At 73.8% G+C, this 57,671-nt stretch carries 47 protein-coding genes and 1 tRNA gene (2 of these 48 only partly in view); 30 read left to right on the top strand and 18 right to left on the bottom strand.

Features of this window, described 5'->3' with window-relative positions; all coding sequences use genetic code 11:
- On the bottom strand, positions 1-4,001 hold the 5' portion of the coding sequence (locus tag Aru02nite_RS08945; protein WP_203656536.1) for an ATP-binding protein. It extends 1,468 nt beyond the left edge of the window; only the first 4,001 of its 5,469 coding nucleotides appear in the window; it begins with the start codon at positions 3,999-4,001; its stop codon lies beyond the left edge, outside the window.
- A gap of 544 nt (positions 4,002-4,545) precedes the next feature.
- Between Aru02nite_RS08945 and Aru02nite_RS08940 the strand changes: the two genes are divergently transcribed.
- Positions 4,546-5,208, top strand: coding sequence for a (2Fe-2S)-binding protein (locus Aru02nite_RS08940; RefSeq protein WP_203656533.1), 663 nt, complete (start codon positions 4,546-4,548; stop codon positions 5,206-5,208).
- 125 nt (positions 5,209-5,333) lie between these two features.
- Here the strand turns inward: Aru02nite_RS08940 and Aru02nite_RS08935 are convergent, their stop codons facing one another.
- Complete coding sequence (locus Aru02nite_RS08935; protein WP_203656531.1) at positions 5,334-6,305, bottom strand: hypothetical protein; 972 nt, start codon at positions 6,303-6,305, stop codon at positions 5,334-5,336.
- 63 nt (positions 6,306-6,368) lie between these two features.
- Positions 6,369-7,010: a GNAT family N-acetyltransferase gene (locus tag Aru02nite_RS08930; protein WP_203656529.1), complete on the bottom strand. Its 642-nt coding sequence runs from the start codon at positions 7,008-7,010 to the stop codon at positions 6,369-6,371.
- Positions 7,011-7,208: 198 nt separating this feature from the next.
- On the opposite strand from Aru02nite_RS08930, the gene Aru02nite_RS08925 reads away from it, so the two are divergent.
- The 5 genes from Aru02nite_RS08925 (at position 7,209) to Aru02nite_RS08905 (ending at position 10,063) form a co-directional block, all read left to right on the top strand.
- Entirely contained in the window at positions 7,209-7,580 is a 372-nt protein-coding gene (locus tag Aru02nite_RS08925) for a PH domain-containing protein (protein ID WP_239076544.1), read from the top strand.
- A gap of 115 nt (positions 7,581-7,695) precedes the next feature.
- A complete protein-coding gene (locus tag Aru02nite_RS08920; protein WP_203656528.1) occupies positions 7,696-8,148 on the top strand; it encodes a GbsR/MarR family transcriptional regulator in 453 nt (150 codons plus the stop codon).
- 9 nt (positions 8,149-8,157) lie between these two features.
- A complete protein-coding gene (locus Aru02nite_RS08915) occupies positions 8,158-9,081 on the top strand; it encodes an ABC transporter ATP-binding protein (RefSeq protein WP_203656523.1) in 924 nt (307 codons plus the stop codon).
- A complete protein-coding gene (locus Aru02nite_RS08910) occupies positions 9,078-9,869 on the top strand; it encodes a DUF2705 family protein (RefSeq protein ID WP_203656522.1) in 792 nt (263 codons plus the stop codon). The genes Aru02nite_RS08915 and Aru02nite_RS08910 overlap by 4 nt, the downstream gene beginning before the upstream one ends.
- A gap of 38 nt (positions 9,870-9,907) precedes the next feature.
- Positions 9,908-10,063, top strand: a complete 156-nt coding sequence (locus tag Aru02nite_RS08905) for a hypothetical protein (RefSeq protein ID WP_203657038.1) — start codon at positions 9,908-9,910, stop codon at positions 10,061-10,063.
- A 4-nt stretch (positions 10,064-10,067) separates the two neighbouring features.
- Here Aru02nite_RS08905 and Aru02nite_RS08900 read toward each other — a convergent pair whose 3' ends face one another.
- From Aru02nite_RS08900 to Aru02nite_RS08875, 6 genes are all read right to left on the bottom strand, one after another.
- Positions 10,068-10,877: an SDR family oxidoreductase gene (locus Aru02nite_RS08900; RefSeq protein WP_203656521.1), complete on the bottom strand. Its 810-nt coding sequence runs from the start codon at positions 10,875-10,877 to the stop codon at positions 10,068-10,070.
- Positions 10,878-10,907: 30 nt separating this feature from the next.
- A complete protein-coding gene (locus Aru02nite_RS08895; protein ID WP_203656520.1) occupies positions 10,908-11,441 on the bottom strand; it encodes a DinB family protein in 534 nt (177 codons plus the stop codon).
- 125 nt (positions 11,442-11,566) lie between these two features.
- Positions 11,567-12,331, bottom strand: coding sequence for a GntR family transcriptional regulator (locus Aru02nite_RS08890; protein WP_203656518.1), 765 nt, complete (start codon positions 12,329-12,331; stop codon positions 11,567-11,569).
- Between the two features lie 19 nt (positions 12,332-12,350).
- Positions 12,351-13,103 (bottom strand): sugar isomerase domain-containing protein, encoded by a 753-nt coding sequence (locus Aru02nite_RS08885; RefSeq protein WP_203656516.1) that lies wholly within the window; start codon positions 13,101-13,103, stop codon positions 12,351-12,353.
- Positions 13,100-14,344: a serine/threonine-protein kinase gene (locus tag Aru02nite_RS08880; RefSeq protein ID WP_203656515.1), complete on the bottom strand. Its 1,245-nt coding sequence runs from the start codon at positions 14,342-14,344 to the stop codon at positions 13,100-13,102. The genes Aru02nite_RS08885 and Aru02nite_RS08880 overlap by 4 nt, the downstream gene beginning before the upstream one ends.
- Positions 14,341-15,264, bottom strand: coding sequence for an N-acetylglucosamine kinase (locus Aru02nite_RS08875; protein WP_203656514.1), 924 nt, complete (start codon positions 15,262-15,264; stop codon positions 14,341-14,343). Before Aru02nite_RS08875 ends, Aru02nite_RS08880 begins: the two co-directional genes overlap by 4 nt.
- Before the next feature lie 81 nt (positions 15,265-15,345).
- Between Aru02nite_RS08875 and Aru02nite_RS08870 the strand changes: the two genes are divergently transcribed.
- From Aru02nite_RS08870 to Aru02nite_RS08860, 3 genes are read left to right on the top strand one after another with little or no spacing between them, the layout of a single operon-like run.
- Positions 15,346-16,308: an NAD-dependent epimerase/dehydratase family protein gene (locus Aru02nite_RS08870; protein ID WP_239076543.1), complete on the top strand. Its 963-nt coding sequence runs from the start codon at positions 15,346-15,348 to the stop codon at positions 16,306-16,308.
- Positions 16,305-17,228 (top strand): RNA polymerase sigma-70 factor, encoded by a 924-nt coding sequence (locus Aru02nite_RS08865; protein WP_203656513.1) that lies wholly within the window; start codon positions 16,305-16,307, stop codon positions 17,226-17,228. The genes Aru02nite_RS08870 and Aru02nite_RS08865 overlap by 4 nt, the downstream gene beginning before the upstream one ends.
- 2 nt (positions 17,229-17,230) lie before the next feature.
- Positions 17,231-17,740 (top strand): DUF3995 domain-containing protein, encoded by a 510-nt coding sequence (locus Aru02nite_RS08860; RefSeq protein WP_203656512.1) that lies wholly within the window; start codon positions 17,231-17,233, stop codon positions 17,738-17,740.
- Here Aru02nite_RS08860 and Aru02nite_RS08855 read toward each other — a convergent pair.
- The 3 genes from Aru02nite_RS08855 to Aru02nite_RS08845 are packed head-to-tail and all read right to left on the bottom strand — an operon-like array spanning position 17,713 to position 20,841.
- Positions 17,713-18,537, bottom strand: a complete 825-nt coding sequence (locus Aru02nite_RS08855; protein WP_203656511.1) for an SAM-dependent methyltransferase — start codon at positions 18,535-18,537, stop codon at positions 17,713-17,715. The two genes, Aru02nite_RS08860 and Aru02nite_RS08855, sit on opposite strands and share 28 nt — an antisense overlap.
- Before the next feature lie 45 nt (positions 18,538-18,582).
- Positions 18,583-19,857, bottom strand: coding sequence for a PhzF family phenazine biosynthesis isomerase (locus tag Aru02nite_RS08850; RefSeq protein WP_203656509.1), 1,275 nt, complete (start codon positions 19,855-19,857; stop codon positions 18,583-18,585).
- A 15-nt stretch (positions 19,858-19,872) separates the two neighbouring features.
- Positions 19,873-20,841, bottom strand: coding sequence for a DNA polymerase ligase N-terminal domain-containing protein (locus tag Aru02nite_RS08845; RefSeq protein ID WP_239076578.1), 969 nt, complete (start codon positions 20,839-20,841; stop codon positions 19,873-19,875).
- Positions 20,842-21,631: 790 nt separating this feature from the next.
- Here Aru02nite_RS08845 and Aru02nite_RS08840 point away from each other — a divergent pair.
- Positions 21,632-21,716 (top strand) — tRNA-Leu (locus Aru02nite_RS08840).
- 291 nt (positions 21,717-22,007) lie between these two features.
- Here Aru02nite_RS08840 and Aru02nite_RS08835 read toward each other — a convergent pair.
- On the bottom strand, positions 22,008-22,793 hold the full coding sequence (locus Aru02nite_RS08835) for an SDR family NAD(P)-dependent oxidoreductase (protein WP_203656505.1): 786 nt from the start codon (positions 22,791-22,793) through the stop codon (positions 22,008-22,010).
- A gap of 119 nt (positions 22,794-22,912) precedes the next feature.
- Here Aru02nite_RS08835 and Aru02nite_RS08830 point away from each other — a divergent pair, with 119 nt between their 5' ends.
- Positions 22,913-23,521: a TetR family transcriptional regulator gene (locus Aru02nite_RS08830; protein WP_203656504.1), complete on the top strand. Its 609-nt coding sequence runs from the start codon at positions 22,913-22,915 to the stop codon at positions 23,519-23,521.
- A 39-nt stretch (positions 23,522-23,560) separates the two neighbouring features.
- Here the strand turns inward: Aru02nite_RS08830 and Aru02nite_RS08825 are convergent, their stop codons facing one another.
- On the bottom strand, positions 23,561-24,397 hold the full coding sequence (locus Aru02nite_RS08825) for an alpha/beta hydrolase (protein WP_203656503.1): 837 nt from the start codon (positions 24,395-24,397) through the stop codon (positions 23,561-23,563).
- 319 nt (positions 24,398-24,716) lie between these two features.
- Positions 24,717-25,139, bottom strand: coding sequence for a MarR family winged helix-turn-helix transcriptional regulator (locus tag Aru02nite_RS08820; protein ID WP_203656501.1), 423 nt, complete (start codon positions 25,137-25,139; stop codon positions 24,717-24,719).
- Positions 25,140-25,219: 80 nt separating this feature from the next.
- Between Aru02nite_RS08820 and Aru02nite_RS08815 the strand changes: the two genes are divergently transcribed.
- Positions 25,220-25,990 carry an alpha/beta fold hydrolase gene (locus tag Aru02nite_RS08815; protein WP_203656499.1) on the top strand — a complete coding sequence of 257 codons (771 nt, stop codon included), beginning with the start codon at positions 25,220-25,222 and terminating at the stop codon, positions 25,988-25,990.
- Positions 25,991-25,994: 4 nt separating this feature from the next.
- Here Aru02nite_RS08815 and Aru02nite_RS08810 read toward each other — a convergent pair whose 3' ends face one another.
- Positions 25,995-27,485: a glycosyltransferase 87 family protein gene (locus Aru02nite_RS08810; RefSeq protein ID WP_203656497.1), complete on the bottom strand. Its 1,491-nt coding sequence runs from the start codon at positions 27,483-27,485 to the stop codon at positions 25,995-25,997.
- A gap of 661 nt (positions 27,486-28,146) precedes the next feature.
- Here Aru02nite_RS08810 and Aru02nite_RS08805 point away from each other — a divergent pair.
- From Aru02nite_RS08805 to Aru02nite_RS08750, 12 genes are all read left to right on the top strand, one after another.
- Positions 28,147-28,940, top strand: a protein-coding gene (locus tag Aru02nite_RS08805) for an IS5 family transposase (protein ID WP_203656983.1) whose coding sequence is annotated in 2 segments (ribosomal slippage) — positions 28,147-28,474 and positions 28,474-28,940 — 795 coding nt in all. Because the reading frame shifts where the segments join, the coding sequence is not laid out codon by codon here.
- A gap of 154 nt (positions 28,941-29,094) precedes the next feature.
- Entirely contained in the window at positions 29,095-30,105 is a 1,011-nt protein-coding gene (locus Aru02nite_RS08800) for a LacI family DNA-binding transcriptional regulator (RefSeq protein ID WP_239076541.1), read from the top strand.
- Between the two features lie 1,045 nt (positions 30,106-31,150).
- Positions 31,151-32,881, top strand: a complete 1,731-nt coding sequence (locus Aru02nite_RS08795) for a glycoside hydrolase family 36 protein (protein WP_203656494.1) — start codon at positions 31,151-31,153, stop codon at positions 32,879-32,881.
- Positions 32,882-32,922: 41 nt separating this feature from the next.
- Complete coding sequence (locus tag Aru02nite_RS08790; RefSeq protein WP_203656492.1) at positions 32,923-35,754, top strand: DOMON domain-containing protein; 2,832 nt, start codon at positions 32,923-32,925, stop codon at positions 35,752-35,754.
- A 41-nt stretch (positions 35,755-35,795) separates the two neighbouring features.
- Positions 35,796-37,043, top strand: a complete 1,248-nt coding sequence (locus Aru02nite_RS08785; RefSeq protein WP_203656484.1) for an enolase C-terminal domain-like protein — start codon at positions 35,796-35,798, stop codon at positions 37,041-37,043.
- A 51-nt stretch (positions 37,044-37,094) separates the two neighbouring features.
- Positions 37,095-38,447 (top strand): ABC transporter substrate-binding protein, encoded by a 1,353-nt coding sequence (locus tag Aru02nite_RS08780; protein ID WP_203656483.1) that lies wholly within the window; start codon positions 37,095-37,097, stop codon positions 38,445-38,447.
- Positions 38,448-38,459: 12 nt separating this feature from the next.
- Positions 38,460-39,362, top strand: coding sequence for a carbohydrate ABC transporter permease (locus tag Aru02nite_RS08775; RefSeq protein ID WP_203656482.1), 903 nt, complete (start codon positions 38,460-38,462; stop codon positions 39,360-39,362).
- The gene (locus Aru02nite_RS08770) at positions 39,359-40,285 is read left to right on the top strand and encodes a carbohydrate ABC transporter permease (RefSeq protein ID WP_203656481.1); all 927 of its coding nucleotides are present in this window, start codon (positions 39,359-39,361) and stop codon (positions 40,283-40,285) included. Before Aru02nite_RS08775 ends, Aru02nite_RS08770 begins: the two co-directional genes overlap by 4 nt.
- On the top strand, positions 40,282-44,190 hold the full coding sequence (locus Aru02nite_RS08765; RefSeq protein ID WP_203656480.1) for a hypothetical protein: 3,909 nt from the start codon (positions 40,282-40,284) through the stop codon (positions 44,188-44,190). Before Aru02nite_RS08770 ends, Aru02nite_RS08765 begins: the two co-directional genes overlap by 4 nt.
- The gene (locus tag Aru02nite_RS08760; RefSeq protein ID WP_203656479.1) at positions 44,183-44,968 is read left to right on the top strand and encodes an NAD-dependent epimerase/dehydratase family protein; all 786 of its coding nucleotides are present in this window, start codon (positions 44,183-44,185) and stop codon (positions 44,966-44,968) included. The genes Aru02nite_RS08765 and Aru02nite_RS08760 overlap by 8 nt, the downstream gene beginning before the upstream one ends.
- A gap of 238 nt (positions 44,969-45,206) precedes the next feature.
- Entirely contained in the window at positions 45,207-46,043 is an 837-nt protein-coding gene (locus Aru02nite_RS08755) for an SDR family NAD(P)-dependent oxidoreductase (protein WP_203656478.1), read from the top strand.
- A 1-nt stretch (position 46,044) separates the two neighbouring features.
- Entirely contained in the window at positions 46,045-47,070 is a 1,026-nt protein-coding gene (locus Aru02nite_RS08750; RefSeq protein ID WP_203656477.1) for a mannonate dehydratase, read from the top strand.
- A gap of 76 nt (positions 47,071-47,146) precedes the next feature.
- Here Aru02nite_RS08750 and Aru02nite_RS08745 read toward each other — a convergent pair whose 3' ends face one another.
- On the bottom strand, positions 47,147-48,658 hold the full coding sequence (locus tag Aru02nite_RS08745) for an NHL repeat-containing protein (protein WP_203656475.1): 1,512 nt from the start codon (positions 48,656-48,658) through the stop codon (positions 47,147-47,149).
- Between Aru02nite_RS08745 and Aru02nite_RS08740 the strand changes: the two genes are divergently transcribed.
- The 5 genes from Aru02nite_RS08740 to Aru02nite_RS08720 all read left to right on the top strand — a co-directional run bounded on the left by Aru02nite_RS08740 (position 48,638) and on the right by Aru02nite_RS08720 (position 56,167).
- Positions 48,638-48,862 (top strand): hypothetical protein, encoded by a 225-nt coding sequence (locus tag Aru02nite_RS08740; protein WP_203656473.1) that lies wholly within the window; start codon positions 48,638-48,640, stop codon positions 48,860-48,862. The genes Aru02nite_RS08745 and Aru02nite_RS08740 overlap by 21 nt on opposite strands.
- Before the next feature lie 568 nt (positions 48,863-49,430).
- Positions 49,431-50,477 carry a LacI family DNA-binding transcriptional regulator gene (locus Aru02nite_RS08735; protein ID WP_203656471.1) on the top strand — a complete coding sequence of 349 codons (1,047 nt, stop codon included), beginning with the start codon at positions 49,431-49,433 and terminating at the stop codon, positions 50,475-50,477.
- Between the two features lie 9 nt (positions 50,478-50,486).
- Complete coding sequence (rnhA, locus tag Aru02nite_RS08730) at positions 50,487-50,984, top strand: ribonuclease HI (RefSeq protein WP_203656469.1); 498 nt, start codon at positions 50,487-50,489, stop codon at positions 50,982-50,984.
- Positions 50,985-51,131: 147 nt separating this feature from the next.
- A complete protein-coding gene (locus tag Aru02nite_RS08725) occupies positions 51,132-55,421 on the top strand; it encodes a glycoside hydrolase family 38 N-terminal domain-containing protein (RefSeq protein ID WP_203656464.1) in 4,290 nt (1,429 codons plus the stop codon).
- Complete coding sequence (locus Aru02nite_RS08720) at positions 55,418-56,167, top strand: DUF7158 domain-containing protein (RefSeq protein WP_203656462.1); 750 nt, start codon at positions 55,418-55,420, stop codon at positions 56,165-56,167. The genes Aru02nite_RS08725 and Aru02nite_RS08720 overlap by 4 nt, the downstream gene beginning before the upstream one ends.
- 42 nt (positions 56,168-56,209) lie before the next feature.
- Here Aru02nite_RS08720 and Aru02nite_RS08715 read toward each other — a convergent pair whose 3' ends face one another.
- Complete coding sequence (locus tag Aru02nite_RS08715; RefSeq protein ID WP_203656461.1) at positions 56,210-56,620, bottom strand: permease-like cell division protein FtsX; 411 nt, start codon at positions 56,618-56,620, stop codon at positions 56,210-56,212.
- Between the two features lie 214 nt (positions 56,621-56,834).
- On the opposite strand from Aru02nite_RS08715, the gene gadC reads away from it, so the two are divergent.
- On the top strand, positions 56,835-57,671 hold the 5' portion of the coding sequence (gene gadC / locus Aru02nite_RS08710; protein WP_239076539.1) for a glutamate/gamma-aminobutyrate antiporter GadC. Its footprint extends 645 nt past the window's final position; only the first 837 of its 1,482 coding nucleotides appear in the window; the start codon lies at positions 56,835-56,837; the stop codon falls past the right edge of the window.

Raw genomic sequence — 57,671 nt, 5'->3', positions numbered from 1 at the left:
AGCAGTACCACCCGGGTCACGCCCTGCGGGTGCCGCTCCGTACGGGTGGTCACCACGCCGGCCACGATCCCCGCCGTGTTGCGCCCCTTCGGCCGGTCCACCGGTACCAACGCGTGCCGCTCGTCCAGGTCGTACTCGACGAAGTCGCCCAGCAGCCCCGTCAGCTCGTACGGGTACACGGTGCCGCGGCGGCTGGCCCGCAGTACCTTCAGGCGGTAGTCGTCGACCGGCTCGACCGGCTCGTCCGACGGCTCGCCGATGACCAGCTCCGCGCCGCCCGTCGGGTCGAACGCGATGCGCACGCCCACCTTCGTCAGCGCGCCCGTCTCCGGATCCCGCTGCCGGGCGATGAACAGGATCTCCTCCAGCCCCGCGCCGGCCGTCGTCGGCCGTACCCGGGCGGCGATCATCTCCATCTCCTCGCGGGTGATGTCGATCGGCGGCCACACGTACACGACGATGCGGTTGGTGGGGAAGCGGTCCCGCAGCGGCCGGCGGGCCTGCGCCCGGCGGATCGCGTCGAGGCACGCCGCCACGGTGTCCTCCGCGGTCGGCAGCGCGACCAGCCGGCCCTCGTGGTCCCGCAGCTCCGTCAGGTCACGTACCTGCCCGAACGCGACGAGCCGGTCGTCCGACGGGTTCTGCCGCGCCACGCACCGGAACAGGTACACCTCCTCGTCGGTGGACGGCAGGCGCGTCAGGTCGAAGCGGTTCAGCCGCTCCATCTGCATCCGCTGCGCGATGTGCGGGTGCAGCCCGCGGATCAGCCGCTCCTCCTCCAGCCCCGTCGTCGACGGCCGGAACGTGAAGTGGTGGTGCATCACCGCGCCCGCGCGGCCCGCGACCGTCGCCGTGAGCCGGCGTACCCGGCTGGGCAGCGGCTGGGCGCGGACCACCTCCAGCAGCGCCGCGGCCATCGCGTCCGGGTCCTCCGGCTGGCCCTCCCACGCGAGGTACACGTCCGCGTCGACCGCGTCCACGCCGCCGGCGAGCCCGGCCAGGCCGCGCAGCGCGCCGCCCAGCTCGTCGAAGCCCACCGCCGCCGACACCACGCTGTCGCCGCCCCGGTCGGCCACCACGAACCGGCAGCCGTCCACGTCGACCGTGCGTACGGCGGTGAGGGCGCGGTTGCCGTAGTAGCGCCGGGTCAGGACCTCCAGCATCACCGTGTTGTCCCGGCCCGGCCGCGCCAGCCGCTGCCCCAGCAGCCGCACCAACGGCTCGGTACTGCGCACCATGTCGGCGATGCGCTCGGCCCGGTCCGGCGCCTCCGGGTACTCGTCCAGGTGCCGCAGGTGCCGGCGCACGTCCGCGTACACGTGGGCACGGTTGCGGCGCAGCAGCGGCCGGGCGAACCACGCGTACACGACGCCGCGGGCGAGGTCGGCGAGCACCGGGAACCGTACCTGCGTGGCGGCGACGAGCCGCTCCAGCGACAGGCCGGCCGCCTCGCGCAGCGTCTCTTCCGGCGGCGGCTCCCGCAGCCACGTACGCAGCAGGGTCGCGACGACCACCGCGTCCGCCGCCGACCGCTGCTGCGCCAGGAAGATCCGGAACACCGCGGCCTCCAGCTCCGCGGACCGCTCCAGCTCCGTCACGCCGTAGTGCCCGAGCGCGCGCGCCAGCTTCGCCTGGAACGCCGCCGGCAGCCCGGCCCGCTCCACGTCCAGGCTCTGCAGGTACGTGTGGAAGTACTCGCGGGCGCTGTGCACGTGCCCGCCGCCCTCCTCGCCCGACGGCCGGTTCCGGCTCAGCTCGGCCAGATCCGCGAACACGTCGACCAGCGCCAGCTCCGCCGCCAGCGGCCGGTGACCGTCCTCGACCGCGGCCCGGCGCGCGTCCAGGTAGCCGTCGAGTACCCGGCGCTCGTCGTGCGGGTCCACGTCGAAGCCGAGCAGCAGGCTGCGCAGGTCCTCGTGGCCGCGCGCGGTGCGCTGCCGGGACGGCGCCGTCGCGGGAGCCGCCGGCAGGTCCAGCGGGACCGCCGCACCCTCGGCCGCGGTCTCCTCGACGGCCGGGTCCTCGTCGCCGAGCGGCTCCAGCCGCATCAGCGCCGCGCCCGCCTCCACCTGGCTGCCCACCGACACGCCGCACTCGGTCAGCCGGGCCCGGAACGGCGCCCGCAGCACCGTCTCCATCTTCATGATCTCCAGTACCAGGACCGGCGCGTCCGCCTCGACGACCGAGCCGACCTCGTGCGGTACGGCGACCACCAGGGCCGGCGCGAACGAACGGATCACGCCGCCCTCGTCCCGGCTGATCCGGTGCGCCACCCCGTCCACCTCGACCAGGTGCACCGGCCCGTGCGTACCGGTGAGCAGCCGGTACCGGGCGCCGTTGACGGCGATCTGCCCGGTGTGCCGGTCGAACCGCGTCAGCTCGACGTCGACCGCCTGCTCCTCGCCGCCGGCCCCGATGCCGACCCGGAACCGGTTCGTACCGATCCGCGCGACGCGCACCTTGTACCCGACGCCGCGCAGCTTCAGGCCCAGCGGCCGTCCGCTCTCGTGCCGTACCTGCGGGCGCCCGCCGGACGCTGTGGACAGCAGGCGCTGCTGCTCCGCCCGCTCCTCCTCCTCGTACGCCTCGATGGCGGCGGCGGCGAGCGCGACCGCGGAGTGCCGGTGCGTGACGAGGTCGCCCTCGGCACGTACCCGGTCGATCCAGCCGGTGTCCGCGCTGCCGTCGATCACCTCGGGCCGGTCGAGGAGGTCGAGGACGAAGCTCTTGTTCGTCGCGCCGCCCTCGATGATCACGCGGGTCTCGGCCATCGCGCGACGCAGCCGGGCGAGCGCCTCCGAGCGGTCCCGCCCGTACGCGATGATCTTGGCGATCATCGAGTCGAAGTCGGCCGGGATGGTGTCGCCCTCGCTGACGCCGGTGTCGACCCGGATGCCCGGGCCCGCCGGCAGGTCCAGCCGCGCGATGCGGCCCGGGGACGGCGCGAAGTCCCGGTCCGGGTCCTCGGCGTTCAGCCGGGCCTCGACCGCGTGCCCGCGCTCCACCGGCTGCTCACCCGTCAGCTTGCCGCCCGACGCCACCCGCAGCTGCGCACGTACCAGATCGAAGCCGGTGGTCGCCTCGGTGATCGGGTGCTCGACCTGGAGCCGGGTGTTGACCTCCAGGAACGCGAACACCTTGTCACCCGGGTGGTACAGGAACTCGACGGTCGCCGCCCCCCGGTACCCCACCGCGAGCGCGAGCCGCTCGGCCGCCGCCTTCAACTCGCCCGCCTGCGCGGCGCTCAGTACCGGCGACGCCGACTCCTCGATGATCTTCTGGTTGCGCCGCTGCACCGAGCAGTCCCGTACGCCGAGCGCCCACGCCGTGCCCTGGCCGTCCGCGATGACCTGCACCTCGACGTGCCGGGCGCCGGTGATCAGCCGCTCCAGGAACACGATGCCGCTGCCGAACGCGCGCGCCGCCTCCTGACTCGTCCGCTGGTACGCGTCGGTCAGCTCGGCGTCGCTCGTCACCACCCGGATGCCGCGCCCGCCGCCACCCGCCGTCGCCTTCAACATCAGCGGGTAGCCGATCTCGGCCGCGGCCGCCACGGCCGCGTCCAGCGTCTCGACCGCGCCGCGGCTCCACGGCGCGACCGGTACGCCGACCTCCTCGGCGATCAGCTTCGCGCCGATCTTGTCGCCCAGCTTGCGCATCGCCTCCGCGTCCGGGCCCACGAACGCCACGCCCAACTGGTCGCACAGCTCCGCGAACGCCGGGTCCTCGGCGACGAAACCCCAGCCCACCCACGCGGCGTCCGCGCCGGTCTCCGTCAGCGCCCGCCCCAGGACCTTCAGATCCAGGTACGGGCGCGCGGACGCCGGGCCGAGGTCGTACGCGAGGTCGGCCTCCCGTACGAAGGTCGCGGTCCGGTCGACGTCGGTGTACAGGGCGACGGTCTCGATCCGCTCCCCCGTCTCCGCGGCGAGGTCCCGTACGGCGTGGATGAGCCGCATCGCGGCCTCACCCCGGTTGACGATGGCGACACGACTGAACACCCGAATCCGAACCCTTCGCTCCCTCGACACCAGATGGCCGACCACCTCGGACGGCGCCCGCACGCGTACGGGCACCTCACCGAGGCCGGATGGCCGCCCGCGGCGGACCACCCGACGACCGCCGCGGCGACCGCAGGTGTGGCACGGTCATGATCGTCGCCCATCCGGACGGCGACAGCCGAGGGGCCTGATGGGGAAGAAACGGCGGCCGCTTTTGTGGACCCCCGACAACCGGGCTTGTCCGGTTCGCGTCCGGCCCACCCCGCGTGGTAAAGGCCGCACCCGGCGACCACGCCCCGCGCGCGTCCCGTTCGCCCCGCCGAGCCACCCCTCATCCGGTACGTCACGTCCGTGCACCGGGCGGTGTTGTCAGCCAGGTACCCGCCGCGGGAGCCGACGCGTGACCGCGCTGGAGGAGCCGGACGGTCGTCGTGGAGGATTCCCCCGCGGTGGGCGACCCGCGCAGGGCATGCCGCGTCCGGCGCAGCCGCAGCGTTCCGGACGTGCCGGCGGTGCGGGGAGGGCGGACCGTAGGGTGGCGGTGATGCCGACCGACACGCCGACGCCCGCCGACCTGGCCGCGCTCGGGCCGTTCTTCGCGCTCCAGGAGCGGACCGGCGACGGCTGGCACACCCTCCGCGAACTGGTCGTCGGCCCGGCACTGGACGAGCGGGTCCGGTACGTCGAGGCCCGCCTCGCCGGCGCCGACATCGAGCCGCGCGTGGCCGCGTCGACCATGTCGCTCGGCCTGTTCGCCCGGCTCGTCTCCCCCGTGATCGGCGCGTACGTGCTCGGCACCCCGCTGCCGCGCCCCACCCTCGACGGCACGTACTGGCGGCCGGTCGACGGCGGTCCGTGGCCGCTCGCCCTGACCGGACCGTCCGGTACGCCCGATCCCGCCGCGCTGCTGCCCGACGTCCTCGACCCGCTGGCCGCCGCCATCGCCGCGCGCTACGCGCTGTCCCCTCAGGTACTCCGGGGCAACGTGGCGTCGGCGGTGTTCGGCGCCGTCGGGACGGTCGGCACGGCGCGGCCGGACCTCGCGGACGCGGCCCGGAGTACGGGGGCGGCGTTGCTGGCCGGGCCGCTCGCCGGTACCGGAGGGCCGACCGGACCCGGCGGCCGGTTCGTCCGTACCTCGTGCTGCCTGTACTACCGGATCCCCGGCGGCGGCTACTGCGGCGACTGCGTCCTCGCCCACCGCTGAGCCAACTCCGTACGGCGGATGTGTGCCGGGCGTCCCTCGGGATGCCGAGGCGTGCGTCGCGGCCGGCTGGGTGATGGACATCCAGCTGCTCCGCCGTGGCTGACCACACTGTCCATAGTAGACAGTCAGCTCGGGTTCCGTTGGTGGACAACGGATTCGTGGCCTCCGCGTGCCGGGGCGTTGCGCAGGGCGCCGGCGAGCAGGGCCAGACCGGTGGCGATGCTGAGGACGTGTTCGCCGACGGCGACCGGGACGTACTCGACGGGCACGAAGCCGCCCGGGGCGAGCAGGACCATGGGGAGTTTCCAGGCGCTCCAGGCGAACAGCGACCCGGACGCGCCGTACGCGAGCGCCATCGGTACCCAGCGGCGGAGCCGACCGGGGCGACCGGAACGCAGCGCCAGGAGGCTGGCGGCGCCGAGCAGCGCCCACAGCCCGGAACTCGCGCTCAGCAGCCGACCGTCGAGGTCCCGGGCGGCGAGCCGGGCGGGGTCGATGCCGAGCGTGCCGCCGAGCGCCCAGTAGCACCAGAGCAGGCCGAGCAGGGTGGCCGCGGCGACGGTCGCGACGGTCCACGCCGTCGGGGTGGACGGCCGGTCCGCCAGCCGGCCGAGGAACGCGCGCGGCCACCGGTCCCGCAGGTAGACCGGTACGGCGACGGCCAGTCCGACGGCCATCCCGCCGAACCCGAGGCTGAGGAACACGGCTTCCCAGCCGGGTGCCGCGTCGCCCCCGCCGCCGCTCCCGGCGTCCAGCACCGCCCGCGCCACCAGGTACGGCAGGGTCGGGACCAGGAACCCGGCGCCCACCCACGACACCAGCACCACCGGTACGGCCGGCAGCCGTCGCCCCCACCGTTGCGCCAGCGCCAACCCGAGCGCGACACCGGCGGCGGCCATCAGCACGGTGACCGCGTTGAGCGCGACCCACCCGCCGGTACCGAATCCGGCCGGGTGCGTGCCGATCAGCGCCGCCGCGATCCAGACCACCTTGACCAGCAGGTACAGCCCCATGCTGGCGGCCGCCACGTACCCGGCGAGCCGCCGCGCCAGGCTCCACCGCCGACCGACGGCCGCCACCGCATCGCTCGTTGTCACAACATCCCCTCCCGGCGGGGACGCTACGCAGCCCAGCCTGTGCGCCGGCTGAGCCGCTGAATCTCAGAGGCCGAACAGCGCGCGGCAGGCGTCGAAGCCCTCGACGGTCACCGCCGCCCGCGGGCGGCCGGTCCACACCTCGCGGGTCAACCGGAGCCGGTCGGACACCAGCGCCTCGTCGCCGCGCGCGTCCACGGAGATGCCGTCCGGCACGTACCCGAGCTTGCGGGAGACGCCCTGCGACGCGTGGTTGTCCCGGAACACCTCGGTACGCGCGGCCCGCGCGCCCAGGTGGTCGAACGCCAGCGTCAGCAACCCCAGCCGGGCGTCCGTCCCGTACCCGCGGCCTTGGTGCGGGAGGCCCAGCCACGACGACGTGACCACCTCGCGTACGATTGGGAAGTCGTTGGCGCGCAAGGAGACCATGCCGATCGGCTCGCCGGCGCGGAACACCCCCAGTCCCAGCTCCCACGCCGGCACCCGCCAGGACGCCAGCCCGTCCCAGTGCCCTTGCAGTACGGTGCGGGCGCGGTCGGCGGGGTCGCCCTCCGCCCACGGCGTCAGGAACGGCCGCTCGTCGGCGCGGTGCACACCGGCGGCGGCGACGTCGGCCGGCGCGGCGATCTCCTCCTCGCGGGGCAGTCGCAGCTGCACGGTGGGCGTCACGATGGTCAGGCCGTACGGCGGCCACAGGTCGACGAGCACGCCGCGATCCTGCCAACCCGCGGGGTTCCGCGCCACCGGTTTGCCGGGCGATCCCCGGAACCCTTGCGCCGCAACGGATGTGCGGCACGCCCGCGGCCGCGGTCGGCCCGGGCCGCACCGGGTCCGCCGACGCCGGCGAGTACCACGGCGTTGCGGGCACTGCCTAGGGTGGCCGGGAACCCGAACAAAGGAGCACCCGTGTCCCGACAGGCGACCGTGCCGTTCGACCGGCAGGACCAGTTCGACCAGATCCGGAGCGGTCTGCTCGACGGCGAGCAGATCATCGCGGTGTACGACGCGGTCGGCGTCGGCACCGGCTTCATCGGCCTGACCGACCGCCGGGTGATCCTGCAGGACAAGTCGTTCGTGGGCAAGCGGGTCGCGATCACCAGCATCCCGTACTCGAAGATCACCAGCGTCAGCGTGCTCAGCAACAAGTCGTGGGCCGGGCAGTTCTTCTCCAGCGGCTCGATCGCGCTGCACACCAGCGGCCAGACGTACGAGGTGGAGATGCGCGGCAACCAGAAGGCGCAGCACGTCCACAACGTGATCCTGTACTACCTGCACTGACGGCGCCCTCGCCGCTTCGCCAGCGCCCCCGTCGTACGTGTCGACGGGGGCGCTGGCGTGTCGCGGGCGGAGGGGCGTAACGTTCAGTGGGTTCTGAACGTTCGGAGACTTGATCATGGACGAGCTGCGCCGGTACGCCGAGGAGTTCGCGCTGGAGTTCGCGCGCAACGGCACCCCGCCCGCGAACGGGAAGCTGATGGGCTGGCTGCTGGTGTGCGACCCGCCCGCGCAGACCAGCGCGCAGCTGGGCGCGGCGCTCGGCCTGTCCAAGGGTTCGGTCTCCACCGGCATGCGGATGCTCGTCCGCACCGGCATCGCCCGCCGGGTCGTGCTGCCGGGCACCCGCGGCCACGCGTACGAGATCACGCCGGACGCGATGGCCCGGGCGACCAGCGACGCGATCCCGCAGTGGCGGTCGATGGCCGAGCTGCTGGACCGCGGCGTCGACCTGCTCGGCCCCGGCACCCCCCGCGCGCGGCGCCTGACGTACGCGCGGGACTTCTACCAGTGGATCGTGGCGCGGATTCCCGAGCTGGTCGAGGAGTTCAAGCGCGAACACGGACTCTAGGGAGGCACGATGGCGGACGCCGCTGTCGAGGTCACCGGCCTGGTGAAACGGTACGGTCGCGGATCGGCCGCACGCACCGCGCTGGCCGGACTCGACCTGACCGTGTACCGCGGCGAGGTGTTCGGCTACCTGGGGCCGAACGGCGCCGGGAAGACGACGACGATCCGGTTGCTGCTGGACCTGATCCGGCCGACCGCGGGCAGCGTACGGGTGCTCGGCGACAGTCCGCGCCACGCGGCGTCCACCCGGGCCCGGATCGGTTACCTGGCCGGGGATTTCGTGGTGAGCGGCGGGCAGACGAGCCGCGAGCTGCTGACGTACCTGGGGCGGTTGCGCGGCGGGGTGCCGGCGGCGCGGATCGCCGCGCTGGCCGAGCGGCTGGACCTGGACCTGTCCCGCCGGATCGGCACGCTGTCCAAGGGGAACCGGCAGAAGGTCGGCATCGTGCAGGCGTTCATGCACACCCCCGACCTCCTCGTACTCGACGAGCCGACGAGCGGGCTGGATCCGTTCCTGCAGCAGCGTTTCGTCGAGCTGGTGCAGGAGGCGCGCGACAACGGCCAGACCGTGTTCATGTCCTCGCACGTACTCAGCGAGGTGCAGGCCACCTGCGAACGCGTCGGCATCATCCGCGAGGGCCGGCTGGAGACGGTGGCGAAGGTGGAGGAGCTGCGCGAGCAGGCGCAGCGCCGGATCGAGATCACCTTCGCCGACGTCGTACCGGCGGCGGAGTTCGAGTCGGTCGCGGGGCTGCACGGGGTGACGGTCGGCCCCCATCCGGGCGGCGGTTCCGCGCTGCGCGCCGTGCTGTCCGGCAGCCCGGACGAGCTGGTCAAGACCGCCGCGCGGTACCGGGTGACGGGGTTGCTCGCCGAGGAACCCGACCTGGAGGAGCTGTTCTTCACCTTCTACGAGCGGGAGGGTCGGTCGTGACGGTCCTGCTGAAGCACCTGCGCGACAACCGCCGCGCGTTCGGCGGCTGGGCGGTGGCGATCACCGCCGTCGCCACCATGTACGCGGCGTTCTGGCCGGTGTTCGGGCACAACGCGGACCTGGGCCGGGCGATGGAGGCGTTCCCGCAGTCGATGAAGGAGGCGTTCCACCTCACCGACTACTCGACCGCGTCCGGCTACTTCGGCTCGACCGTGTTCGGTCTGCTGGTACCGATCCTGGTCGCGGTGTTCGCGATCAGCGCCGGGGTGCGCGCGATCGCCGGCGACGAGAACGCCGGCACCCTCGATCTCGTACTCGCGCATCCGGTGACGCGCACCCGCCTCGCCCTCGCCCGGTACGCCGCGACGGTGCTCGCGATCGTCGCCGTCGGCGTGCTGACGCTCGTGGTGATGCTGGCGATCCGGATCCCCGCCGACTTCGCCGAACTCTCCCCCGGTGACCTGACCGCCGTCTGCGTGATGCTCACCCTGTTCGGCGTCTGCTTCGCGTCCATCGGGTTCGGCCTCGGCGCGTACACGGGGCGGCGGACGATCGCGCTCGGCGGCGCCGCGTACCTGGCCGTCGCGACGTACCTGTGCAGCAGCTTCCTGCCGCAGATCAAGGGACTCGGCTGGGTGCGCTGGTGCTCCCCGTTCGCCTGGTACCTGGACGGCGACCCGCTGACGCACGGCGTCAACTGGGTGTACGCCGGGCTGCTCGCCGCGGTCTCGCTGTACTTCGCCGCCCTCGGCGTCTGGCAGTTCCGCCGCCGCGACCTCACCTCCTGACGCGCGACCTCACCTCCAGGCGTACCGGCCCGGATCCGTTGCCGCACAACGTATCCGGGTCATCGAACGGAAGGCCGGCGGTTCCGGGCGACGACGGCCGCGTCGTCGAGCACGGCACGCACGACGAGCTGATGGCCGCCGCCGGCCTCTACGCCGACCTGTTCACCCTCCAGGCCACCGGGTACACCGGCTGAGCGCTCAGCGCACGGCCAGGAACGTCCGGGCACCGCGCAGCTCGGTACGCAGGTGGCGGCGGGTCGCGGCGCAGTCGAGGCGGATGTCGCTCGGCCCGCCGGCGCGCGGCCCGGACGGCAGCGCGGCCGGGTCCAGGCCGTCCCGGCGGGCGATCAGCACCCCGAGCTCGTACCGGGTGAGCGCGTCGCCGCCGGCGAGGTGGTGGATGCCGGTGCGGTCGGTGCCGGCGAGGTCGAGCAGCGCGCCGGCCAGGTCACCGACGTGTACCGGGCAGCGCACGACGTCGGTGAACAGCACCCCGTCCGGCCGCGCCGCCAGCTCGTGTACCCGGCGCTCGTGCACGGAGTCGCCGTCGCCGACGATCAGCGACGTACGGGCGACGACCGCGTGCGGCGCGACGGCCCGTACGGCGGTCTCCGCGGCGGCCTTGGCGGCACCGTACGGCGTGACCGGGTCCGGGACCGCCGCCTCCGCGTACCGGCCGGCCGTGCCGGCGAACACCGCGTCGGACGACACGTGCACCAGCCGGGCGCCGACCGCGACCGCCGCCAGCGCCACGTACGCGGCGCCGTCCGCGCAGCTCACCCAGTCGTCCTTGCGGTACGCGGCGTTCACGACCACGTCCGGCCGTACCGCGGCGACGGTGTCGGCGACCTGCGCGCGGTCCCGCACGTCCAGCGCGTACCCGGACACGCCGGGCACCTCGACCCGCGCCGTCCGGTACGTGGCGGCCACCCGGTGCCCGGCGGCCACCGACCGCCGGACCACCTCGGCCCCGAGATACCCGCTGCCGCCGACGACCAGCACCTTCATGGCCGCCACGCTACCGGCCGGCGCCGGGGGTCAGATCGTGAAGTCGGCGGGCGCGCCCTCCCCGACCCGGCCGTCGACCGCCTCGCGCAGGATGTCCGCGTGACCGGTGTGCCGGGCGTACTCCTCGATCATGTCGATCAGCATCGCGCGCACGGTCGGCGTCCTGCCGTCGGGCCAGGTGAACGAGGCGGGGCCGGCGAGTCCGCGCTCGTCGATCACCTCGCGGACCAGGCGGCGCGACCGGTCGACCGCCGCGCGCCACAGCGCGTACACCGTCGCCGGCTCGTCCTCGGCCCCGGTACGCCACTCCCAGGACGGGTCGGCGTCGAAGTCCACCCCGTCCCAGGGCTCCCCGTACTCCCGGCCGGCGAGCTTGACGGCCAGCCAGTCGGCCTCGACGAGCGCGACGTGCTTGACGAGCCCGCCGAGGGTCATGGTGCTCGCGGCGGTGGTCGCGCGCAGGCCGGCGCGGTCCAGGCCCTCGGTCTTCCACGCGAACGTGCGGCGGTTGCGTTCGAGGATCGCGAGGATGGTGTCGGCCTCGTCCGGGCTGGCGTCGCTCATCCCGGCAGTATGCCAGCGGCACGCCCCTGACCAGCACCATCGTGGCGCACCGTCCGGCCGGCAGCGTCGTGCCGGACGGTCCGGGCCGGCAGCGTCACGGCGTACCGTCCGGGCCGGCAGCGGCGTCAGGACGGCGACTGGACGGCGAACACCACGTCGTACCGGTCGCCGCGGTAGCGGGAGCGGCCCCACTCGACGACACCGCCGGCGGCGTCCAGCGCGGTGCGTTCGACGGCGAACGACGGCAGCCCCACCGGTACGCCGAGCAGCCCGGCGTCGGTGCCGTCCAGCGCGACCGCCGACACCCGGTGCGTGGCGGTGGCGACGCGCACACCCCACCGCTCGGCGAGCGTCTCGTACAGCGACCAGTCGTCGGCGGCGAGCCCGGCCAGCCCCGGGAACCGTACCCCCGACAGGTGCGTGTACTCGACGGCCATCGGCACCCCGTCCGCGGTACGTACCCGGTGGAGTTCGACGACGGGGTCGGACTCGGCCAGGCCGAGCCGGTCGGCGAGCAGCGCGGTGGCGGGGCGCTCCCGGACGGCGACGAGCCGCGACCCGGGGGTCAGCCCGCGCGAGCGCATGTCGTGGCTGAACGACCCGGTCGTGGTGCCGTGCGCGACGCGCGGCTCGGCCACGAACGTGCCGGCGCCCTTGACCCGGCGTACCAGACCGCGGGCGACCAGGTCGTTCACCTCGTTGCGGACGGTCATCCGGGCGACCCGGAAGCGGTCCGCGATGGACCGTTCGGACGGCAGCAGCGTGCCCGGGTCGAGGCCGGCGACCATCGCCTCCAACGCCTCGCGTACCTGGGGGCCCTTGGCGCGGCCGTCGTCGAACTCCGCCGGAAGCCCCACGGCGGGGAACGTGTCGTGTCGGGTGCGTGCCATGGTCCTCCGGTCCTGGATGTCAGGCGTCGCCGAGCCGGACCCGCGCACCGTACCGGTCGAGCAGGGCGTCGTTGTGGCCGTCGTTGCCCGGCGTGTTCGCGGAACGGAACAGCGGCGGCGGGGAGCCGGCCGCGAGGTACCGGCCGATCACGTCGGCGACGAGCAGGTTCGCGGCGAGGATGCCGGTCAGGTTGGACAGCGGCCCGAACGCGTCCCCGTCCGGCAGCGGTACGGCCGCGTCCCCGTACGGCGCGCCGTTGTCGATCACCACGTCGGCCAGGTCGGCGAGCCGCTGCCCGCTCGGGTGCCGCGGCGTGATCCGGCCGGTGTGCGCGACGGACGTGATCGCGACGACGCGGTGCCCGCGCTCGCCGGCGAGCCGCGCCATCTCGACGATCGCGCCGTTGCCGCCCGAGTTCGACGCGATGACGAACACGTCGGCGGGCCGGATGTCGGCCAATGACCAGACCCGGTCGGCCACCTCGGGCGAGCGTTCCAGGTGCGGGTCGAGGATGTCGGCGGCGGGCGTGTCGCCGTAGTAGACCAGGTCGCGGATGGCGAGCTGGTTCGCCGGGACCAGGCCGCCCGCGCGGCCGACGAGTTCCAGGGCCACCGCGCGGGAGTGGCCCGTCCCGTACGCCTGGATGACGCCGCCGGCCAGGAGTGCCTCGGTGACGATCGCGCCGGCGCGGGAGATCGCGTCGCGTTGCGTCGTCACGAGACGGTCGACGGCCTCCCGGGCCACCTGGGCGTACTCGTCCTGACCGGTCACTGGGCACTCCCGTCGAGATCTGCGATGAGGTCGGCGGCGCGGTCGGCGAGCCGTTCGCCGCCACCGGCCGCCACGGCCGAGACCAGCACCTCGTACTGGTCCGTCCGGTACGCGTCGGACGTGGGCAGGTAGCCCGGGTACGCGTTGGCGTAGCCGAGTACCAGGGTGGGCGCCGGCCGGTCCGCGCGTACCCGGTCGGCCAGGGCGAGGAAGGGTTCGCCGGGCAGCGCGGCGACGGCGAGCCGGCCGATCCGCCAGGCGCCCACCTCGGCGTCGACCGCCGCGCCACCCGTCCCGTACTCGGCGGCGAAGCGCGCGCCGTCCAGGTTCCCGGCCGCGACCCGGGCCGCCGCCTCGTCCCCGCCGGTACGGGCCGCGGCGAGCGCGCCGGCCGCGCCGTCCAGCACCGCGGCGGTGTCGGTACGGGGCTTCGGCGCCAGCCGTACCGTCGCCGACCGGGTGTCCAGGCGGCTGCCCGCGGACCACGCCGGCCGGCCCGTACCGGCCAGCAGCTCGACGCACCGGTCCGCGGCCACGCCACCGAGCCGGGCGAGTTCCCGCTGATCCTGGCCCTGCCGGGCATGCCGGGTACTGATGTCGCCGGCCGCGCCGGTCGCCACCGCCACCCACGTGCCGGCGCCGAACCGGTCGGCCAGCGCCCGCCGTACGGCGCCGGTCAGGTCCGCGCTGACGCCCAGGTTGGCGGCCGGCAGCACCGTCGGATGGACCGGCAGCACCGCCAGTACGCCGACGCGCCGGCCCGCGGCGACCACCTCCACCACGTCCAGCGGTACCGCCGGGGTGCCGGTGACGTGGCTGCGCACCGAGCCGACGCCGCGCAGCTGCCCCGCGTACGCGAGGCCGTCGGCGTCCCGTTCGGTGCGCCGGGCCGCCGCGACGGCGGCGACGATGCGGGCGGTCAGCTCCGCGCGCCACGGCTCCGGCGTCGCCGCACCCCCCGGTACGCAACCGGTCTCCGGCCCGGCGTGCGTGTGGCTCGCCGCCACCCACAGCACGTCCACGTCCGGTACCGCGGCGCGCGCCGCCCGGCACAGGTCGGCGTTCACGCACACCACGTCGACGAGCGCGAGCGCGACCCGGCGATCCCCGTCGTACCAGGTGATCGCGGTGACGCGGAGGTCGTCGAGGACGCCGTCGGACGTGCCGTCGCGGAACGCGTAGCCGCCCATCGGGGTGCCGGTCGGCACCGGCAGCACCACCTGACCGAAGCCCACCCTCATCGCGTACGCACCCGGCACAGTCCCGCGTACGGTGCGAGGTCGTCGGCCGCGGCCAGGCATGCCGCACCCGTCAGCCCGTCCGCGTCGGGCGTACGCAGCCGCGCGGTCGGCGCCCGGTCCGCCAGCGCCGCCGCGAACCGGCGCCGCAACCCGTCGTCGCCGAGCAGCCGCCCGGTCCACGACACGTCCGAGCCCGCCGCACCCGCCGCCGTCACCGTACCGGCCAGCTCCGCCGCCGCCCGGTCCGCGATCTCCGCCGCCACCGCGTCCACCTCCGCCAGCTCCAGTACGTCCCGGGCGAAGGCGGCGATCCGCGCCACCGCGTCGCCGTCCGGGTACAGCCGCTCGGCCAGGTCGCCGAGGTTGCCGAAAACCGCCGCCGCGCGTGCCCTCAACGCGCCCGCCGGCGCCCGGCCGTCGTGCCCGCGCATCGCCGCGTCCAGGCCGTGCCGGCCGATCCAGAACCCGCCGCCGGCGTCCCCGTACAGGTGGCCCCAGCCGTCGACCTGCCGGTGCCGCCCGTCCGCCCGTACGCCGAGGGCGATCGCGCCGGTGCCCGCCGCCAGCACCACCCCCGGCCGGGCGCCGAGCGCACCCGCGTGCGCGGTCACCACGTCGCCGGTCAGTACGACACGGTCGGCGGCGAAGCGCTCCAGCAGGCCGGCGGCGAGCGACTCGTACTCCCCGTCGGCGCCGAGGACGCTGGTCAGGCCGACGCACACGGTCCCGACCGGTCCGTCCGGCGGCAGCCCCGCGCGCAGCGCACCGAACGCGTCGAGCACCGCGCGCGCCGGCCCGTCGCCGTGCCCGTACCGCAGGCCGGGGCCGGACACCTGGGCGACGGGCCGGCCGCCGCGGGCGAGCGCGAGACGCACCCCGGTCTGCCCGGCGTCGACCGCCACGTCCACCCGTTCCGTCACGCGGCCGATCCTAATACTGGTCTATACCGAAAAGCAAAAGCCCGCCGATGTCACAGCTGGGGTGGGTCTCTCGTCCTGTGCATGACGGGGTACCGGGACAGGGAGGGCGACGTGCGGGTCTTCGTGGCGGGCGGCAGCGGCGTACTGGGGCGGCGGCTGGTGCCGCAGCTCGTGGCGCGCGGCCATCAGGTGACGGCGACGACCACCGGCCCGGGCAAGCTCGGGCTGCTCGCGGACCTCGGCGCCGAGGGCGTGGTGATGGACGGCCTCGACGCCGCGTCCGTACGCGGGGCGGTCGAAGCGGCGCGCCCGGACGTGCTCGTACACCAGATGACGGCGATCTCGCCGACGCACGCCGGCAAGCCGGACATCAAGCACCCGGACCGCTGGTTCGCCGCGACCAACCGGCTGCGCGCCGAGGGCACCGACAACCTGCTGGCCGCGGCCCGGTCCGCGGGCGTCGGACACGTCGTCGCACAGGGGTACGCGAGCTGGAACGGCACGGCCGGCGGCGGCTGGGTGAAGACCGAGGAGGACCCGCTGAACCTGATGCCGGGCACCGCGTCGTACCCGGGGCTCGCGGTGCTGTCGCGCATCGAGGACCTCGTCCTCGCCGCCGGCGGCGCGGTCCTCCGGTATGGCGCGTTCTACGGTCCCGGCGCCATCGACGACCAGGTCGCCCTCGTACGCAAGCGGCAGTACCCGCTGATCGGGCGGGGCACCGGGTACAGCTCGTGGGTGCACCTGGACGACGCCGCCGAGGCCACCGTGCTCGCCGTGGAGCAGAAGGCGACCGGGGTGTACAACATCGTCGACGACGAGCCGGCGCCGGCCAGCGAGTGGCTGCCCTGGCTGGCGCGCTGCGCCGGGGCGAAGCGACCGATGCGGATCCCGGTCTGGCTGGGCCGCCTGCTCGCCGGCGACCAGGCGGTGGTGATGATGACGACCGGGCGCGCGTTCAGCAACGCCAGGGCGAAGCGCGACCTCGGCTGGCGGCCACGCCACCCGTCGTGGCGGCAGGGATTCCGGGAGGAGCTGGCGTGAGCCGGGACGAGGAGTTCGAGCAGCTGCGGCCGCTGCTGTTCTCGATCGCGTACCGGATCCTGGGCAGTGTCGGGGAGGCCGAGGACGCCGTGCAGGAGACCTGGCTGCGGTACGCCGGCACGACGGCCGAGGTGGCGTCGCCGCGGGCGTTCCTGTCCGCGGTGGTCACCCGCATCTCGATCGACGTACTGCGCTCGGCGCGGGTGCGGCGCGAGGAGTACGTGGGGACGTGGTTCCCGGAGCCGCTGCTCGCCGACCCGTACGAGGATCCGGAACGCTCGGCGGAACTGGCCGACTCGGTGTCCATGGCGGCGCTGCTGCTGCTCGAACGGCTCAGCCCGCTGGAACGCGCGGTGTTCGTGCTGCGCGAGGTGTTCGGCTTCGACGTACCGGCGGTCGCGGCGGCGGTGGGCCGGTCGGAGGCGGCGTGCCGGCAGCTCGCCGCCCGCGCCCGGCGGCACATGGCCAAGGGCGCGCCCCGCTTCGAGGTCGACCGGCGGGAACGGGAGGCGCTCGCCGGCTCGTTCTTCGACGCCTTCCGGGACGGTGACATGGACCGGCTGCGGGAACTGCTCGCCGCGGACGTACGGATGGTCGGCGACAGCGGCGGCAAGGCGCCGCAGTGGGGCCGGGGCGTGTCGGGCGCGCGGAACGTGGCGCGGCTGCTCGCCCTGTTCGTCGCGCCGTTCGTCGAACTCGGCGGCTCGGTGGAGCCGCACGAGGTGAACGGCCAGCCCGGCGCCATCTTCCGGGACCGGGACGGCCGGGTCCTCAACATCTGGTCGCTCGACATCCGCGAGGGCCAGGTCCAGACGATCCGTACGGTGATCAACCCGGACAAGCTCGCGCACGTCGGCCCGGTCGCCGACGCCTGGGCGTTCGTGCACGCGGCGGTCGAGGCCCGCCGTACCACGGAATGACGGTGCGGCAGGCGGTCCGGGCCACCGGTACGGCGTGGGTGGCGTTCGGGTGGGTCGTCGCGTTCCTCGCCGCCCACGTCTACTGGTACGCGGGCGGCCAGCTCGGCCGCGCCGGTGACCTGCCGCCGCTCGTACCCGGGTCGGTGGGGGGTTGGGTGTTCGAGATCGGCGTGGTGGCGGCGTTTCCGGTCGGCGCGGCGGCGTGCCTGGCGGTCGCGCGGGCCCGGGGCGTGCCGCGCCGGATCGCGGCCGTGGTCGTGTGGACCGGCGCGGTCGTCCTCGCCGTACGCGGCGGGGCCGGGCTGGTGGACGACCTGCTGCGGGCGGGCGGCGCGGCCGGCGGACTCACCGGCATGTCGATCGCGGACGTGACCGGCACGGCGCGCCCGTCCGCGGCCGAACTCTGGTCCGGCCGCGCGACGGACGCGTACTTCACCGTCGGCGCGCTGCTGTTCGCCCTGCTCGGGTTCCGGTGCCGGACGCCTCAGCCGACGCGGGCGACCCCGCCGTAGCCGAGGGTCCGGGCCGGCACGCCGCGCTCGTCGTCGTTGTCGGGATGCCAGTCCGGCAGCAGCACGAAGCCCGGATCCACCAGCGTCATGCCGTCGAACCACGGCAGCATCTCGTCGTACGACCGCACGTAGACGTGCTCGTTGGCCTGCTCGTACGCCCCGACGAGGCGGTCGACCTCGGCGCGCAGCGTCTCGTCCGCGCGGTCGCTGGCGATGTGCGACACCGCCACCAGGCTGCCCGGCGCGAGCCGCTCGACGTACCGGGCGATCAGCTCGCGCGGGTGGTCCTCGTCGGCGATGAACAGCAGCACACCGACCATCAGCAGCCCGATCGGCCGGTCGAAGTCCAGCATCGCCTGCGTGTCCGGGTGGTCCAGCACGGCCGCGGCGTCCCGCAGGTCGGCGTGCACGATCGTCGCGTGCGGGTTGTCGTCGAGCATCGCGCGGGCGTGCGCGTACGCCACCGGCTCGTAGTCCACGTACACCACACGGGCGTCCGGTACGCGCTTCTCGGCGATCTCGTGCACGTTGCCGGCCGTCGGGATGCCCGAGCCGAGGTCGAGGAACTGCGTGATCCCCTGGTCGAGGTAGTAGCGCACCACCCGGCGCAGGAACGACCGGTTCAGCCGGGTCACCGCCGGCACCGACGGCGCGATCGTGAGTACCTGCTCGGCGAACGCGCGGTCCGCGGCGAAGTTCGACGACCCGCCGAGGAAGTAGTCGTACGCCCGCGCCGCGTTCGGCAGGTCCTCGTGCGACACCTCGCGTGGCCCGTGGTGGTCTGCACCCGTCGCCATGTCCGCCTCCTAGTGATCATGGTCCCCGGGCTCACGGTAACCGGATCAGCGCCGCCGCAGGGAGCCTGTCATGGTCGTGACGCCCCGGCCGGCGAGCGTCGGTACCAGGTCGTCGGACAGCGTGACGCGCAGCGTGCTCGGCCGCCCCATGTCCGCCCCCTGGCGTACGACCAGGTCGGCGCCCGCGGCGAGCAGCCCGGCGCGGCGCAGGTACGCGGCGAGCGGACCGGCGGCCGTACCGGTCGCGGAGTCCTCGGCGAGCCCCATGCCCGGGTTGAAGAACCGCGCGTGCGCCTCGCCCGCCGGGTCGAGCCAGACCAGGTAGACGCCCTCGGCGCCGAGCCGGCCGGTGATCTCGACCAGCCGCGCCGGATCCGGGTCGGCCGCAGACACCGCCTCCCGGGTCGCGGCGAGCACCATCAGGTGCCCCGCGCCGGTGTCCACCACCTGCGGCGCCGGCGTGTCGAGCAGGTCGCCGGCGGGCAGCCCGAGCGGCGGCGCGACGGTCGCGGCGTCGCCGGTCGCGCCGAACCGGGCCGGCTCCTGCCGCATCGCGAGCCATCCCCCGTCCCGTACGTGCACCACGAGGTTGCGGTCGCCGATCCGCTGGACCAGATCCGTACCGGGCGTGGCGTCGACGCGGCCGGAGTCCAGCAGCCACCACCAGGCGCCGAGCGCGTTGTGGCCCGCGCCGTACACCTCCTGGCCGCCGCGGGTGAACGACCGCAGCACCCGGTCCGCGCCGTCCGTACCGGGGAGCACGAACGTGGTCTCCGCCTGGTTGAACTCCCGCGCCACCGCGGACAGCCACGCGTCGTCGGCGTCGGTCGCGGCGGTCAGGTCGACCACCGCGAGCGGGTTGCCGGACAACGGTTCCGCGCCGAACACGTCCACCATCGCGAACGGCACGTCGCCGCCGCCCGCCAGCTCCTGGAACACCGTCACGGACAGGTCGCCGGCCGTCGCCAGCCGCGCGTTCAACGACTCCCACGGCGTACGCGTCGGCGGGGCGACGAGCCGCGCGCCGCCGCCGGTGAGCGCCTCGGTCGCCGCGGCCGCGTCCGGTACCTCGAAGGCGAGCCGGATGTGCGGGCTGTCGGCGTGCCCGACCTCCACCCGGTCGATCATGTCCCGCTGCGCCGGGTTGGCCAGCTCCAGCGTGGCGCGGCCGGCGTCGAGGATGACGACCCGCGCGTCCCCGTCCCCCTCGTACGCCGCCTCCTCGGGAAGACCGAGTACGTCCCGGAACAGGGTCACCGCCTCGTCGTGGTCCTCCGCCGTCACGACCACCCGCAACTGCCGCACCGTACGCTTCTGCATGGCGCCCACCGTAGATCACGGCGCGACGGCCACCCGCTTCCACGCCGCCGACCGCACCCCCGGCCGGTACGGCGCGTCCCGCCGCTTCGCCAGTACGCCGGGGAGGTGCCGCTCCCGCGCCGCCTCGCGTACCGCCGGGCCGTCGTCGAACCGCGGGGCGAGCTGGCAGCCGCCCGCCAGCGGCAACCCGTCCAGCAGCGCCCAGCGCTCCTCCTGCGACCGCACCGTCAGGTCCACCCCGTCCAGGTATAGCAGGTCCGACACCACGTACACCGGTGCGCCGTCGAGCGTGACCAGCTCGCCGTCGAGTACCGCCTCGGTGGCGCCGAGCGCCTCCACCGCCCGGGAGATCCGCCGGTCCGCGGCCACCTCGCCGTCCACGCCCACCAGCCGCAGCCGCCCCGACGCGACGAACCCGACCACCCGCACCCCACCCCAGTCCACCTCGTAGGCGTACGCCGACGCCGGCCGCGGCAGCCCCGCCTGGCGTACCGGAAGCATCGGCGCCAGCTCCCGCGGCATCGGTACGCGGGCCGGGTCGCTCGGTGGATCCAGCCGGCGCACCAGCCAGTTGCGGCCGTCCGTCGCGAACAGCGCGTACCGTCCCGCCACCCGCCCGCCGGCCAGCTCCACCGTCACCTTCCGGTCCGTCCACTCCTCCGTCCGGTACGTCCCGCGGTCCCACACCGACATCGACCCCGCCCCGTACTCCCCCGCCGGGATCGTCCCCGCGAACGCCGCGTACTCGACCGGATGGTCCTCGGTGTGCACCGCCAGCCGGTTCACCCCCGGCTCCGGCGGCAACCCGCGCGGCACCGCCCACGACACCAGCACGCCGTCCCGTTCCAGCCGCAGATCCCAGTGCAGCGCCCGCGCATGGTGCTCCTGGATCACGAACGTGTCGTCGTCGCCGTGCGGCAACGGCCCCGCCGGCACCGGCTCCGGCGTACGCCCCGGATCCCGCTTCCGCCGGTACTCCGCCAGCCGGTCCCCGCCGCCGCCGTCGGGCCCGCCCTTCCGGCGACCCCCCGCCCGCTTCCCCTCACCCTTGTCCCGCTTCGCGTCGCCATCGGATGTACCGCTGCCCCGCCGACTTGGGCGACCCACGGCCTTCGTCCCGCCACCCTCTTCCCGGGCCGCGGCAGCGTCGGATGTACCGCTACCGGACCGGTTCCGACGGCCAGCCGACCGCTTCCCGCCACCCTCGTCCCGGGCCGCGGCGGCGTCGGATGTGCTGCCGCCGCGCCGGTTCCGGCGGCCCGCGGCGCTCGTCCCGCCGCCCTCGTCCCGCTTCGCGTTGCGGGCGGTCGCGCTGGTGTCGCGGCTCGACCGGGACGTCGCGGCGCCCGTCTTGTGGCGCTTCGACGCGGGCTCGTCGGGTGTGGTGGCGTCGCGACGGTTCGGGTGGCCTTCGGGGGACGTCTCCGAAGCCGCCCCCTTCGTACGGTGCGCCGCGGCGCGGTCGCCTCCCGATCCGCGTTTCCGCGCGCCTCCGCCGGCCATCGCATCGCCCCGTACCGGACGGTCGCTCCCCGCCGGTACTCCCGGCGCCGCCGCCCGCGCCCACCGTAGTCCTGGGCCACCGCCGGCACCCCCGGATCACCGCGACCACGTGCGCGTACGGCGTACCGGGGAAGGCGTCAGGGTCCACAGTGGACCGTCCGACCGCCCGACTGCCCGCCCGACTGCCGTCGTGTACAGTTACGCCCGCGCATGCGCCTTTCCCGGGCGCTGGACGACCCCGTCCGACCGCCGGGTAAGGTGAACATCGCAGGTCCGAGTGGCGGAATGGCAGACGCGCTAGCTTGAGGTGCTAGTGCCCGGTATAGGGCGTGGGGGTTCAAGTCCCCCCTCGGACACCCTTACGCAGCAGATGTACCGCATCCAGCGGTTTCCGGTGGAGAGCACTCCGCCATGCCAGGGTCACCCGTCCGGTGGCTGCTCTGCAGCGGCCGATGCCCCGCGCATGACCCGCGCTATCGCCGACCGCCCGCCCCCACGTTCGACCCGGCCTGAGCGCCGCCCGCCAGGCGCCCCCCGTACGCCCGCGCGCGAGCGGCGCGGATCCGCGGCATGCTCGGCGGGCACAGCGGCGCTCCCCCGCGGCCCGGCCGGGTTCGACGGTCGGCCGGCGACGACGGCGGCGCGGATCAGTAGTGGGTGCCGCCGTCGACGCGGATCTCGGTACCGGTGATGAACGCGCCGTCCTCGCTGGCGAGCATGGCGACCACGCCGGCGACGGTCTCCGGGCCCGCGAACCCGGCGCCGAGGGCGGGCTGGAGCTTGGCGAACAGCCGCATGTCGGCGTCCTCGGGCAGGCCCGGCCCCTGGCTCTGCCTGCTGGCGCCGGAACCGTCCGTCATGCCCGAGGAGATCGAGCCGGGCTGGACGGCGGTGAACCGGATGCCGACCGGGGAGTACTCGGCGGCGAGGGCGTGGGTCATGGACTGCACGCCGCCCTTGCTCGCCGCGTAGGCCGCCATGTACGGGTGGGCGAACATGGCCGAGGTGGAGCTGAAGTTGACCACCGCGGGGGCGGTGCCGCGCGTCAGCGCGGGGATGGCTTCGCGGATGACCTGGAACGTGCCGACCAGGTTGACCCGCAGTACCTGCTCGAACGCTTCGGTGCTGGTCTGCTCCGTGTGGGAGGACCGCAGGATCCCCGCGGCGTTCACGAGCGCGTCCAGGCCGCCGAGCCGGGCCAGCGCGTCGGCGACGCCGGTACGGACCGAGGTCTCGTCGGCGATGTTCATGGTCACGGTGTGCAGCCGGTCAGCGGCCTCGCCGGCTCGGGCGCGGGTGTCGGCCAGCCCGGCGTCGCTGACGTCGGCGGCGACGACCGTGCCGCCTTCGGCGAGCATGCGCAGGACGGTGGCCTGCCCGATGCCGGATCCACCGCCGGTGACGAGTACGCGGCGGCCTTCGTAGCGGTTCATGGTCCTTCTCTTCTTTCGACGAACGGGTCGGTGCGGCGGCGTGCCCAGCCTGACTGACACAACGTGCCATCAGGGCCAACCGTGCCACATCAGCGGGTATTCCCGCTAGAGTTCCAGCCATGGAGACGAGGACGTCGCTGACACAGCGCCGCAAGGCGGCCACGGAGCTGGACATCGCCCTGGCCGCGGCGCGCCTGTTCTCCGACCGGACGTCCAGCGACGTCACCGTCGAGAAGATCGCCGCGGCCGCCGGCGTGTCGTTGCGGACCTTCTACCGCTACTTCCCCACCAAGCACGACGCGATCGGCCCGCTGTTCACCGTCGGCGCCAGCGCGTGGCAGGAGGCCGTGGCCGGGGCGGCCGGCCCGGACGTGACCGCGGCGGTCCGGGACGCGATCCACCAGGTGCTCACCCCTGGTACGCCCAGCGAGCGCGAGCGCCTGACCTGGACGAGGAACCTGATCCGTCGCGCCGACGGCGATCCCGCGCTCCAGGCCGTGTGGCGCAAGGTGAACGCCGAGTCCGAGACCCGGCTGTGCGCGATCATCGCCGACCGGCGGCCCGCCCGCGCCGACCGGCTGACGACCCGGCTCCTCGCCGCGGCGGCGACCGACGCGATCCGCGTCAGCCTCGAACACTGGGCCATCGACACGCGTGGCGCCGTCGACCGCCTGGCCGGTCTCGCTACCGAGGCGTTCGAGCAGCTCTCCGCGGGGATCGCCCGCTGAGCCACACCCGTCCCCTGGTACGGCAAGGAAAGCGGCGCGTCAGGTGAAGCGGCGGACGAAGGCCAGCGCGGTGTCGGCGACCTCGCGCCACCCGTCGTCGATGGTGAGCGCGTGCCCGCGGCCGGGGATCTCGACGAACTCGGTCACCGCCGGGTTGTGCCGCTGCCGGTGGTACGCGGCCTCGGAGATGGACCGGGGCACGGTGTGGTCGCGTTCGCCGGACACGATGAGCAGCGGTCCGCGGTCGGGGTTCTCGGTGTCGACCTTCGCCTCGGTCCACGGGTTGAGGTTCGCGGTCGCGGCCTGGAACAGCGGCGCCCCCGACGCCGGTACGGCGAACGTCTCGTACAGGCGTTTCGCCTGGTCCTCGTCGACGGCGTTGGCGAAGGCGTACCGGAACTGGTCGTAGGTGAGGGGTACGGCGCGGTGCCGGTTGGCCGGGTTGCCGAGTACGGGGAAGGCGGACTTCAGCGCGGAGACCGGCAGCGGCAGTACTCCGCGGAACGGTGCGGCGTCGATGGCGACGGTCACGGCGGCGAGCCCGCGCCCGGCGAGGATCTGCGCGAGCAGCCCGCCGAACGAGTGGCCGATGACCACGGGCGGCCTGTCGAGCCGTCCGATGACCTCGGCGTAGTGGTCGGCGACCTGGCCGACGGTCTTGTTCGCGAACGCCTCCGGGTGCTGCGCGGCGGCCTCGACGGTCGGCGGATCGTCCGGCCAGCCGGGTGTGAGCGGCGCGTACCCCTGCTCGGCGAACATGTCCGCCCAGCGGTCCCAGCTGCTCGGCAGCAGCCACAGTCCGTGGATGAACACCACGGGGGTCCGCCCCGACGCGTTCACCTGCGCGATGCGTTCGGCATCGGTCGCCGTCTCCATCGTGGTCACCCCCGCTGGTCCGCCCATCGCAGTGAACGCCGGGGGCCGGCGCGCCGTCAGCCGAACCTCGCGTACCGGTCCGCTCGGCCGAGTCCGGTCGACCGGTTCGTCCGACCCTCCCCGGGTACTCGGCCGGCGCGGCGTTCGCTGTCAAGCAGCGTCGTCCGGGGCGCCGCGTACCGGGTGAAGCGCGAGGTTCGCGGCCGGTTGGCACCGGGGCAGCGTGCCGGTGGGCAGGCTGCCCCGGGCACCCGATACGCCGATCCCGAGTTCGCGGCAGGTGTCGAGGATGCCGCTGGTGGGCGACCCGTGGATCGGCCTAGCGGGTGGGATCCGGGCCGAGCGCGGCGTCGAGCAGGTCGCCGAGCTGGTCGAGCTGGCGCGCCGTCAACCCGTCGAACGACGCCTCCAGTACGCCGTCGACGGCGTCCTGGCCCGCCGCCCGCAGGCGTTCGCCGTCCGGGGTGAGCCGGTGCCGGACGGCGCGGCCGGGGCTCGGGATCCGCTCGATGAGGCCGCGGTCGGCCATCCGGGCGGCCAGCGAGCCGAACGACTGGTCGGTCTGGAACGTGAGCACCGCCAGCTCGTGCAGCGAGGCGTCCGGCCGGCGGTGCAGGTGTCGCAGCGTGTCCCACTGCACGAGCGACAGCCCGAGCGGGGCGAGCGCCCGGCTGAGTGCACGGTGGTGCCGGTACTGGAGACGCTTGACGGCCAGGCCGATGTCGGCGGGCTGGTACTTCATGGTCCGCAGAATAGCGCAGGTTGCTTATATAAGTAACCTGATCTAAGGTTCCTTATATAGACGACCGGAGGGAGCATCCGATGAACACTCCGACCGGCACCCGTACGGTGCGCGTCGGCGCGGCGCACCCCGTCGACATCACCGTCGACGACCGCGACCGCACCCGGCCGTTCCTGCTGCTGCACGGTGGCGGCGGGGTCGCCACCATGACCGGGTTCGCCGGCCTGCTCGCCGAGCGCGCGCACGCCCGGGTGCTGCTGCCCACCCACCCCGGATTCGCCGGTACGCCAAGGGATCCGCGGCTGGCGGACGTCGCCGACCTGGCCCGGGCGTACGTGGGGATGCTGGACGAGCTGGACCTCGTGGACGTGACCGTGCTCGGCAACTCGTTCGGCGGGTGGCTCGCCGCCGAGATCGCGCTCGCGGCGAGCCCGCGGGTCGGCGCCGTGCTCATCGTCGACGGCATCGGGATCGAGGTCGACGGCCATCCGATGACCGACGTCAGCGGCATGTCCCCGGCCGAGATCCGCACGTACTCGTTCCACGACCCGTCGCGTACGCCGGCGCCGGCCGACGGGGGCGGGCCGAGTCCGGACGTCCGGGCTCTGATCGGGTACACCGGGCCGACGATGTCCGACCCGACGCTCGCCGGCCGGCTCGCCGGCCTGACCACGCCGACACACGTACTGTGGGGCGCCAGCGACCGCATCGTCGACCCCGCGTACGGCCGGGCGTACGCGGACGCGATCCCGGGTGCGACGTTCACGGTGCTGCCCGGCACCGGTCACCTGCCGCAGCTGGAAACGCCGGAAACCGTGCTGGACAAGGTACTGAGCATCGTGCGGCGCTGACCGGTCACGGTTCGTCGGACGACAGCGTTGGCGCGCGGGTGCGGTAGACGGCGTGGCCCTGCGCCTCGGCCAGCACGCCGCCGCCGCGCAGCGCCGCCCGCGTCGCCCGGCTGACTCCCGTAGCGTTCCGGACGAACAGCACCGCGTCGCCGGAACCGAGGTAGCCGAGCAGGTCCCGCTGCCACCGCCCGTTCTCGGTACGCGGAACGGGCATGCCGTCGGGCAACCGTTCCGCGTCGACGCCGTACGTGCGGCCGGTGACGTCGACCCAGTTCGGGCACCCGTTCCCGAGGTCCCGGCTCAGCGCATCGACCATGATCAGGCCCATCGGCGCATCCGACATCACGCACCGCACCCCGCGTACGGCCGGCGCCAGTCGGGTACCCGGGAAGGCGGTGACCGCGTCGTTGGGCACCGCGGTCACGACCAGCCCGGTGAGGGCGGCGCAGGCGGCGACGCTCAGCCACGCGCCGGCGCGCGCCGGTCGTACGGCACGGGAGCCGAACCGCGACGCCGCGGCCGCCAGGCTCAACGACACCGCCGGCGCCAGATAGTCCGCGTACGAGGCGAACCAGGACGGGGACAGCACCAGTACGGTCAGCTGCGCCGCGGTCAGCACCACCACGAGCCGCGCGGCCGGTACCCGCCACGCGGTGGCCAGGGTGAGCAGCACCAGGACGACCACCACGACCGGGAGTACCGTCGCGGCGGTCGGGCCGAGGTGCGGGAACGCCTGGAGGATCCCGGTCAGCTCCCCCAGCTCCGTACGCAGCGGCAACGACCGCGGGCGGCCGAGCTGCTCGGTGACCACCATGTGCCACATCTGCGCGGGCGCGGCGAGGAAGAACGGCCCGTTCACCGCGAGCAGCGCCGCGCCCGCCCCCGCGGCGACCCGCCCCAGGTCGCGGCGCCGACCCGCCGCCAGGTGCCACGCCAGCATCACCAGCAACGGCACGCTCCACCAGATCTTGACGCTCGCCGCCGCGCCGAAACACAACCCGCACACCACCGGCAGCCAGCGGTTCCCCGACCGCCGCGCGGTGACGTATGCGAGGAGGCCGCACAGGACCAGGGCGTTGCTCAACGGTTCCAGCCGGATCATGTACTCCGCGCCCACCGACCCCGGCCAGCACGCGTACAGCAGGCCACCGGCGAGCGCGGCCCCGCGGCCGACGCGCATCCGCGACGCCACCAGTACGACGAGGACGGCGTTGACGGCGCCCAGTGCCATGAAGCCGAGATTGCCTGCGGTGAAACCGATGTCGTCGCCGAACCACCGCCCCACCGCCGCGAACGGCGTCACCGCCAGCACGATCCCCGGCGGATGCAACAGCACGAAGTCCCGGTACGGCAGGCGCCCGAACGTCAGCGCGTCCGCCGCGGCGTAGTAGACACCCGCGTCGTACCCGAAGCTGCCGCGGAACCCGCCGCTGCTCGTCAGGACCGTCAGGATCCGCGCCAGGAACGCCACCGCGAACACGGCCGCGTACGCCACGCCGCCCGGTACCCGCCCGAGAAGCGTCCGCGAGGTCTGCGCGGTACGGCGGTGCCGGGGCGCCCCGCCCGGCGTGGTAGCGGCTGCCCGGCGCGACGGCGATGCCGGCGGCCCCGGTCGCGCTGAAGGTGATGCACGCGTGCAACGCCGCGGTCCGGCCGACGGCGCGCGGTCCGGCCGCCCGGACACTCCCGCCGCCGCGTGCCGCCCGGCCGTCGAATCGACCGACTCCGAATACATCACCCCGGACGCTACGATCCGCGCCGCGCCACGTTTCCGTTTTTTCCTCCGCATTGCCAGCGCATAACCGCACCCCGACTCAGCCGTTGCGGCTCCGCCGGGTTGCGCATTCCGCGGCGGCAAGTCGGCACATGCACCGCCATTCCCGATTGCGTCCCGCCGGCTACCCGGACGCGTTCCGCGCCACCGCGCGACAGCTCGCCAGCGGACCCTCGTACCGGCCGGCGGTGCCGGGAGTGGCTGGGAGTGGTTGTGCCCGGAGTGGCTGAGCCCGGGAGTCGCTGAGGCCGGAAGTGGCTGGGCCGCGAGTCGCCGGTGCCGGGAGTGCCTAAGAGGTCCTAACAAAATGATCTTGGGTCTTGACCGTTGTTGATCTTGGTTGGTAGGACTGGCGCGTGCGTAGGGTCAACAGCCGCCGTGGATTGTCTCCGACCAGTTGTGGGAGCGTGTCGAGCCGTTGCTGCCGGCGCCGCGGCGCCGGCCGGGTGGGCGTGGTCGGCCACGGGTGGAGGACCGGAAGGTGCTGTGCGGGATATTGTTCGTGCTGCATACCGGTATCCAGTGGGAGTTTCTGCCGCAGGAGTTGGGGTTCGGGTCGGGGATGACCTGCTGGCGTCGGTTGCGGGACTGGAACACGGCAGGCGTGTGGGACGGGCTGCATCGGCTGTTGCTGGCGGAGTTGCGTGGGGCCGGGGCGTTGGACTTTTCGCGGGCGGTGATCGACGGCACGCATCTGCGGGCGTTGCGGAGGGGCCCACAAGCGGTCCGAGTCCGGTTGACCGCGCCAGACCGGGCTCGAAACACCACGTGATCACCGACGCGAGCGGCATCCCGCTGGCTGTGTCGTTGACCGGAGGTAACCGCAACGACGTGACCCAACTGATCCCGCTGGTCGAGGCCATCCCGGCCGTCGCCGGTCGCCGAGGACGCCCCCGGCAGCGCCCGCGTGTCGTCTACGCCGACCGGGCCTACGACCACGACAAGTACCGCAGACTGTTACGCGCCAAGGGAATCAGTGCCCGCATCGCCCGCCGCGGCGTCGCGCACGGGTCCGGGCTCGGCGCGTTCCGATGGGTGGTGGAACGCACGATCGCCTGGTACCACGGCTTCCGGAGGCTACGGACCCGCTGGGAACGCCGCGACGACATCCACGAAGCGTTCCTCGGTCTGGCCACGTGCATCATCACCTACCGCCGTCTCACCCAATTCTGTTAGGACCTCTAAGGCCGGAGTGGGTGGTGCCCGGTGTGGCTGGGCCCGGAGTGGCTGAGGCCAGGCAGGTTGAGGCCGGAGTGGATGGGCCCGGACAACGTGGGTACTTTTTCACGGAGCGTTTGCACCGCGCCGCCGTGAGGGAGCCGAACACCGGATGAGCACATCGAGTACGGGTGCGCCGCGCCGGCCGACGATGGCCGACGTCGCCCGCGCCGCCGGGGTCAGCCTGAAGACCGTGTCCCGGGTGGTGAACAACGTGCCGACGGTCGACGCCGCGCTCGCCGAACGCGTCCTCGCCGCCGTCACCGAGCTGGGCTTCCGCCGCAACGACATGGCCCGCAACCTGCGCTCGCGTACCACGTCGGCGACGGTCGGGCTGCTCATCGAGGACCTCGCCAACCCGTTCTACTCGGCGATCGCGGCCGCCGCGGCGGAGTGCGCGCTGGCGCACGACACGATGCTGATCACGGCCAGTTCCGAGGAGGACGGCGACCGGGAACGCCGGCTCCTGCTCGAAATGTGCGAACGCCGCGTCGACGGCCTGCTCGTCGTCCCCGCCGCCGCCGACCAGGTGTACCTGCGCGCCGAGATCGACCTCGGCACGCCGGTCGTGTTCCTCGACCGCCCGCCGACGAACCTGCGCACCGACACCGTCCTCATCGACAACGCCCGCGGCGCCCGCTCCGCCATCGAGTACCTGGTGGCGAAGGGACACCGGCGCATCGGCGTGCTGTCCGACTGGCTCAGCATCTACACCATGCGGGAACGCATGTCCGCGGCGGAGGCCGCACTCGAACGCGCGCGCGTGCCCTACCGACCGGACCTCATCCGGTACGGGCTGCACACCCTCGCCGACACCGAGACCGCCGTCGAGGCGATGCTCGACTCCGACGAGCCGCCCACCGCACTGTTCGCGCTCAACAACCGGCTCACCCTCGGCGCGCTGAGCGTACTCAACCGGCGCGGCAGCGACGCCGTCATCGTCGGCTTCGACGACTTCGAGACCGCCCGGCTGATGCCGCACCCGCTCACCATCATCAGCTACGACGCCCGCGAGATGGGCCGCGTCGGCGCCGAACTCCTCTTCCGCCGCATCGCCGGCGACGCCTCCCGCCCCCAGACCGTCGTCATCCCCACCACCCTCATCGAACGCAGCACCGGCTGACCCACCGGACGCTGCCCGGCCCGGTCGCGCCTCCCGGTACTCCCCGCCACCGCGCCCGCCCCGCCGAACCTCCCCGCACCGCCATTCCTGGTACCCGCCGCGCCACTGCGCCGCGCCCGTCCCGCGCCGCCGTGCCTCTCCGCACCGCCATCCTCCGGTACCGCCGCGCCACCGCACCGCGCAGCGTCTCGCGCCGCCCCGCCCGGCACCGTGGTCCGTTCCGTGCCGCGACGGGTACGGCCGACCGTGGGTGCCGGGGTACGCCTGGTTCGGACGCTGGAACGCTGGCGACCGGTGCTGAGGCGGCGGAACGAGCCCGCTCCGAACACCGGTTCGCCGCACCGCCACGCCTCTCCGCACCGCCATCTCTCGGTACCACCGCGCCGCGCTCGTCCCGCGCCGCCCGGTACGACACCGCGGTCCGTTCCGCGCTGTGACAGCCCAGGAGCGGCGCTGCCGCGTACGCGGACGGTCCGGGGACGCTGGCGTACGGGGAGCGGAACGGCTCGACGGCGCCGGGCGAGCAGCGGCCGCCCGGAACACCCGCGCAGCATCACCAGCTCGCGCCGACACGCGATTACTGCAACCGCCGGGTTTCCCCGGGGCTTGCCCTGTTCACGTGTCCGCACCGACGAACCGCGGGGCGGGCGGCCCACACGGGCAGCGTCGCCGTGCACGCTGCGCAACCCGGCCCGTGATCCGCCACTCGCGGCGCCGGCTCACGCCGCGCACCGACACGGCGCCCATCGCCGCCGCACACCCTTGCGCCACAACGATCCTACGAACGGGCGCCGCCTCGTATCCGCCGGGACGGCACCGATCGCGCCGGCCGCGCCACCACGCTCCGCAGTGACGACACCTCGCGCCAGGTAGGCCACGGGCAACGCCACGCGGGCACGCTCCACCGCCACCGCACGGTCCCGCACGCGGACCGCGGGACAGGGCGTACGCGGGGATGGAGGTGTCGGGCGGGTTTCGGGTCGATGTCTAGACAACGTTGTCCCGTCCCGGTACGGTTCTCCCCGTTGCACCGAGAGGAACGGTGATGACGGACTTCGCGGTCGAGGTACCCCTGTGGGCGCCCGGAAATGCTGGTACGGCGGGAAATGCGGCGGTCGCCGCGCTGTCCGACGGCGCGGTGCTGGACGTACGGAAGGACGGCGACGCCGCGATCGTCCGCGTCATGGCGTCAACTTCTGAGACAACGTTGGTACGACTGGACGTGCCGCTCGGGTCCGCCGTCGGGTACTGGCATCCGGGTGGCGAGGGCGAGCAGCCGCTGCCGGCGGACTGGCAGCGGGGTTGGCGACCGGTCGGGCTGGTGCGTTCCGCCCCGGTCGGCGTGCTGTACGACGGCGCCGGCCGGGTGCTGCTGGGCGTCGCGGCGCACACCACGACACCCGCCCACGTACGGTTCGGCGTCTCGGAAACCCTTGCGCGGTACGGGATCTGGCTCGCGGTCGAGCTGGCCGCGGGCGCGTCGTACGAGGTGCGGGTGGAGTCGGGGGACACGGTCGGCGCGACGCTCGGTGCGCTGGCGCGCTGGCTGACGCGTGACCCGTTGCCGGTGCCGGCGGCGGCGCGAACCCCGGCGTACTCGACGTGGTACTCGTACCACCGGGACGTGACGGCGGAGCGGGTGACGGCCGAGGCGCGGGAGGCGTCGGCGCTGGGGTGCGGGGTGCTGCTGCTGGACGACGGCTGGCAGCGCAACGCCCTGGCCGGCGGCTACTCCGGTTGCGGCGACTGGGTTCCGGACGCCGAACGCTTCGGCGATCTCGGCGCGCACGTGGCCGCGGTGCACGATCTCGGGATGCGGCACGTGGCCTGGATCGCGCCGCTGATGCTGGGCCCGAACAGCTCCGCGTACCGGACGCTGGCCGGCAACGCGCCACGCGAGGTGTCGCGGCTGTCGTGCCGGATCCTGGATCCGCGCCGCGACACCGCCCGGGAGTACGTGGTGGACAGCTGCGTCTCGCTCGTCGACCGGTACGGGCTGGACGGGCTGAAGGTCGACTTCCTGGACCTGGCGTCGGTGTACGCGGACGACGGCGGGGACGAGCTGGACGCCGCGCTGGCGCTGCTGTGCACCGAACTGGTCGGCGGGCTGCGCGCGCTGCGCGGCGACGAGCTGCTGATCGAGCTGCGCCAGCCGTACGCGGGGCCGGCGATGCGGCGGTTCGGCAACCTGCTGCGGGCCGGCGACTGCCCGGCGGACGCGGCCGCGAACCGGGTCCGTACCCGGGACATCGCCGCGCTGGCACCGGATGCGGCGGTGCACTCCGACATGCTGATGTGGGATCCGGCGGCGTCGCCGGAGTCCGCGGCGCACCAGCTCCAGTCCGCGTTGTACGCCGTGCCCCAGGTCTCGGTCCGGCTGACCGCGCAGTCCGCCGCGCACCGGGACGTGACGGCGACGTGGCTGGCATTCTGGCGCCGGTACGCCGAGGTGCTGCTCGACGGCGAGCGGCACACCGGCACCCCCGACGACCGGTACGCGACGGTGACCGCGACCGCCGGCGACCGCGCCGTCACCACCGTGTACGCGCCGGGCCGGACCGCTCCGGTCGACCCGGTCTCCCGTCCCGACACCGCTCTGGTCAACGCGACCGACGCGGCCGACGTCGTCGTGGACGTCGCCACCGCGGCGACGGTCCGGCTGGACGTGTCCGACGCCCGGGGCCGGGCCGTCGGCGGCCACACCGCGCACCTGTCCCCCGGACCGCACCGCCTGGCCGTACCGCCGGCCGGGTCGTGCCTGATCACCCCGGCCTGACACCCCCGAGTCCACCGCGCAGCACGCACGGAGGTCCGCTCATGTCCGACACCACCCCCCGAGGCATCACCCGACGCACGACCATGGCGTACGGTGCGGCGCTGGCCGCCGGCGCCGCCGTGGCAGGTACGTTCTCCCCCGCCGGTACGGCTTCGGCCGCGGCCGCTCCGACCGTCACGTTCGCGTTCTCCGACCCCGCCGGCCTGTACGTGGTGGACGGTTCCGGCCAGGCGAAGCCGGAACTGGTCGTCACGGTCACCAGCGCGGCGGCGCTGTCCGGCACCGTCACGTGGGCGGTGCTCGCCCGCGGTACCGAGCTTGTCCACAATGGACAGACGGCGTTCGACGCGCCCGCCGGCAGTCCGGCCGCGACCACGATCGCCCTCGGCGCCCTCGGCGTCGACCACTACGCCGTCACCGTCACGGTCACCGACCGGTCCGGTACGCAGCTCGCCACCACCCGGCTCGGCCTCGGCGTACTGCGGCCCGCGGTGTCGGGGCTGCGGCCGGGATCGGCGTTCGGGCTGGGGATCCGGCCCGAGTCGTCGCCCGCCATCACCAAGCGGATCGCGCAACTGATGGGCGTCAAGTGGACCCGCGGCGTCATCTCCGTACAGCCGGACACGGTGTGCCCGTCGCCCGGCGTGTTCTGGGGACAGTCCGCGATCGACGTGGCGCGCGCCGAGATCGCCGAGTGGCGCGGGTACGGCATCGAGCCGCTCGGGTTCATCAACTACAACATGTCCTGGAACGTCGAACCCGGCCCGAACGGACCGGTGCAGGTGTACCAGAACCGGCCGCACGACCTGGCCGCGCACGCCGAGATGGTCTACCACGCGATCGCCCCGCTCCAGGACCTCGTGAAGTACTGGGAGCTGTGGAACGAGCCGTGGGTGCACGGCTGGGCGTGGATGACCGGCGACGCGCAGGACTACCGGGACATGGTCAAGCTCATCTGGGACCGGGTGAAGCCGGACTTCCCCGACGTCAAGCTGATCGGCGGCGGTTCGGTCACCTACAACCGCGACATCGTGTACGCCAAGGGATCCACCGACACCGGGTACATCGACGGTTCCGTGAACCACGCGTACGGCTACCCGGACGCGACGCAGTACGCGATGACGAAGACGCAGATCAAGCTGGACAAGCAGGGCTCCCGCTCGGGCGGCTCGGGCGGGCAGTGGCAGACCGAGCTGGGTACGAACCCGACCGCGTCCTTCCCGCACCTGCCGAAGGAGGAGGCGAACTACGCGGTCGCGCGCACCGTCGCCCCGACGTACCTGCTGCACATGTTGGCGGGAGCGGAGGAGAGCTCGCCGATCCGGGTCTTCTGGTTCTCGTTGTCGTACGACAAGAAGTACTCCGGGCAGGAGTTCAACATCTACGACATCGCGACGAGGACGCCGCTGCCGGCGGTGACCGCGTACGCGGCGATGACGAGCCGGCTGGAGGACGCCGACCTGCTGACCGAGCTGTACCCGGACTCGCGGTCGACGTGGGGCTTCCTGTTCCGCGCCAAGGACGGCAGCGGGCGGGCGGCGGTGTACGCGGACCAGATCTGGGACGGCACCGACGAGCACCCGGCCGCCGGCTACCACGGCACGCTCACGCTGCACGACGCGTACGGCATCCGGGTGTACGACTACCTGGGGCGGCAGCTCGCCGACGGGAGGTCGAGCACCGTCACGCTCGCCGTCAACGCCTGGGAGGTCCTCTACTTCGAGGGCACCCGCACGCCCGACGCCCTGCGCGACGCGCTCACCACCAACGCCACCTTCGCGTACGACACGCCGCTGGTGGTGACGCCGCTGTCGCTCGACCGGCCGGTCGGCGCCGGTACGGTGCTCGACGTCCGGGTGGAGAACACGTCGCCGGCGGAAGTCGACGCGATCCTGCGGATGACCGCGCCGGCGGGCTGGACGCTGCAACGCACCGACGTACCGGTGCTGAAGCTCGCGCCCGGCGAGCAGCGGACCGTCCACTTCCCGGTCACGGCGTACCAGGTGGACGGGCACAACCAGTACCAGGTGGGGTGGCGGGCGACGTTCCCGCGGCGGCCCGGACTCACCCAGCGCGGCACGCAGACCGTACGGGTCGCGCACATGCCGTACCGGACGATCACGGTGGGCGGGGACGCCGCGCAGTGGGCGACGGTCGTGCCGGTGACGATGACGAGCGTGTCCGCCACCGGCGACCGCAAGGACTACGTGTTCCGCTCCGCCTGGGACGACACCAACTGGTACCTGCGGGCGGAGATCGACGACGACCTGCACGTGGCGAACGATCCGTTTCCCCGCAACAGATACCTGTTCCCGTTCAAGGCGGACAGCATCCAGCTGGCGTTCGACGTCGTCGCCGACAAGACCGAGGACCTGCTCGCCGGCGACCCGCACCACGACAAGTGCCTGCGCTCCCTGTCCCACCTGTACGTGGCGACGCTGGCCAAGGGTGGCGTGCCCGAGCTGCACCGGCAGTGCGCGCCCGGCACCAACTACCAGACGTACTACCCGACCAACGCCGACCTGCCGACACCGCTCGGCCCGATGGACGCGCACCCCACGTCCGGTACCGAGGGGCGGGTGCAGATCACCCGGGACGAGACCGCGAAGCGCACCACGTACGAGATCGCGATCCCGTGGACGCAGCTGCCCGAGGTGGCCGCCAAGCTCCCCGGCCTGAAGCCGGGTGACGTACTGCCGCTGGCGTTCGCGCCGCAGGTGACCGACGCCGGTACCGGCGGGCACGGCGCCACGTACTGGACCGCGCAGCAGGAGGCGCCCGCCTCCGGCTGCTACAACTTCGCCCCGTTCTGGGGCACCGGCGCGCAGTTCTCCGGCGGGCGCATCGACACCCGCTGGGGCATCGGCCGCTGAGCCACGTCGAACCCTTGCGGCACAACGGAACCGAGGTCACCGTGTACACCACCGAACCACCCTGGGCGGCGCCGTCCGGCACCCGGATCACCGGCGTACGGGCCGTCGTGACGGCGCCGGCCGGGACGAACCTGGTCGTCGTGCGGGTCGACACCGACGACCCCGGCCTGTACGGGCTGGGCTGCGCCACGTTCACCCAGCGCGCGCTGGCGGTCGCCACGGCGGTCGAGGAGTACCTTGCGCCGCAACTGATCGGGCGCGACCCGGCCGACATCACCGACATCGCCGGCACCCTGCACGTCAGCGGGTACTGGCGGTTCGGGCCCGTCCTCAACAACGCACTGTCCGGTGTGGACATGGCGCTGTGGGACATCAAGGGCAAGCAGGCGGGACTGCCGGTGTGGCAGTTGCTCGGCGGCCGCTGCCGCACCGCGGTCCCGCTCTACTCGCACGCCGCCGGCCGGGACGCCGCCGAGGTCGCCGACGAGGTCCGCGAACACCTCGCCGCCGGCTACCGGTACGTGCGCTGTCAGGTCGGCGTACCCGGCGCCGGCACGTACGGTGCGCCGAGCGCGGACGCGACGGCCCCGCGGTCCACGCCGCTGGCCGCCAACGCCTGGGATCCCGCCGCGTACCGGCGGACGGTGACCGGGTTGTTCGACTCGCTGCGCCAGGACCTGGGCGACGAGGTCGAGCTGATCCACGACGTCCACGAGCGGGTGCACCCGACCGACGCGGTCGGCCTCGCGCAGGACCTCGAACCGTACCGCCTGTTCTACCTGGAGGACCCGGTCGCGCCGGAGGACCTGGACTGGCTGCGCCGGCTGCGCGCCCGGACCAGTACGCCGATCGCGATCGGGGAACTGTTCACCCACCCGGCCGAGTACCGGCCGCTGGTCGCGGAACGGTTGTGCGACTTCGTCCGGGTGCACGTGTCCGCGATCGGCGGCATCACCCCGGCGTGGCGGCTCGCCACCACCTGCGACCTGTTCGGCGTGCGTACCGCGTGGCACGGCCCGGGGGACGTGTCGCCCGTCGGGCACGCGGCGAACCTGGCGCTGGACCTCGCCAGCCCGAACTTCGGCATCCAGGAACAGCACCTGTTCGACCCGCGGGTACGCGAGGTGTTCCCGGGGTGCCCGGAGATCCGCGACGGGCACCTGTGGCCGAGCGACGCGCCGGGCCTCGGCGTCGACCTCGACGAGCGGCGCGCCGCCGAGTACCCGCCGGTCGCGCCGGGCGCGTGGACGCCGCCCCGCCGTACCGACGGCGCACTGCAACGACCCTGACCGCCGTCGACGACCGACGGCGCGTACGCCAGATCCGTGAAGGAGCCTCGGATGAGACCCCGTATCCCCCGGCGGCCGCTGGCCGCCCTGCTCGCCGGCGCCTGCGTGGCCGCCGGGCTGGCCGGCTGCACGGTCGGCGGTTCCGCCGCCAGTGCCGACAAGCAGACCCTGACGATCGCCGAGTGGACCAACCCCGGCGCGATCGAGTTCACCAAGGAACTGAACAAGCAGTTCGAGAAGCAGCATCCCGGCGTCACCGTCAAGCTCCAGCAGGCGCCCACCGCGAACGGCGCCTGGGGGCAGCTGTCCAACAGCCTGCTCCAGTCCAGGTCGGTCGACGTGATGGCGCAGTTCGCGCCGACGCAGGCCGGCTTCGCCCCGGCGTACACGAAGATCGCGCCGGCCGGGCCCGCGGCGCTGATCGCGGCGGACAAGCTGGTGGACCTGAAGAACCAGCCGTTCATGAAGAACTACGACCCGACCATGCAGGCCGCGGCGGTCGGCCACAACGGCGGCGTGTACGGCGTGCTGGCCGCGGAGTACGTTGCGGCGGGCGCGATCTGGTACAAGAAGGACCTGCTCGCCAAGTACGGGCTCCAGGTGCCGACCACGTACCAGGAGTTCATCGCGGTGTGCGACACGTTGAGGAAGAAGGGCGTGACGCCGATCTTCGTCGCCGGCAAGGACGGCATGCAGGGCGGCGTCTGGCAGGGCATCGTCAACCAGGTCCTGATGAAGGGCAAGCGGGCCGGTGACGCCACGACGGTCTCCCACGACCGCGCCGTGGCGTTCTGGAAGGGCCAGCAGTCCTGGAACGACCCGGTCTACCGGGACGCGACCGCCCGGTACCAGAAGGTCATGCGCTACATCGAGCCGTCGGCGTCGGGTGTCGCGCAACAGACCGCGCCGGGCGTGTGGGCGGCGAAGGCCGACGACTACGCGTTCCTGCTCGACGGGTCGTGGGACGGGCTGACCATCCAGCAGGCCAACCCGAAGCTCAACCTCAGCTTCTTCAGCTTCCCCGGTACGGACTCCGCGGCCGACAACCGGGTCGCCATCAAGCCGGACCTGACCTGGGTCGTACCGACCACGGCGCCGAACCGGAAGCTCGCGATGGAGTGGCTGAGCCTGTTCTCCCAGAAGGAGAACTACCAGAAGTGGCTCGCCAGTACGGGATCGGTGTCGACGCAACCGGGCCTGTCCAACACCGGGCTGCCGTGGATGGACTGGCTGAACGCGCACGGCTCGGACTCGTTCCCGATCCTGACGAACCCGTGGATCCCGGCAGGTGCGGCGATCGACGCCGCCGGGCCGGACTTCAGCAAGCTGGCGCCGATCGGTTCGGACAGCGCCGACACCATCCTCAAGCGGTCCGCCGCGGCGTACCGCAAGTCCGTCGGTTAGGAGGTCACCGGCGTGCCACGCTGCCTGTTCGGAACGAACCGGACCCGCCGGTGGATACCGTGGGCGAGCATCGCGATCCCCGGCGCGGGATGGCTGCTGTTCGGCCTGTACCCGTCGCTGGCCACGATCGGCTACTCCTTCACCCGGTACTCGGGCCTGCCGGGCACGCCGCTGAACGTCTGCGGGACGTGCAACTACACGACCGCGTTCACCTCGCTGTCCGGCGAGGTGTGGGGATCGATCGGGGTCACGCTCACGTACGTGGTGGGCGTGACCGTCGCCCAGACCGCGGTCGGGCTCGGCCTGGCGCTGCTGCTCAACCGCCGCAGCCGCGCGTACACGGTGTACCGGGCGCTGATCTTCATGCCGCAGATCTTCTCCGTCGCGGTGGTGGGCGCGATCTTCGCGCTGATCCTCGACCCGTTCACCGGGCCGGCGGAGAAGATCCTGCACGGGCTGTTCGGGGTGACGTCGTCGTTCCTCGGCTCGAACGGTCTGGCCCTGCCGCTCGTGATGGCGGTCAACGTGTGGATGTTCGCCGGGTACACGATGCTCATCTACATCGCCGGCCTGCGCAACATCCCCTCCAGCGTGTACGAGGCGGCGGCGCTCGACGGCGCCGGCCGGCTGCGGATGTTCTGGCACATCACCTGGCCGCTGCTGGCGCCGGCCACCACGGTCACCGTGTTCCTGACCGCGATGGGCTCGCTCGGCGAGTACGCGCTGGTTCTGGTGTTGACGGGCGGCAACTTCGGCACCCGGACGCTCGGGCTGTACATGTTCACGTCCGCGTTCAACGCCGGCACCAGCCAGCTCGGGTACGGCTCGATGCTGGCGATGCTCCAGTTCGTCCTCACCGTCGTGATCGGCGGGAGCCTGCTGTTCCTCCTCCGCCGACGGGAGATCCAACTGTGACGGCGCTGTTGACCCGCCCCACCCGTACGCCGGCGCCGGTGCAGCGGCGGCGGTGGACCGCCGCGCGCGTCGCCCGGCTGGTACGGGGAAACCTGCTGTGCTTCGTGATCGCCGCGGGACTGTTCGCACTGCCGCTGGTGTACATGTTCCTGCAGGCGTTCAAGACGTACCCGGAGTTCCTGCAGGATCCGACGGGGATGCCGACGTCGTGGACGCTGGCCAACTTCGGCGCCGCGTGGGAACAGGGCGACTTCGGCCGCGAGATGCTCAACAGCCTGGTGTACGCGGTCATCCCGGACACGGTCACGCTGATCCTGGGCGTCTTCCTGGCGTTCCCGATCTCGCGCGGCTGGTTCCGGCACTCGAACCTGCTGTACACGTTCTTCATCTTCTCCGGGTTCCTGCCCGGCGGGCTGATCCCGCTGTTCATCGAGGCCCGGATCCTCGGGCTGTACAACTCGATGCCGGGATACCTGGTGCTGACGAGCCTGTCCGGCGCCGGGTTCTTCTTCTTCGTCGGCTACATCAAGGGGATCCCGCGCGAGATCGACGAGGCCGCCGTCCTCGACGGCTGCGGGTACGTGCGGTTCATCTTCCGGATCATCATCCCGCAGATGCGGCCGGCGCTCGCCACGTTCGCGATCTTCGGGTTCGTGCACGCGTGGAACAACCTGATCCTGCCGCTGGTGATGCTGTCCGACGCGTCGCTGTGGCCCGTCACCCGCGGCCTGTACTCGTTCTTCGGCGAGCACACGCAGAACTGGCCGCTCATCGCCGCCGGTACGTTCATCGTCGCGGCGCCGATCCTGGTGCTGTTCGTTGCGCTGCAACGGCATCTGGTGGCTGGCGTGGCCGGCGGCGCCAGCCTCGGCACCCAGGGCGTGGCCGCGGGTACCGCGGTGGAACAGGGGGCCGACCGGTGACGCTCTGGGCCGCGGGCGCCGACCGGGTCACGTTCCGGCTGCGCGACCGGCTCGACCATCCGGAGTTCAGCTGGCCGCGCACCCTGCTGCGCTGGCCGGTCCGCTGGGAGACTCCCTCGGTACGCCCGGACGAGTTGCGGTTGAGCCGATCCGGCGTACCGGTGCCGTTCCAGCTGTCCGCGGTGGAGTACGCCGGGGAGCTGGTGGCTGCGGCGGACGTGGAGTTCTTCGGCGCGCTGGAACCGGGGCAGGCGCTGGCGTACACGCTGACCGCGGACGCGTCGGCACCGGTGGCGCGGGCGGCGGCGCCGGTCACCGCCGTCGAGGACGGTGCCACGATCGTCGTCGACACCGGCACGCTCCGGGTACGGCTGCCGCGCGCGCTGACCGGTGGCGTGGCGCCGGGGCCGGTGATGCAGCTCGACCGGGGCCGCGGCTGGGTCGGCCGGTCGCGGGTGACCGGTGCGGTGGAACGGATCGACACCCGGGTCGTCGAGTCCGGTCCGCTGGCCGCGACGTACGAGGTGGGCTACCGGTTCGCGGGCGGTGGCCGGTGGCGGGTGACGGTGCGCTGCGTCGCCGGGTACGACTTCGTCGACGTGGCCGAGGAGATGACCGGCCTCGCCGCCGCCTGGGAACTGGACTGGACCGGGTTCGCCCCGACGCACCGCTTCTCGTCCACCTGGCCGTACTCGCAGGACGCCGACGACCACGCCGATCCCTGCTCGCCGGAGACGTACCGGTGGGTGGGGATCGACGAGCCGGTCGTGGTCCCCGACAGCGGCGAGGATCCGGCGTTCGCCGGACCGGGCCGCATCGAACGACCCGACGTCGACTTCGCCTTCCGCGTCGCGCCGTACGCCCCGGCGTACGCCTGGGACATCCGGCCACACGCCACGTTCTGGGACGTGGCCGGCGACAGCGTCGGCGTGTTCGTCCGGGACGCCGCCGCCTGGGACGACCGCGAGTACGCGACATGGGCGTCGTCGGACACCCTCGCCCTGCACTTCCGGTACGACGGGGTGCTGCGCTGGCGCTGGCCGCTCGCCACCGGCACCCGGCGTACCGGGATCGCCTGCTACGACCACGATCTGGACCGCCGGGTACTCGCCCGGCAGCCGGTGCACGCCGCCGCCCTCGCCGACCGGTACGGGCTGGACGCGGAGACGGCGCGGCGCGCGACCACGTACCAGACCACGTACACCCGGCAGCTGCACCACTGGCACGGCGTGCTGGACCTGAACCGGGTCAAGGACTGGCACCTCGCGTACGCGGGGCGGCGGCCCGCGCCGCTGTGCCGGGAGGGCGCGATCACCGACCCGGACGCGTTCCTCACCGAGCTGTTCACCGGTGAGGGGCCGCGGCTGATCGCGCACGGTGTCAACGAGATCGGCGGGTACAGCAACATCGGCCAGCGCCCGCTGTACGACCGGCTGCTCGACGCGTACGACCGGCTCGGCGCGCGGCTCACCGCCGGCCAGCGGGCCCGGGTCGACGCGCTGCTGCTGCTCACCGCGTACGTGTCGGCCGGCGAGGAGATCGCGCCGATGCGCCGGATGCTCGCCGGCCACCCGAACTTCCTCGCCGACGGCAAGGCCGCGCTCGGCTGCCTCGCCTGGCTGTACCCGGAACATCCGGCGGCGCGGGACTGGCGGGACCAGTTCGCCGCGTTCGTACGCCTCAGCGGCACGTTCCACACCCGGCCGGAGCTGCCCGGCAGCCACGGCGGCCGGTGGACCGAGAGCCTCGCCACGTACGTCTGGGCGTACCTGCGGCCGGCGGCGCTCGGTGCCGCGCTGGGCCGGCGCGCCGACGGCGTGGAGCGGCTCGCCACCCCGGAACTCGCCGCGGTCGGCGCGTGGCTGGTGGACGCCCTCACCGCACCGCTGCGAACCAGCGCCGACGGCGGGCGGCTGCGGATGCACCCGCCGCAGGGCGCGCACGCGTACTGGCCGCGGCGGATCCCGATCGAGATGCGGCTGCTGGCCGAACACCTGCGCCGGTACCGGCCGCTCGTGGCGGAACACCTGCTGTGGGCCGCCGACGACGGCGGGCACAAGCTCGACCTGCCGCCCGGCGAGCCCGACGCCTGGCGCGTACTGCGCGGTCCGGCCACCGACCGCGGCACCAACCCGCGGCTGCGCAGCGCCGCGTACACCGGGTACGGGGTGGTGCTGCGGGCCGGCCTGGACACCCCGGCCGAGGTGTCCGTGCACCTCCAGCAGACCGACCGCGGACCGAACTACCGGTGGGGCATCGCCGACGACAACGGCTCCGGCCACCTCTACTACTACGCCGACGGGCACTCGTACAGCGGGCACGGGCCGGAGGACGCGGGCGACCGGCGGGTACCCGACGCCACGTTCGTCACCTCCTGCGGCATCTGGCACGACGGCCGGATCCGGTCCATCGGGCCGAACGCGCTCGACCGGCCGCTCGTCGACCTGACCGCCGCCCAGTACGCGCGGATCACGCCGGCGGCCGACAACCCGGTGCACGGCCGGTACCTGGGCCGCAGCGTGCTGCTCGTCGGCACCGACTACCTCGTCACGTACGACGCGGTGGCGGGGGCGCAGCGGCTTGTGTGGACGTGGGTCACCCAGACCGCGCCGACCGGGCACGACGCCAACCGCGTCGACCACCCGACCGACCGGATGCCGTTCGTACGGGCGGTGTCCGGGGTCGGCGGGGACGGCGCGGTCAGTACGCCGGTGTCGCGCGGGCTGCGGCTGGAGGGCACGGGCAACGCGCTCGTGGTCGTCAGCCACCGCACCGACCTCACCGTCGACGGCACCCCGTGGGGCGCGCTCGTCACCCACCCGCGCGGCGTCGACCACGTCTTCCGGTACGAGCCGTCCGTGCCGCACCGCCCGCCGACCGTCACGTACGACGCGGACGGGGTGCGGTTCGCGGGGACGGCCGGCGTCGTCCGGCGCCACCACGACGGCGAGCGGCAGCTCGTCCTCGTCGCCGGCACCGAGATCGGCACCGACGAGGTGTCGCTGCACACCGACGACACCCGGCTCGGCATCAGCCTCACGTACCGGGATCCGTTGCGCTGCACCGGAACGTACGACGCGGTCGCCGACACCGCGGTCACCCTGCGCGGCCCCACCCGCGGCACCTGGTACGTCGACGGCACACCGGCCGACGCACGCCGCGACGGCGACGCGCTGACCGTACGGCTGCCCGCGGGGCGGCACCACTGGGAACTCACCACCGGACTCCCCCGGCCCGGCGCCGCCCCGATCCTCCGCACCGAGAACATCGCCGGCGGCGCCCTCGTGCACGTCGGCACGGTCCCCGCCGCCGACCGGTACCACGTGCAGCTCAGCACCGACGGCGGCACGACCTGGCGCACCGTCGGCGACACCGGCGGCGCGCCGTACCGGCTGGGTGGGCTGGCCGACGGGACCACCGTGCACCTGCGCGCCGTCGCCGCCAACGCCGAACACACCGGCCCGCCCGGCGCCGACCACCCGCTGCACGTCACGTCCCGGCCGCCCGAACCCCCCGACGGGCTGAGCCTCACCCTCGACACCGGCCGCGTCACGCTCGACTGGGGCGAGGTGCTCGGCGCCGGCCGGTACCGGGTGCTGCGACGGCGACCCGGCGGCCCGTACACCGAGATCTTCGCCGGGTACGCCCACCGCCACGTCGACCCCGACGCCACCGGCGTCGAACCACCCCGCGACGACCCCGACCGCACCACCGCGCCACCCACCACCATCTACCAGTACGCGGTGGCGGCCGAGAACGGCAACGGCGTCGGCGCACCCTGCCCGCCCGTCGACACCGACCCGCGCGGCTGGCTGCACTGGCAACCGCCCGTCCCGCCCGCGTACCGGGAACGGCACACGTACCACTCGCCGCCGTACACCCCGCAGGAGGCCGACGATGCCTGACACCCGGATCCTCGTCACCGGCGCCGCCGGCCGGATCGGCACCGTACTGCGGGCCGGACTCGCCCGCCCCGGCCGCGTACTCCGGCTGCTCGACGTGGCGCCGCAGCCGCCCGCCGCCCCCGGCGAACCCGTCGAACCCGTCACCGCCTCGTTCCTCGACCCGGACGCCATCGGCGCCGCCTGCCGCGACGTCGACGCCGTCGTCCACCTCGGCGGGCTCGCCGGCGAAGCACCCTGGCCCGACCTCGCCGCCGTCAACATCGACGGCACCCGGCTCGTCCTCGACGCCGCCCGACAACACCACGTACCACGCGTCGTGCTCGCCTCCAGCATCCACGCCGCCGGCTTCCGTACCGCCGGCGACGCGCCCATCGCCGCCGACACCCCACCCCGGCCCGACACGTACTACGGCGCCAGCAAGGCCGCCGTCGAAGCCCTCGGCGCCCTCTTCCACGCCCGGTACGGCACCGACATCACCTGCCTGCGGATCGGCGCGTTCCGGCCACGGCCCGTCACGCCCGCCGACCTCGCCATGTGGCTCTCGTACGGCGACGCGGTGCGGCTCGTCGACGCGTGCCTGACCACCACCGCCGGTGGATACCGGGTGCTGTGGGGCATATCGCGCAACACGCGCCGCTGGTTCACCACCGCGGAAAGCGACGCCATCGGGTACCGGGGCGTGGACGACGCCGAGACGTACGCCGGGGAGATCGGCGCCGGGCCGCCGGAGCGGCTGGTGGGCGGAACCTTCTGCGCGATGCCGCTGGGGCGGGGATGATGCGGGTGACCCGCCGCGCTGTCGGGGCGGGGGACGATGCGGCTGTCCGCCGCGCCGCTGGGCGGAGGGTGTTGCGGCTGTCCGCCGCGCCGCTGGGGCGGAAGGTGTTGCACTGTGCGCCGCGCAGCCCCCACCCTCCCAGGGGGCGACCCCGGGGCCCATCCTACCGGCCGCGCGGCCCTCGCGGGCGGGCCTGTGGACAGCCGGAACGCCTGTGGACAAAGCGAAAGGACTCGGGATGGCTCACCGCGGAGACAGCGACGGCGAACACGCCGGCCGCACGGTACTGGTGACCGGCGGGGCCGGCGGGATCGGCCGCGCCACGGCCGAACTGCTCGCCGAGCGCGGCGCCGCGGTCGCGGTCACCGCGCTGACGCTGGACGAGGCGCGCGCCGTCACGGACGCGATCGCCGCGGCGGGCGGCCGGGCCCTGCCGGTGGCGGCGAACGTGGCGGACGCCGCCGCGGTCGCCGCCGCGGTCGAGCGGACCGTGGCCGAGTACGGGGGTCTCGACACGCTCGTCGTCTCGGCCGGCATCCAGCGGTACGGCACGGTCGCCGACACCGACGAGGCGACCTGGGACGAGGTGTTCGCGGTGAACACGAAGGGCGCGTTCCTGGCGGCGCGGGCGGCGATCCCGCACCTGCGCCGGAGTACCGGTGGGGCGATCGTGGTGGTGTCGTCGGTGCAGGGGCACGCCACGCAGACCGAGGTCGCGGCGTACACGGCGAGCAAGGGTGCGCTGGCGGCGCTGGTCCGCTCGATCGCCGTGGACGAGGCCCGGTACGGGGTGCGCGCGAACGCGGTCAGTCCGGGTTCGGTGGACACGCCGATGCTGCGGCATTCGGCGGAGTTGTTCGCCGGTGACGGTCCGGACGCGGTGGCGGACCTGCTCGGCCGGTGGGGCGCGTCGCATCCGTTGGGCCGGATCGCGCAGCCGCGGGAGATCGCCGAGGTGATCGCGTTCCTCGCCGGGCCGCGGGCGAGTTTCCTCACCGGCGCGGACGTACCGGTGGAGGGTGGGTTGCTCGCCGCGGTCGGCGTGTCCCTGCCCGACGAGCCGCGGGAGGGCTGACGTGCGCCTCACCCTCGGCCACATCGACGAGTACGACGAGCGGACGGCGACGTTCGCCCGGCAGCTGGGGCTGGGCAGCGTCCAGTTGCACAACCCGACGAACCTGTCCGGCACCGACGGGTACTGGGGCGAGGCGGAGCTGCGGGCGCTCCGGGAGCGGTGCGAGTCGGACGGGCTGCGCCTGGAGGGTCTGGAGAACGTGCCGGCCGCGAACTTCTGGCGGATCCAGCGCGGGCTGCCGGGCCGGGACGAGCAGCTCGACAACTACCGGCGCACCGTGGTGAACATGGGCCGCGCCGGCATCCCGGTCCTCGGCTACCACTTCATCACCACGTACGTGTGGCGCACGCGGCTGCGCGCGGCGGGCCGTGGTGGTGCGCTCGTCACCGCGTTCGACCTGGCGGACGCGGGGCGCGGCAACGCGCTGGCCGCGTACAAGTTGACGCCGGACGAGCCGGTCACGGAGCCGATCACCGCCGAGCAGATGTGGGCCCACCACCGGTACTTCCTGGACGCGGTGCTACCCGTGGCCGAGGAGGCCGGCGTGCGGCTGGCGTTGCACCCGGACGACCCGCCCGTCGACGTACCGCTGGGTGGGGCGGCGCGCATCTTCACGTCGCCGGCGGCGCTGGCGGAGGCGGCCCGGCAGGCGGGTGGCAGTCCCGCGTGGGGGCTGGACCTGTGCGTCGGCACGGTCTCCGAGATGGGCGGCGAGCCGGCCGTACTGGAGGTCGTGGACCGGCTGGGCGGTGACCGGATCAGCTACGTGCACTTCCGCGACGTGCGCGGCACCGTACCGAGGTTCGCGGAGTGTTTCCTCGGCGAGGGCAACATCTCGCCGCCGCGGGTGCTGCGGCACCTGCGCGACGCGGGCTTCACGGGTTTCGTCATCGACGACCACGTACCGGCGATGGTCGGTGACCGGGACACCTGGGCCGACACGTCGTCGGAGGCGTACGTGAGCCGCGGCCGGGCGCACGCCCTCGGGTACCTCCAGGGGGTTCTCGCCGCCCTGGACGCCGACTGATGCCTCGCCCGGATCCGTTGCCGCGCAAGGGTTTCCCGGGGCCCGCGGCGACGTCGCCGCGGGCCCCGGTGCCGCCTCAGGGCCGCCAGCGGTACAGCAGGACCTTGTTGAGCAGGTCGTCCTCCACGTTGACCAGGTAGTCACCGTTCGACCGGCGCATCGCCGTCACCCCGTACGGGATGTCGACCCAGCCGGTGCGTTCGACGCCGCCGACGTTCGCCCCGGGCTGCCAGGTGCCGACTGCGGACCCGTCGCTCTGCTTCCAGACCCACACCTGGCCGCGGGTCGCGATCCCCACCGTGAACAGGTACTCGCCGGCCACCGCCAGCCCGACCATGGTGACCATCGGGTCGGAGGTGACGTCCCACGGCAGGTCGACGGTCCAGGTGGCGGTGCGGTTCCCGGTCTTCCACCTGTCGTACCGGGCGAGGACGCGGCCCAGCTCCTTCCAGTGCGCGTTGTCGTACGGCGCGGCCGCGGTGTAGCCGGACAGGTACATCACGTCCGTGGCCGGGTCGTAGTGCAGCCGCATGACCTTGGTGAACGGGGCGGGCAGCGCGTAGCTGACCGCGCTGGCGTACGTGTAGACGGGGTTGGCGTGGGAGTCGTAGCCCTGGAGCGGGAAGCGGCGCAGCAGCCGGTCGCCGCCCTGCCACACGTCGGCGTTGGTGTCGACGTGCCAGACCCAGCCGCTCGGCGCGTTCGCCACGGTCGCCGGCTGGCTGTACTCGCCGGCCTCGAACGCGCCGTTTCCGTTGGTGTCGCGCCAGATCCACTCGCCGCTGGCCGGCTGGTTCGGCGGCCACGCCGGCTCGTCGCCGGCCCACCGCGACTTGGCGAACATCCCCGCCGGCCGCGCGATCTCCCCGTCGAACTTGTACACGACCAGGTGGTACGAGTACATGCCGGTCAGGTACATGTAGAGGGATCCGTTGCGGCGCAACAGAAACGGCGAGGTCGCGTGGTGGTGCTGCGCGGGCAGGAACAGCCGCGGATCCTGCGGGTACCTCACCGAGTCGAGCGAGTAGCCGACCCAGGTGGCGTCCGAGCCGGCGGGCTTGCCGTGGTCGATGCGGTAGTGGTTCTGCTTGGAGTGCACGTCGGCGCCGTCGCTGGCCGGGTCGAAGTCGGCGGAGTCGACGAACCCGCGCCCGATCAGCTCCCAGACGAGCTTCCCCGCCGGGTCGAACGCGCGCAGCACCGTCCCGTACTCGTGCATCCCGACGTAGACGTTGCCGGCCTGGTCGGCGCCGACCCCGACGATGCCGAACAGCTTCTGCGGCGTGACCAGCCCGGGCGTACCGGAGCCGATGCCGCCGCGCTGGCCGAGGGTGCGCGCGAGCGTCGGCGTACCGGACAGGTTGGCGTACGTGTAGACCTGGCGGTGCGGGCCGTTGTCGCCGACGAGCAGGTTGCCCTGGTGGTCGATGGCCAGCGCGGTCGGGATCCAGTCCCTGCCGGGCCCGGCGATGGTGCCGCCGAGCGCGGCACCGGTGTTGGAGAAGTGCAGGATCTGCGCGGGTTTCGCGGTGTCGACGTGCAGAAGTGGCCGTCGTCGGTGTCCCGGGTGACGTTCGCGACGACCCACACGTCGCCGTTGGCGGCGAGCGCGACGGCGCCCGGCCGGTTCACCGCCCAGCTGCGTACGAGGGTGCCGTCGGCGGCGTCGAAGACCTTGACCTGGTTGGTGACGCGGTCGGTGGCGACGACCTGGGTGGCGGAGGCGGCCGCGGCGGCGGGCGGGCTGCCGACGTCGTACGTGAGGGTGGTGGGGGTGCCGTCGAGGGTGTAGCGGGTCAGGCCGTTGCCCACGGTCAGGTAGGCGTACGTGCCGCCGACGGCGACGGCGTCACCGATGGCGTTGGCACAGTTGCCGATCGGCGCGCCGTCCCGGTAGATGCCGGCCTGCTGGTGCGCCTCGTCCCAGAAGCTGGCGGTGTAGACGGTGCCGTCGGCGGTGACGGCGATGTCGAACAGGAAGTCCTGCATCCATTGCGTGGCACCGGAGTACGTGTTGCCGGTCCAGGACGTGGTGACGGTCAGGGCGGTGGCGTCGGGTACCGGGGCGGCGGTGCCGCGGTCGATGGCGGCGCTCGCCGGTTGGCCCGGGTCGCTGAGGAACGCGGCGGCGAGACCGGTGGCGATCGCCGCGTTCCGCCCGTACGTGAGGGCCTGGCGGCGGGTGAGGCCGCCGGGCGGGCGGGGCGGGTTGGGTGCGGATTCGGACACGACGACGCCTCCATTGCGGGTGTAGGGGTTACCGCGATGTGAACGTTCACGTGAACAATCGGACGTTAGAACCCGTGTACCGCAATGTCAACCGCTGGGCGGTTTCGCAGATCCCACGTACTATGCGTTTGATGTCAAATGAACGTTCACGACGTCGGGACGCCCGCCCGACCATGCGTACCGTCGCGGCCGCGGCCGGGGTGTCCCACCAGACGGTGTCCCGGGTGGTCAACGGCGAGCCCGGGGTCACCGACGGCACGCGCGACCGGGTGCTCGCCGCCATGCGCTCCCTCGCGTACCGGCCGGGGGCGGGCGCGCGGGCGCTGGTGCGCGGGCGTACCGAGGTGGTCGGGATGGTCGTGCCGCACGATCCCGGCTTCACGTTCGCCAACGACCACCTGCTGCGGCTGATCGGCGGCGCCGACACCGAGCTGGCCGCCCGGGGGTACGGGATGCTGCTGTCGACGCGGGAGACCGGCGGCGGCGCGGCCTCGGCGTACCGGCGGTTCGACCGGCGGCGGCTGGTGGACGGGCTGCTGGTGGAGGCCGGGGTGGGCGCCGACGCGCTGCCCGATCTCGCCGCCAGCGGCTACCCGGTGGTCGTCGTCGGGTACACCCACCAGGACGTGCCGTGTGTGCACCCGGACGACGAGGCCGGCGCGTACGCGGTGACGCAGCACCTGCTGGCCCTCGGCCACCGCCGGATCGGCACCGTCACCGGCCCGTCCGCGCTCGCCAGCGGGGCGCGGCTGCGCGGCCACGAGCGGGCGTACGCGGACGCGCGGCGCCGGCTGCCCGCCGACCTGACCGAGCCGGGCGACTTCACCGTCGACTCCGGGTACGCCGCGGCCGGCCGCCTGATGTCCCGGCGGCACCCGCCGACCGCACTGTTCGCGTTCAACGACGGGATGGCGGTGGGGGCGCTGCGCTGGCTGCGCGAGCACGGCCGCGCCGTACCGGGGGACGTGTCGGTGGCGGGGTTCGACGACACGGCCGCGGCCGGGCTGGTCGACCCGCCGCTGACGAGCGTCTCGTTGCACAGCACCGATCTCGGCCGGCGCGCGGCACAGTTGCTGTTCGACCTGATCGACGAGCGGGCCGACCCACCCCGCGAGACGGTACTCCCGGGCACGCTGGTGGTCCGCGCCTCCACCGCCCCGCCCCGCGGGCACCGGTAGGCTGTGCCGGTGCAGCAGGTCGAGGTGTACACCGACGGGGCGTGCGTGCCCAATCCGGGGCCGGGCGGCTGGGGCGCCCTGCTGACGTACGGCGGGCACGAGCGGGAGCTGTGCGGTGGCGACGCCGGCACCACCACGAACAACCGGATGGAGCTGACCGCGCCGATCGAGGCGCTGTCCACGCTGACCCGCCCGGTGCACGTGCTGCTCTACACCGACAGCACGTACGTGCGGAACGGCGTGACGCGGTGGCTGCCGCGCTGGAAGGCGAACGGCTGGCGTACGACGGGGCGGGAGCCGGTCAAGAACGCCGATCTGTGGCAGGCGCTCGACACCGCCGCCGGACGACACCAGGTCGAGTGGCACTGGGTGAAGGGGCACGCCGGCCATCCGGGCAACGAGCGCGCCGACCGGCTCGCCGCGCGCGGGCTGCGCGAGGCGCTGGACGCGGCCGGCATCGTCGCCCCGCCGACCCGACGCCCGCGTACGGCCGCGCGGCGCGGCTGAGCCGACGCGGCGCGGCTGAGCCGGCGCGGACGCCAGCCCGGTCCCACGTACCGGACGGGGTGAAACTGTGGCGCTCGTCTCGGGTGCGGCGGGCCGGGGGCGGGGAGAGAATTCTCGGAATTGCTCGCCCACCTCCGGGAGCCGTCCGTGCCGACTGTCATCAGTTCCGTCGAGTCGACCGACCTGTTCGTCGGCACCGAGGAGGACCCGCGTCAGGTCGTCCGGGTCCGGCTGGCCGAGCCCGCCGGTACCGGCATCCTCGCGGTGACCGGACCCGGCGTCACCACCCCCGATCCGGTACCGCTGGCGGGTGACACGACGGTCGAGGTCGGCGTGCGTACCGAGGCGGCGGTGGGGTCGTCGGTCGCGGTCACGGTGACCGTGGACGGCGTGGCCGCGCCCGGCGGTACCGGGGTGCTGACGGTGGCGGAGCCGGGCTGGACGATGGTCATGGTCAACCACTTCCACTACGACCCGGTCTGGTGGAACACGCAGGCGGCGTACACGAGCGAGTGGCAGCGGCCGGACCTGACCGACCAGAACCACCGCGGGATGCCCGGTTTCGCGCTGGTCCGCGCGCACCTGGCGCAGGCGCGCCGCGACCCGGACTACACGTTCGTACTGGCGGAGCTGGACTACCTGAAGCCGTTCTGGGACGCGTATCCGGAGCACCGGTCGGAGCTGCGCGCGCTGCTCGCCGAGGGCCGCCTGGAACTGATGGGCGGCACGTACAACGAGCCGAACTCGAACCTCACCGCGGCCGAGACCACCGCCCGCAACCTGGTGTACGGCATCGGTTTCCAGCGCGGGGTGCTGGGCGGCGAGCCGGCGACGGCGTGGCAGCTCGACGTGTTCGGGCACGACCCGCAGTTCCCGGGGATGGTGGCGGACGCGGGGCTCACCTCGTCGTCGTGGGCGCGCGGCCCGTTCCACCAGTGGGGTCCGATGCTCGACATGTGGAACGCGGAGCCGGGCGACGCGACGGTGATGCAGTTCCCGGCCGAGTTCGAGTGGATCTCGCCGAGCGGGCGCGGCGTGCTCACCGCGTACATGGCGAACCACTACTCGGCCGGGTGGTGGATGGACTCGGCGCCGACGCTGGACGAGGCGGTCGCGCAGACGTACCGGCTGTACCAGGGGTTGAAGCCGGTCGCGGCGGGGAAGTCGATCCTGCTGCCGGTCGGCACCGACTACACCCCGCCGAACCGGTGGGTCACCGAGATCCACCGGCACTGGCGCGACCGGTACGTGTGGCCGCGGTTCGTGTCCGGGCTGCCGCGCGAGTTCTTCGACCTGGTGCGCCGGGATCTGGCGGAGCAGGGCCGGACCGCGACGCCGCAGAGCCGCGACATGAACCCGGTGTACACCGGGAAGGACGTGTCGTACATCGACACGAAGCAGGCGCACCGGGCCGGCGAGCAGGCGGCGATGGAGGCGGAGAAGTTCGCCACCCTCGCCTCGCTGTACGGGGCGGGCTACCCGCACGAGGCGCTGGACTCGGCCTGGCGGCAGCTGGCGTACGGGGCGCACCACGACGCGGTGACCGGCTCCGAGTCCGACCAGGTGTACCTGGATCTGATGACGGGGTGGCGGGAGGCGCTGGAGCGGGCCGGCGACGTCCGCGACGCCGCGCAGGAGTACCTGACGGGGTTGGTGGACAGCACGGCGGGCGACGGCGTGCTCGCCGTCACGGTCCACAATGGACAGTCGTTCGCCCGGACCGACGTCGTCACGGTACGCGTCGAGCTGCCCGCGCCGGGCGTCACCGGGCTGGTGGCCGCCGACGGCGACTCGGTGCGGCCGGTGGCGGTCGAGGCCGCCGAGGAGTACCCGGAGGGCGGGCTGCGCGCCGCGGTGGTGTCGTTCGTCGCGGTGGACGTGCCCGGGATCGGTTACCGCACAGTGCATCTCGTACCGGCGGAGGTCGACGGACGGTGGGTTCCGGTCGACGGGGTGACGGCGACGAGCGACCGGTTCACGGTGCGCGCCGACCCGGCCCGCGGCGGCGGGCTGGCCAGCGTCGTCGAGCGCGCGACGGGCCGGGAACTGGTCGCCGCCGGCGAGGTCGCCAACGAGCTCGTGGTGTACGACGAGTACGCCGAGCACCCGCGGTTCAAGGAGGGCCCCTGGCACCTGGTGCCGTCCGGCGGCCGGACGTACGCGCGCGACACCGCGGCGACGGTCACCGCGGAGCGCGGCCCGCTCGGCGAGCGGCTGGTGGTGCGCGGCGAGGTCGGCCCGGTGCGGTACACGCAGTACGTGACGGTGCTGGACGGCGTGGACCGGGTCGACGTGCGGACCCGGGTCGACGAGTTCACCGGCTCGGACAAGCTGGTCCGGGTGCGGTTCCCGAGCCCGGTGCCGGGCGCGCTGCCGGTCAGTGAGGTGGGCGACGCGGTGATCGGCCGCGGGTTCGGCCTGATCGACGTGGACAGCGCGGAACACCCGTGGACGCTCGACAATCCGGCGTACACGTGGTTCGGGCTGTCGGCGGCGGCGCGCGTCTCGGTGTCCACATCGGACGGTACGGGCCGGCGCGCGATCGGCATCGCCGAGGTGGTCTGCCCGGACGCGTTCGACCAGGGTCGGGTGCGGCCCCTGGTGGTGGCGCTCGTCGGGCAGGGCGTCACCGCGACCACGTCCCGCGCCGGCGGCTCCCGGTACGGGCTGCTCGACGTCGACTCCAACCTCCCCGACGTCCGGGTCCTCGTCGGCGGCCCCGAGCGCAACGGGTACGCGGCGCGGGTGCTCGCCGAGGCGGGCGAGGCGTACGCGGAGGAGTGGACGCGGCAGCTCGCGGAGACGGGCCGGGCGCGGGTGTGGGTGCCGGCGGCGCGGCCGCTGGCCGAGGTGTGGGTGCCGGGCGCCGACCTGCGCGACCCGGAGGCGCTCGACTGCCTGCTGGTCGACGGCGTGGACGACGCGGCGCTGGACGCCGAGCTGGCCGCGGTCGTCGCGGACCTGGCCGACGCGGACATCGCTGTGGCGCAACGGGTTCCGCACGGCGTGGCCTCCTACGAGGACCGGACGGTGGGGCTGCTCAACCGCGGCATCCCCGGGTTCGCCGTCACCTCCGACGGCGCGCTGCACCTGTCGCTGCTGCGGTCCTGCACGGGCTGGCCGTCCGGGGTCTGGCTGGATCCGCCGAAGCGCACCGCGCCGGACGGGTCGGCGTTCCAGTTGCAGCACTGGACGCACGAGCTGGAGTACGCGTTCGTCGCGGGGGACGGCGACTGGCGGCGGGCCGGCATGGTCGAGGCGGGTGCCGGGTTCACGAACCCGCTGCGCGGGGTGGTCGCGCCGCCGCATCCGGGGCCGCTGCCGGCCAGCGCGGCGCTCGTCGAGGTCTCCGACGGGTTCGTGCTGACGACGTTGAAGCCGACCGGCAACCCGATCGCGGTGGGCAGCGCGGCCCGGCCGTCCGTCCGCGACGGCGTCACCGTCCGCGGCTACGACGCGTACGGTCGCGGCGGCGAGGTGCGGATCGGCCTGGTGACGCCGGTCGTCGCGGCCCGTACCGCGGATCTGCTGGAACGGCCGGGCGACCCGCTGCCGGTCCGCGGCGGGACCGCGACGCTCCACAGTGGACCGTCCGATGTGGTCACCGCTGTGCTCGACGTCGACGCCACCGGGCTGGCCGCGGCACCCGCCTCGCCGCTCGGCCCCACCACCGACCCCGTGCAACCCCTCTTCTCCCGGTACTGGCTGCACAACTCCGGCCCCGCCCCGCTCGGGTACCAGCCGGTGTCGGTGCACGTCGAACCGACCCGCGCGGCCGTCGACGGCGGCGTACCGGTGAGCCTGCGGGTGGTGGTCTCGTCCGACGTGGTCGACGCCGACCGCGCCGGCCTGGCCACCGTCGCCGTACCGGCGGGCTGGACCGCCAGCGCCACGACCCTGCCGTACGAGCTGGGTCCGGGCGGGCACGTGGAGTACACGGTGACGGTGACGCCGCCGGCCGAACCGGAGCCGGGGCGGTACGCGGTCCGGGTCGGCATCACCGACGCCGGCCAGCGGTACGAGGACGTCGCCCTGCTCACCGCAGGCCCCGTCGAGGAGCCGGAGCCGCCCGCGGATCCCGTTGCGGCGCAAGCGATCCAGGGCGGCGACAGCGGCGTGACGCTGGAGCTGACGAGTACCGGTGCGACGGTGGAGCCGGGCGGGACGACCACCGTCGAGGCGGTGCTGCACAACGCGAACCGTACCGACGCGGACGTGGCCGTGTGGGCGCTCAGCCCGTACGAGACGTGGGGCATGGTCGGGCCGCGGGTGCAGGGCGTGACCGTACCGGCCGGTGGTTCCGCGCCGGTCACCGTCACCGTCACCGCGCCGCTGGACGCCGCACCCCGCACCGCCTGGGTACTCCTCAAGGCGGCGTCGGCCGGCGCCGTGCGCTACTCCCCCGCCGTCCCGCTCATCGTCGGGACCGGCCGGTGACCGTGCACGCGCACCCGCACGACGCCGTCGTCGCCGAGGTCGACGGCGTCGCGATCGGGCTGGACGCCGTGGAGGACGTACTGGCCCGGATGCGGCGCGGGCCGGCCGCCCCGCTGCTGCCGCGCGACGACGGCGCCGAGGGGCGGCAGCTGCGCCGCTGGCTGGTCCAGCTGCTCACGGTGGAGCGGCTGGTCGAGCACACCGCCGCCGAGCGGGGCGTCACCCCCGCCGACCGGCACCGCGCGCCGTGGCGCCCCGACCCGACCGCCGCTCTGGAACTCGGCAGCGTACCGGTCGCGGTGCTCGTCGCGTCCCCGCTCGCCCGCGCCGTGTACGAGGTGGTCACCGCCGGCGTGGACGCGCCCGCCGGCCACCGGCGGCAGGAGGACACCGAACCGGAGCGCCGGCTGGTCCGGCTGGTGCCCGCGGACGGCGGCGCGCCGCAACACCTCGGCTGGGTACGGGTCGACCAGTACGCGGGGCCGCTCGGCGCGGCGATCGCCGCAACGGAGCCGGGCCGGTCGTCCGGGCCGGTCGGGTTCGCGGGCGCGGCCTGGACCGTGCACGTCGACGAGGTACGCCCCGGCGGCGTGCGTACCGCGGACGTGGCGGACCTGCGGGACGCGGCGCGGCGGCACGCGTTCGTGGACTGGATCGAACGGCAGCGCCGCGCCCGCGTGACGCTGCGCCCCGGCTTCGAGCACCCGGCCGACCCGCACCAGCCGGACAACACGCACCGGCACTGACCCCGGGCGCCGGACCGGCACCTCGGCGCGCCCCGGTCGGCGTCAGCGGGTGGGGCTCGGCGCGGGGAAGACGGTGACGGAGTCGACGCCGGCCATCCGCCGGATCGCCGTGGCCAGGCCGGTACCGGCGGCGACGTCGGTCACCGTGGACCGGTAGAACGCCTTGACCGACCGCGGATCGACCGTGAGCCCGGCCTCCTTCGCCCCCCGGTACGCGTGGTCCCTGGACACGAACACCGTGCTCGTGACCGCACGGCCCCGCTGCAACGCCGCGCGCACCGCGCCCTGCTCGTCGGGCGTGGCGTCGGCCGCCAGGTACGCGGTGAGCACCGCCGCGCGAGCCGCGGCCGGGTGGTGGTCCGTGGAGCGGGCGGACTGCCCGCCGCAGCCGGCCATCGCCACCAGCGCCAGCATCACGAACCCGATCCGCCGCACGATCCCGATCCGCCGCATCACGCCGACTCCCCCTCGTACCGCACCACCGGGTACCCGATGCTACGGCGCCCGCGCCACCTCCGGCACCGGCGTACCCGGGTGAGTCTCCACTGTGGACGGGGCGGAAACGGCCCCGTTGACGGGTTCCCGGGGGATGTTTCGGCAACCGCCCCCGCGCGGGGTGGGCGCCGGCTTACCGTCGGTGCACACGTCACCGGGCTGGGGAGGCGCCATGGGTGCGGTGGACATGCCGGCCGACGGGCGCCGGGCGAGGCGTACCGCGACCGTGCCGGCGGCGGTACCGAGGCCGGCGCCGGCGAACCGCATCACGTGGGTCGCGCTGGCGTTCATGACGACCAGTTCGGTGGCGAGCCTGCGCGCCTCGCCGACCATGGCCGTGTACGGCCTGGCCTGCATCTTCCTCTACCTGGTGCCGGCCATCGTGTTCCTGCTGCCGACGTCGCTGGTGTCGGCGGAACTCGCGTCCGGCTGGTCCGGCGGCGTGTACCGGTGGGTCAGCGAGGGCCTGTCCAAGCCGCTCGGCTTCCTCGCCGTCTGGTGCCAGTTCGCGATGACGATCTTCTACTACCCCAGCCTGCTCGCGTACGTGGCCAGCACGCTGGCGTACGTGTTCGACCCGAAGCTGGCGTCCAGCGGCGTGTTCACCGCCATCGTCATCATGGCCCTGTACTGGCTCGGCGTGCTCGTCTCGTCGCAGGGCACCAAGTCCGTCGCGGGCCTGTCGTCGGCCGGGCTGATCGTCGGCACGCTCGTACCGGGGACGCTGCTGCTGGTGCTGGGCATCGTGTTCCTCGGCCAGGGGCACCCGTCGGCCGCGCCGATGACCGCCTCGCACCTGCTCCCGCCGTACGCCGGGCTCGCCAGCCTCGTGCTCATCGTCAACAACTTCCTGTCGTACTCCGGCATGGAGATGAACGCGGTGCACGTGTCGTCGCTGCGCAACCCGGGCCGGGAGTACCCGAGGTCGATGTTTCTCGCGGTACTGCTGGTGCTGGCCATCTTCATCGTGCCGGCGCTGGCGATCTCCTGGGTCGTACCGAGCGGGCAG

Origin of the sequence: Actinocatenispora rupis (assembly GCF_016861975.1) — a bacterium.
Classification (GTDB): Bacteria; Actinomycetota; Actinomycetes; order Mycobacteriales; family Micromonosporaceae; genus Actinocatenispora; species Actinocatenispora rupis.
This window is presented reverse-complemented; position numbering and strand designations above follow the sequence as displayed.

Excerpts from the sequence above, each read along its gene's own strand:
- Aru02nite_RS08940 (WP_203656533.1), top strand. The coding sequence starts at position 4,546 with ATGCCGACCGACACGCCGACGCCCGCCGACCTGGCCGCGCTCGGGCCG.
- Aru02nite_RS08920 (WP_203656528.1), top strand. The coding sequence starts at position 7,696 with ATGGACGAGCTGCGCCGGTACGCCGAGGAGTTCGCGCTGGAGTTCGCG.
- Aru02nite_RS08915 (WP_203656523.1), top strand. The coding sequence starts at position 8,158 with ATGGCGGACGCCGCTGTCGAGGTCACCGGCCTGGTGAAACGGTACGGT.
- Aru02nite_RS08900 (WP_203656521.1), bottom strand. The coding sequence starts at position 10,877 with ATGAAGGTGCTGGTCGTCGGCGGCAGCGGGTATCTCGGGGCCGAGGTG.
- Aru02nite_RS08895 (WP_203656520.1), bottom strand. The coding sequence starts at position 11,441 with ATGAGCGACGCCAGCCCGGACGAGGCCGACACCATCCTCGCGATCCTC.
- Aru02nite_RS08890 (WP_203656518.1), bottom strand. The coding sequence starts at position 12,331 with ATGGCACGCACCCGACACGACACGTTCCCCGCCGTGGGGCTTCCGGCG.
- Aru02nite_RS08880 (WP_203656515.1), bottom strand. The coding sequence starts at position 14,344 with ATGAGGGTGGGCTTCGGTCAGGTGGTGCTGCCGGTGCCGACCGGCACC.
- Aru02nite_RS08870 (WP_239076543.1), top strand. The coding sequence starts at position 15,346 with ATGACGGGGTACCGGGACAGGGAGGGCGACGTGCGGGTCTTCGTGGCG.
- Aru02nite_RS08855 (WP_203656511.1), bottom strand. The coding sequence starts at position 18,537 with ATGGCGACGGGTGCAGACCACCACGGGCCACGCGAGGTGTCGCACGAG.
- Aru02nite_RS08850 (WP_203656509.1), bottom strand. The coding sequence starts at position 19,857 with ATGCAGAAGCGTACGGTGCGGCAGTTGCGGGTGGTCGTGACGGCGGAG.
- Aru02nite_RS08835 (WP_203656505.1), bottom strand. The coding sequence starts at position 22,793 with ATGAACCGCTACGAAGGCCGCCGCGTACTCGTCACCGGCGGTGGATCC.
- Aru02nite_RS08830 (WP_203656504.1), top strand. The coding sequence starts at position 22,913 with ATGGAGACGAGGACGTCGCTGACACAGCGCCGCAAGGCGGCCACGGAG.
- Aru02nite_RS08825 (WP_203656503.1), bottom strand. The coding sequence starts at position 24,397 with ATGGAGACGGCGACCGATGCCGAACGCATCGCGCAGGTGAACGCGTCG.
- Aru02nite_RS08820 (WP_203656501.1), bottom strand. The coding sequence starts at position 25,139 with ATGAAGTACCAGCCCGCCGACATCGGCCTGGCCGTCAAGCGTCTCCAG.
- Aru02nite_RS08815 (WP_203656499.1), top strand. The coding sequence starts at position 25,220 with ATGAACACTCCGACCGGCACCCGTACGGTGCGCGTCGGCGCGGCGCAC.
- Aru02nite_RS08800 (WP_239076541.1), top strand. The coding sequence starts at position 29,095 with ATGAGCACATCGAGTACGGGTGCGCCGCGCCGGCCGACGATGGCCGAC.
- Aru02nite_RS08795 (WP_203656494.1), top strand. The coding sequence starts at position 31,151 with ATGACGGACTTCGCGGTCGAGGTACCCCTGTGGGCGCCCGGAAATGCT.
- Aru02nite_RS08790 (WP_203656492.1), top strand. The coding sequence starts at position 32,923 with ATGTCCGACACCACCCCCCGAGGCATCACCCGACGCACGACCATGGCG.
- Aru02nite_RS08780 (WP_203656483.1), top strand. The coding sequence starts at position 37,095 with ATGAGACCCCGTATCCCCCGGCGGCCGCTGGCCGCCCTGCTCGCCGGC.
- Aru02nite_RS08760 (WP_203656479.1), top strand. The coding sequence starts at position 44,183 with ATGCCTGACACCCGGATCCTCGTCACCGGCGCCGCCGGCCGGATCGGC.
- Aru02nite_RS08755 (WP_203656478.1), top strand. The coding sequence starts at position 45,207 with ATGGCTCACCGCGGAGACAGCGACGGCGAACACGCCGGCCGCACGGTA.
- Aru02nite_RS08735 (WP_203656471.1), top strand. The coding sequence starts at position 49,431 with ATGTCAAATGAACGTTCACGACGTCGGGACGCCCGCCCGACCATGCGT.
- Aru02nite_RS08715 (WP_203656461.1), bottom strand. The coding sequence starts at position 56,620 with ATGCGGCGGATCGGGATCGTGCGGCGGATCGGGTTCGTGATGCTGGCG.